This is a genomic window from Paraburkholderia jirisanensis, from assembly GCF_054782355.1.
Genome location: NZ_BAAGSQ010000013.1, coordinates 1 through 57,671 on the forward strand (window position 1 = coordinate 1; position 57,671 = coordinate 57,671).

Sequence of the window (57,671 nt, forward strand, 5' to 3'; positions counted from 1 at the left end):
GCTTGTGCTGGTCTGTCCACGATTGCGCCCACTATAAAATTTGGTGGACACCAAAGTAGCCAAACTCAATGCTCAGTTCCAGACGGTGCTGAGAACTCGCTTACACTGGAGTCGCGTCAGCGAGACAAGGACCGAACGCGCGGCGAACGGCTCGCACGCATGCAGGCCGAACTCGCAAGGCTATAGACGACAACGAAGCAAAGAGGAGACCGAGGGGCGCGAAAGCGCATTTTTTGCCGCTGCTGGTGTGTCGGTCGGCATACCCGGTTTGGCCAGGGGGAGCATCCAATGCTTAATCTGGGAAAAAACCGCTTCTGCCGTTGCTATAGTGCCGTCTCGTGTTCACTACGAGGCTCCCACGACTGCAAAGAAAAATGCCGAACGATCGTCCGTACCTGTCGAAGAGGACGATTGTCCGCGCGTCAAGATCAGTACCACCGTTCCGCCCGAGGTGCTCGAGCGCATCGATGCGTATCGCAGGCGACGCGGCGGGCTGGATCGCTCCGCGCTGATCTCACTCGCCGCCGACTGGTTCATGGACGAGCACCCCGTCAAACGCAACGACTAATGGTCGGGTGTAAGTGTCGTGAATAATCACACACAGCATCCCTCCCACACTAAGAAAGCATTTCATGCGCACTTCTACAGTCTGGAGGTGCATTATGGGCTCGCGTAACCCTCCGAATCTCGTGGACCTGGTCGATTTTGCCGAATGTCGACGAAGCAACTGTCCTTGACGGATTCGGCGAGCAATTAAATGACAAATCGACCAACTCACCGAAACGATCTTGGTCGACCGCCTGCGTATACACAGCGGCTAGAAAAAGCCCGCCGCTGCCGTGACTTTGATAGTCGAAGGTCTCGGTTGGTTGTCGGGTGCCGGACCTGCGCGGGGCGGTCACGCCCAACGCACGTTTAGTCCGCAAGTCTGGGTGTTGGAGCCGACTATATTCAGTCGTCGTCAATCCAAAGACGATCCAAAGCAGTCGACTGAAAGCCTCCGCTAAGGCGACACAAATTCGAACTCGGTTCCCTCAAACCCTTGAAGAGCAAAAAAGGAGTTCTTGTGGGTGCGAGCGACAGGTTGATATCGTGGGTAATCCGCAGCCGGAATCGCATCCATATATGTCTCAGACTCAAGATCGACGAATGCGACAGACTGATCGTAATATGTTACTGCCAAGACCTGAATCGACGGATGAAGCACTAGTTTGCTAACGGCTTTCGATGTTTCCATGTAGTCGTCGCCGATACCCTTCCAGCCTTTCTTGAATGAACGCAGGCGGTTGGAACTTAGTGGGTGCTCGCGACTTAAGGTGAGCGTATCTGACTCATCCAAAACGATCTTGACTAACGCTCCAGTAGTATTGCCAGCCCATACGACATTTGGTGATACGAATTGCAAGGCAGTAACTCGCGACTCGATGATCGAAATGATCGATCCGAGAATTTTTCTTTCGTCTTCCATCTTGAAGGAGTAGATAGAGCTTCGCTCAGATTCAGTCCTAGAGAAGGAAGCAAAACCCTCTGTCGAATTTATCCAAAAAGCGGCATTGCATTGACCATCGGGAAGCCCTTCGAGTTGTAATCGTTTGGACTTGGATGAGTCGTCAATGGACCAACACGCAATTCCTAAAGCGCCTGCGTTCGGTTCGCCATACACGGCAAATCGGTCTCCCTCCGGAGACATTGAAACGCCGAACGCTTGAGACAGATTCGAGGCCCCGACTTTCCGGAGTTCTAGGTGATGACCATTAGGCCCACCAGTGGAAACCATAGGCGGGACCATCGAATAGGCGGTTGTGCCTCGCACCGCGGCCAGCCGAAGATTCGCTTCCGCGAACGAAGCCGCGACAATGTTTCCGCAGTTTTTGATCGTCCCCACGACGCTCCATTTTTGGCCAATGAACTTGACCAATCTATTTTCGGCTAACCCATGTATCTCGCCTACTGAAAAGCCAATGAATCTTTTTGCGACGTGGCGCTGGTGCGTCGTTACAGGCGACTTATGAATACGCAGTCGGTCGGGAACAATACTCGAATAGGTCGACGCGTACACCCAAGGTATTTGAGCAGCGTTCTTGCTTCGAAGATGGGTGATCGATTTCTGCACAGCGTGAAGAAAATCACAGTTGTAATTCGCGAGTTGTCGTGCCAATTCCACTGTAAACAGGCTGCCCCGTCCGTCGTCGCCTCTGGACTTTTGTCCATCTGCCGACGCGAATGCAACAACGCAGTTTGCAGTATGTTGAAAGGCAGCGCGACGTTGTTCAAGGATGTTATGGCCAAACTTCTCTATCTCGTCTTTTCGGATTTCTGTCGCAGTACGGCATGCGTCAACAACAACAAGTTTTAGCGCTTGCGACGGTGATAGGGCATCGAGCACCTCTGATAGACGAATGACGTCGCCATAGTTAAGTGCATGATCGAGTGAAGCGAGGCTTCCGTCTCTTCCCAACAAGAATTGCTCGCCCAAGACTTCTACGCCGTGACCGGAGAAATAAAATAAGATAGTGTCTTCGGGACTTGCGGCGTCGGCCGCGACGTTCTTGAGAACATTGATCAATGGGCGTAGATCATGATCGACTTTTGACTCACAATTAAACGCCTTCCTGGACAAAGCTTGCTTCATGAGATCGACGTCGATCTTACAAAAGGCCAGCTTATCCTCGTCGCGTTTGTAGTCGGCAACGCCTGCAAGAATCGCGATTTTTTTCCCCATGACGAGACCCTATCTTTAGTTTTTTTCGTTGCACCGGAGTGGCACAGCGGCGTAATTTTCCATAGCAATTCGGTGGCGATTCTATAACGAGTGGTGACGTTTAGAATCACAATGACATTGCGACGAAACCACGTTCTCTTAATCTAAGGCATCAAAATTGCCCGCTCTGCTTCTCCATGGAAACACGTCGCGGCCTTTGTTCCATAGCGGTGTGTGATTATGCAAATCGCGTAGCGTTTGCTCGAACAGTGCCGAAGCGCGAACACTTAAAGCTGCGAACATTGAAGAATCCCTAACCGGCGCAAATCAGGCTGGCCATCACTGTAGTGTGGTTCATCCCTTCGGCAAGTTGCCGTGCATCGAGCATCGCTGGTTACTCGCTTCGCCGTGACACGAATTATCCTCTAGTCTTGCACCTCAAAGCTACGCGACTGGCGATTTGAGCATGCGTGGGCGTGGCGCCCGAGCCGGCTTTTCCCTGCCTTCGATATCCTTTAATTTGAAACGTTGCTCATCGATTCGCTCACCGCTGAGGGAGTCGATCTCGATCTCCTGGACGATTCCGCTCTTGGAGGTGAGATGCAGGCGAAGGACGTTCGGCTGGTCGGCCGCCGCTCCCTTTATGTAGACCTCGATACGATCGAACGTATCGACCACAAGCTGGCGTGCCTTCATACGCGCATCATAATCGAGCAGCCGGACGTCCTCCTTCAACGCCGCCCATGCCTCGGCGGTCGACCGTTTGCCGCGTTGGTCGACCGCGATCTCGCGCTCGAGCGTCGCCACGCGCTCGCGCTGCTGGCGCTGTTGTTCCTCCAGCGTTTCCGCCGCCCTGATGAGCGTGATAACGCTGCTGCTGCCGCTTTCTATCGCCTGCTGAACCTCTGCGAGCCGTGACTCGACTTTTGCAAGCTCGGCCCGCTGTTTGGTGAGCGCAGCGATGCGCGCGTCGGGTTTGCCTTTGGTGGCCAGTAGCCGGTCGAGGTTCATCTGGTCCGAGCAGTACTTCATGATGGCGTGCTCGACGGGTACCGCCGAACAGGACTCGCCACCTTTACACTTCACCGCAAGCCGATAGTAGCTTCCGCAACGCAGCCGTCGCGCGCCGATCCGGAACGTGCCGTCCGCCAGCCGGTTCTCTTCCTTCAGCTGATTCTGGCCAACCATCATCTGCTGGCAGTGACCACACCACAGCAGGCGTAGCCCCGTCACGACACCCGGTAGTTCGCTTTTGACCTTCCGCGTCCCGCGTTTCGACACGACGTGCTGCAACTCCTCGAACTTCTCTGCCGAGATCAACACGGCGTCGCCATAGTATCCCTCCAACACGAAGGGCTGGCCTTTGGCAGTGACCACCTTCTCACCAATGAGGGCCCGATAGGAAACCAGACGGCTCACACGGTTCGTCGGGAAGCGCCCGCCGAACTCATATCCTTCATCGCGCATGACGCGTGTAAGCGCCATCGCTCCATAACCTTCACAGTAAAGCTCGATCATGCGCCGCGTAGCATTGGCCTTGTCCGACACCAGTTCGAAGCGCTTCTCGTCCTAGTTAAACGTCACCCACTCGGGATCGGTGTGCGGGCCGCCGTGCCTCGCAGGCATGGGAGGGGTCGATGGAGCTACGCCATTTGCGGTATTTCATTGCGGTCGCCGAGACCGGCAGCCTCACCGAGGCCGCGGAGAAACGGCTGCACACGTCGCAACCGTCGCTGAGCCGGCAGATACGCGATCTGGAAGATCAGGTCGGCGTGGAACTGCTACGCCGCAGCGCGCGCGGCGTCGATCTGACCGAGGCGGGCCAGGCCTTTATCGATCACGCGCGGCTTGCGATCGCTCAGGTCGACGCCGCGGTGGCAGCGGCGCGGCGCGCGGCGCTGCCGGCCAAGCCGCGTTTCGCGCTGGGCTTTCTGACCGGGCAGGAGATGACGTGGCTGACCGACGCGATGCATCTGCTGCGCGAGGAATTGCCGAATATCGAAGTGACGGTGTCGAGCGACTACTCGACGGAGCTGGCCAGTGCGTTGGCACACGGCAAGCTCGATGTGGCCTTCATGCGCGCCGAACCCGGCTACGGCCTCGAATACAAGGCGGTGATCGAGGAGCCGCTGGTCGTGCTGATGCCGAGCGACCATCCGCTGACGGCGCGCCAGGTGGTGCGTCCTGAAGACCTTCGGCATGAGCCGTTCATTGCGATGGCGGACAAGGCCAAGGTGCTGCGGCAGCTTGTCGATGGCTATCTGGCCGGAGCGGGTGTCGAAGTCGACGTGGTGCAAAGCGTCGACAACCCGGCGATGGTGATGTCGTTGATCGCTTCGCTGCGAGGGGTGACGCTGATACCGGCTTACGTGCAGAACCTGATGCCGTGGTCGGTGGTCAGCCGGTCTTTAGCGGGCGATGTGCCGACTATCGAACTGATGGTGGGGTATAGCGCGAGCAATACGTCGCCGATCCTGAAGCTATTCCTGGCGCGCGTGGATGAACTGATCGCGAGGATTGCGAAACGTGCGGGTTGAACATACGTTGCGTACGCTGCGTACGTTGAACTCCTGAGCTTCGTGTGCAACGGGCGGTGTGTTGCATGTCGATATCAACCGGCACGCAACACACCGCCGATCAACCGATCAATCGTCCAGCAAGGACAGATCACGCACAGCGCCCTTGTCAGCGGACATCACCAGCTTCGCATAGGCCTTCAGCGCGCCGGACACCTTGCGCGGCCGCGGCTTGGCAGGCTTCCAGCCAAGCGCGTTCTGCTCTTCGCGGCGACGCGCGAGTTCTTCATCGGACACCAGCACGTCGATCGTGCGATTCGGAATGTCGATGCGGATCTTGTCGCCGTTGCGCACGAGGCCGATCGCGCCACCGGCTGCCGCCTCCGGCGAGCAATGGCCGATCGACAGGCCCGACGTGCCACCCGAGAAACGCCCATCGGTCAGCAGCGCGCAGGCTTTGCCGAGGCCTTTCGACTTGATGTAGCTGGTCGGATACAGCATCTCCTGCATGCCGGGGCCGCCGCGCGGGCCTTCGTAACGCACGATCACCACATCGCCGGCCTTGACCTTGTCGTTCAGGATGTTTTCCACTGCTTCATCCTGCGATTCGGTTACATGCGCGGTGCCTTCGAACAGGAAATTGCTTTCGTCGACACCGGCGGTCTTCACCACGCAGCCGTCGAGCGCGATATTGCCGGTCAGCACCGCAAGACCGCCTTGCTTCGAGAACGCATGTTCGTACGAGCGGATGCAGCCGTCGGCACGGTCGAGATCGAGGCTCGGCCAGCGCGTGTCCTGGCTGAACGCGATCTGCGTCGGCACGCCGGCCGGACCCGCCATGTAGAACTTGCGCACCGCTGCGTCTTCGGTGCGCACGATGTCCCATTGATCCAGCGCATCTTTCAGCGTCGGCGCGTGCACGGTGGGCGCATCGGTGTGCAGCTTGCCGGCGCGATCGAGCTCGCCGAGGATCGCCATGATGCCGCCCGCGCGATGCACGTCTTCGATGTGGTACTTGTTGGTGTTCGGCGCCACCTTACACAACTGCGGCACGGTGCGCGACAGGCGGTCGATGTCGGCCATCGTGAAGTCGATGCCGGCTTCGCGCGCAATCGCCAGCAAGTGCAGGATCGTGTTGGTCGAACCGCCCATCGCGATGTCGAGCGTCATCGCGTTTTCGAACGCGTTGAAGCCGACCGAACGCGGCAACACGCGCGCATCGTCCTGCTCGTAGTACTGGCGGGCCAGCTCGACGATGCGGCGCCCGGCGCGCTTGAACAGTTGCTCGCGGTCTGCGTGCGTGGCCACTACCGTGCCGTTACCCGGCAACGACAAGCCCAGCGCTTCAGTCAGGCAGTTCATCGAGTTGGCGGTGAACATGCCCGAGCACGAGCCGCAAGTCGGGCACGCGGAGCGTTCGACTTCGGCCACGTCGGCGTCGGAATACTTGTCGTCGGCCGCGATCACCATCGCGTCGATCAGGTCGACCTTGCGGATTTCGATCGCCTTGGTGACGGGGTTCGCCAGACGCGTCTTGCCGGCTTCCATCGGGCCGCCGGACACGAAGATCACCGGAATGTCCAGGCGCATCGCGGCCATCAGCATGCCCGGCGTGATCTTGTCGCAGTTCGAGATGCACACCATCGCGTCGGCGCAGTGCGCGTTGACCATGTACTCGACCGAATCCGCAATGATGTCGCGGCTCGGCAGCGAATACAGCATGCCGTCGTGGCCCATCGCAATGCCGTCGTCGACGGCGATCGTGTTGAATTCTTTTGCTACGCCGCCCGCCGCCTCAATCTCGCGCGCGACCAGTTGCCCGAGGTCTTTCAGGTGCACGTGGCCCGGCACGAACTGGGTGAACGAATTGACCACCGCGATGATCGGCTTCGAGAAGTCTTCGTCTTTCATGCCGGTGGCGCGCCACAGCGAGCGCGCGCCCGCCATGTTGCGGCCGGCGGTGGAGGTCTTGGAACGGTATGTGGGCATTGTGCTGGTTCGAGAAAGATTGCCGAAAGGAAGCGGGCCATCGAAGCAAGGCCCACACTTGCCCGCAGCGATGCGTGGTCGAGCCGCACGGCGGGCAAACGGCGATTATCCCATAGCCGCCTGCGGAAAGTGACGCACGCGATGCGTTGCCCGGCGTTTGCGGCCCGCTGCCGGGTAACGCCGATACAGGTACTGGAACTACCAGCTTAACCCCTTGTTTCTTATCGCTTTTCTTGAGTTTTGTGCGCAAAGCCCCAGATTTGCGTGGCATAATTGACCGACCCGCATGGCCCGTAGTTTTGCCCCGTAGTTATAACGACCCCGCATACCATGGCACAGACTCTTTACGACAAATTGTGGAACACCCACGTGGTCCACACCGAAGAAGACGGTACGACGTTGTTGTATATCGACCGCCATCTGCTGCATGAAGTCACCAGCCCGCAGGCGTTCGAAGGCCTGAAGCTGCACGAGCGCCCGGTGTGGCGCATCAGCGCGAATCTGGCGGTGTCCGATCACAACGTGCCGACCACCGACCGCAGCCACGGCATTGCCGATCCGGTGTCGAAGCTGCAGGTCGACACGCTCGACGCGAACTGCGACGCGTTCGGCATCACGCAGTTCAAGATGAACGATATGCGTCAGGGTATCGTGCACATCATCGGGCCGGAGCAGGGCGCGACGCTGCCGGGCATGACGATCGTCTGCGGCGATTCGCATACGTCTACGCACGGCGCATTCGGCGCGCTGGCGCACGGCATCGGCACCTCGGAAGTCGAGCACGTGCTGGCCACGCAGACGCTGCTGCAAAAGAAGAGCAAGAACATGCTGGTGAAGGTCGAAGGCCCGCTGCCGCGCGGTTGTACCGCGAAGGACATCGTGCTGGCGATCATCGGCAAGATCGGTACAGCGGGCGGCACCGGTTACGCGATCGAATTCGGCGGCTCGACGATGCGCGCATTGTCGATGGAAGGCCGCATGACGGTGTGCAATATGGCGATCGAAGCGGGCGCGCGCGCCGGCATGGTCGCTGTCGACGATACGACCGTCGAGTACCTGAAAGGCCGCCCGTTCTCGCCGACCGGCGTCGAGTGGGATCAGGCCGTCACGTACTGGAAGCAGTTCACGTCGGATCCGGGCGCGCACTTCGACCGCGTGGTCGAACTGAACGCGGCCGAGATCGTGCCGCAGGTCACGTGGGGCACGTCGCCGGAAATGGTCACGTCGGTCGATGGCCGCGTGCCTGATCCTGAGCGCGAAAAAGATCCGGTCAAGCGCGATGCAATCGAACGCGCGCTGCGTTACATGGCGCTCGAACCGAACCAGCCGATCGAAGCCATCCAGCCGGACAAGATCTTCATCGGTTCGTGCACCAACGCGCGTATCGAAGATCTGCGCGCGGCCGCATGGGTCGTGCGGAAACTGGGCCGCCGCGTTGCGCCGAATATCCGTCTGGCGATGGTCGTGCCGGGCTCGGGCCTGGTCAAGGCGCAAGCCGAACGCGAAGGCCTCGACAAGGTGTTCACCGACGCCGGTTTCGAATGGCGTGAGCCGGGCTGCTCGATGTGCCTCGCGATGAACTCGGATCGTCTGGAGCCGGGCGAACGTTGCGCATCGACATCGAACCGTAACTTCGAAGGCCGCCAGGGTGCGGGCGGACGCACGCACCTCGTGAGCCCCGCGATGGCTGCCGCGGCTGCCATCGAAGGGCATTTCGTCGATATTCGCAAGCTGGGATAACAGGCACCATGAAACACATCGATCACGTCGTGATACTGCGCCGCTTCGCACTGGCAACGCTGGCCGGGCTGCTGCTCGGCCTCGCCGGCTGCAACACGGTGAACGGCTTCGGTGAAGACCTGCAGCATCTCGGTGGGTCGATCAGCAACAAGGCTTCCAAGTAAGCGGATCCCGAATCGCCGCCGGCGCAACTGCTTTCACGTGCGTTTTGCGAAACGCGCGGGGCGTGCGCCGCGGCCTTGAACAGGCATAGAGCGTCATGGATAAATTCACCGTACATACCGGCCTCGTCGCGCCGCTCGACCGCGAAAACGTCGACACCGATGCGATCATCCCGAAGCAGTTCCTGAAGTCGATCAAGCGCACCGGCTTCGGCCCGAACGCATTCGACGAGTGGCGTTACCTCGATCACGGCGAACCGGGCAAGGACAACTCGAAGCGTCCGCTGAATCCGGACTTCGTGTTGAACCAGCAGCGTTATCAAGGTGCATCAGTGCTGCTCGCGCGCCAGAACTTCGGCTGCGGCAGCTCGCGCGAGCACGCGCCGTGGGCGCTGCAGCAGTACGGCTTTCGCGCGATCATCGCGCCGAGCTTCGCAGATATTTTCTATAACAACTGCTTCAAGAACGGCCTGCTGCCGGTCGTGTTGACCGAACAGCAGGTCGATCATCTGTTCAACGAGACCAACGCGTTCGTCGGCTTCAATCTGATCATCGATCTGGACAAGCAGGTCGTGCGCACGACCGACGGCAGCGCCGAGTATCCGTTCGAAGTGGACGCGTTCCGCAAGTACTGCCTGCTGAACGGCTTCGACGATATCGCCCTCACGCTGCGCCAGTCGGACCTCATTCGTCAGTACGAAGCAGAGCGGCTCACGAAGCAGCCGTGGTTGAACAACCGGCTGGTGCGTTAAGCGCCGCTTTCGGAACAATCCACAAGGAATCCGCATGAAGATTGCTGTATTGCCCGGCGACGGGATCGGCCCGGAGATCGTCAAGGAAGCCGTCAAGGTTCTGCACAAGCTTGGCGAAAAATTCGAACTCGAAGAAGCGCCGGTGGGTGGCGCGGGCTACGAAGCATCGGGCCATCCGCTGCCGGACGCGACGCTGAAGCTCGCGAAGGAAGCCGATGCGATCCTGTTCGGCGCGGTCGGCGACTGGAAGTACGACAAGCTCGAGCGCGCGCTGCGCCCGGAGCAGGCAATTCTCGGCCTGCGCAAGCATCTGCAGCTGTTCGCGAACTTCCGTCCGGCGATCTGCTATCCGCAGCTGACGGGTGCTTCGTCGCTGAAGCCGGAAATCGTTTCGGGTCTCGACATCCTGATCGTGCGCGAGTTGAACGGCGACATTTATTTCGGCGCGCCGCGCGGCCTGCGCGACGCACCGGACGGCCCGTTCGCGGGCGCAAAGGAAGGCTTCGACACGATGCGTTATTCGGAGCCGGAAGTGCGCCGCATCGCACACGTCGCGTTCCAGGCAGCGCAAAAGCGCGGCAAGAAGCTGTGCTCGGTCGACAAGTCGAACGTGCTCGAAACGTCGCAGTTCTGGCGCGACGTGATGATCGACGTCGCGAAGGAATACACGGACGTCGAGCTGTCGCACATGTATGTCGACAACGCAGCGATGCAGCTCGTGAAGGCGCCGAAGGCGTTTGACGTGGTCGTCACCGGCAACATGTTCGGCGACATCCTGTCCGACGAAGCGGCGATGCTGACCGGTTCGATCGGCATGCTGCCGTCGGCGTCGCTCGACAAGAGCAACAAGGGCTTGTACGAGCCGTCGCACGGTTCGGCGCCGGATATCGCGGGCAAGGGCGTGGCCAATCCGCTCGCAACCATCCTGTCGGCAGCGATGATGCTGCGCTATTCGCTGAACAAGGCGGATCAGGCCGAGCGCATCGAGAACGCGGTGAAGCAGGTGCTCGAGCAGGGCTACCGCACCGGCGACATCCTGACGCCGGGTTGCCAGCAGGTCGGCACCGCGGCAATGGGTGACGCGGTGGTCGCAGCCCTTTGATGCAAAGCTGAACGAAGCCGGCGCTGAGCCGGCTTTTTTTCAGCCCTGGTTTTTTGCTTACGGTTTTATAACGTGCTGCATGAATGGGCCGCGTTTGCCGCCATTTTCATGCGCAAAACGTGCCGGGCAACGTGCCCGCATAGGGTTTTCGTGTATATTCACGGGATGGCGCAGATTCCTCAAATCGTTACGGTTTCGAGCAAGCACGGCACAACGGCCCGTGCGATCGAACTCGCCATTACCGCCATTAAAACGATTACCCCGAAAACGATCACGAAGCGCTGATCGTCCGCCGTGCCCGCCCGTCTTCCCCGCGCGGTCACGCCGGGTAAAGTTGCGGGGAAGCGTCCTTTCCAAGGGTATCAAGTCATGAACGTAGGTCTCGTAGGTTGGCGCGGCATGGTCGGCAGCGTCCTGATGCAACGTATGCAACAGGAAGGCGATTTCGATCTGATCGAACCGGTGTTCTTCAGCACCAGCAACGCGGGCGGCAAAGCGCCGTCGTTTGCGAAAAACGAGACCACACTCAAAGACGCCAATAGCATCGACGACCTGAAGAAGTGCGATGCGATCATCTCCTGCCAGGGCGGCGACTACACCAACGAAATCTTCCCGAAGCTGCGCGCGGCCGGCTGGAGCGGCTACTGGATCGATGCGGCATCGTCGCTGCGCATGAAGGACGACGCGGTGATCGTGCTCGATCCGGTCAACCTCGATGTCATCAAGAACGCGCTGGTGAAGGGGCAGAAAAACTTTATCGGCGGCAACTGCACGGTCAGCCTGATGCTGATGGCGCTGGGCGGCCTGTTCCGCGAAAACCTGATCGACTGGATGACGGCGATGACGTATCAGGCCGCATCGGGCGCGGGTGCGCAGAACATGCGCGAACTGCTGTCGCAGATGGGCACGCTGCACGGTGCGGTGCAAGCCGATCTGGCGAATCCGGCTTCGGCAATTCTCGACATCGACCGCAAGGTGCTCGCCACGATGAATGGCGACGGCATGCCAACTGAGCATTTCGGCGTGCCGCTCGCGGGCTCGCTGATTCCGTGGATCGACAAGGATCTCGGCAACGGCATGTCGAAGGAAGAGTGGAAGGGCGGCGCCGAATCGAACAAGATTCTCGGCAAGCCGGCGATGGGCGAGCCGGGCTCGATTCCGGTAGATGGCCTGTGTGTGCGCATCGGCGCGATGCGCTGCCACTCGCAGGCGCTGACCATCAAGCTGAAGAAGGACGTGCCGCTCGACGAAGTGAACGAGATTCTCGCGTCGGCAAACGACTGGGTGAAGGTCGTGCCGAACGAGCGCGAAGCGTCGATCCGCGATCTGTCGCCGGCGGTGGTTACCGGTACGCTGACGGTGCCGGTCGGCCGGGTGCGCAAGCTGGCGATGGGCGGCGAGTATCTGTCGGCGTTCACGGTTGGCGACCAGTTGTTGTGGGGTGCCGCCGAACCGCTGCGCCGCATGCTGCGCATTCTGCTCGACAAGTAAAGTAAACTACGCGCTTCCGACGCGTATTAATCGAAGCGTAATCCAAAGGCGTCGCGGTTCTCGCGGCGCTTTTTTCATTGTGTGTTCCCAATCTTGTCTTCGTTCATCGCCAACAGGCATCGCAAACAAAAACTGCGCAATGGCGCGCTAAAGGATCCGATGATCGTCCGACTGTCGATGCTGTCAGCCGCAACGTCAGCCGCAACAGGTGAGCGCGTGCAGCTGCGCGCAATGGTGGTGGCTGCGGCACTGCTGGTGTCGGCGGGGCCGTGCGTCGCGCAGGGTGCGGCGGCGAGTGGCGCTGGCACAGCGGCGTCTAGTGCCGCTGCGGTGAGCGGCGCGAGTGGTGCCAGCGGTGCTAGTGGTGCCAGTGGTGCGGCTAGCCAGGTGACCGTCAAGCCCGGGCAATCGCTGAACGACATCGCGGTTGCAGTCACGCAATCGCACGAGAAGGCCGTGCTCGCGCGGGCGGCGCGTGCGCTGTTCGAGGCGAATCCCGGCGCGTTTATGCGCAACGATCCAAGCTTGCTGAGGCTGGGTGCGACGTTGAACGTGCCGCAACTCGATTCGACCGGCGCGGTGGTTGGGGCCGCGACGGCGGGTGGCGCTTCTGCGCCGAACGGCAGTGCGGCTGCGCCGGCAAGTGGTGCAGCCGTAGCGGGCGCGGCGGCTTCCGCTGGCGGTGTGGGCGGCGCACCGGCTGCTGTTGCGCCTGCTTCGGGGACTGGCGCGGGGGCAGCGCACGGTCCGACAGCAGCTGTGGGTGCAACTGCTCCGGCTTCCGCGGCCGCGACGTCCGCGAGTGCGCCTGGCGGTGCAGCGGCGCAGGCAGGTTCGGCTGCCGCTGCGGCAACTGCTGTGGCAACGTCAGCAACAACGGCTTCAGCGCCGGTGAGCGCAGCGGCCAGCGCACCTTTAGCGGCCTCTGCGGCGAATGCCGCGGCAAGTTCGGCTCAGTCCGCGAATCCGGCTGCGGCGGGAGCGTCTGCTGCGCAGGCCGCGGGCGCTAGCGCTAGTGCCACCGCCGCGCAAAACGCTGCGGCGAGCGGCGAGCACGTGTGGACCGGCTCGATTCAGGCGACGCCAGCGGCGGGCGGCAGCGCGGCCGCGGCTAACGGATCGGCAAGCGCGGCTGGCGCGGCGCCGGCAGCATCGCAACCGCGTGCACAGGTTTCCAGCCTGCAGCAACTGCTCGCGTTGAAAAACCGCGTGCTGATGGAATTGCAGAAGCACGGTATCGGCGGCAAGCCGCCGGCTGCGCCGCAAGCGACGAGTGGGGCTGCGGCAGCGGGTGGTCAGGCGGCGGTGCCGCCGTCGGGCGTGTCGGGTCCGACGGGGGCATCGGCAGCTGCGACGAATCGCGCACCGGCGCCGACGGCGGCGCAGGGCGTCGCTGCATCGTCTTCGATGCCGAAGGAAGGGTATGTCGGCGTGGCGGCGCTGATCGGCGCTGTGCTCGCGGCCGTGGTCGCTGGCTTTGCGATGCGGCGCCGCAAGCAGGCTGCTGCGGCGGATGATGCAGCGCGCGCTGCGACCCAAGAAGATGCGCCCGTCGCGCCGCCGCACAGCGGGCAGGCTGCAACGAGTGCGTATGGCGAGATGGCGCGCGATGACGACACCGACCCGCACGCGCGGGATCGGTCGGCATCCGGCGAAGTAAGCCAAAAGCCCACGGCAGCACCCGATTCGCCAGCAGGCGAACAGGACGTGACATTTGGGCAGGCGGCTTCCGCGCACCGGACGGTTGAGATGCCGCTGGCAGGGGCATCGGTTGTCGGCCAGGCAGCGGCTGCTGCGGCGGCTGCCGGCCTCGGCGCGGCCGCGATCGGCGCGCGCGACCCGGACGCCGCAACTGCACACGTCGGTCAGCCCAAAACGCCACAAGAAGATCGCAACGACGACGCGGACGCACAGACACAGCACGCGTACCACGAGCCGGATTTGCAGGCTCCAGCGGCGGACGCCACGGACGAAGCACGCGCTACGACGCCGTCACGAGACAGCGGCCCGGAACTGCACGAACCGCCGGAAGCTGCGCATCCTGCCGCTGCGACTCCCGCACACGAAGTGCCGGACTTGACCTTGGATCTACCTCACGTCGCTGCGGCGTCGGCGCCGCAGCAACCGTTCGCAGAAGAAGCAGAAGAGGAAGAACCGACAGTCGATGACGAACGCGCGGAGTTGCCGTCGTTGGCTGAAGAGTCGCCGCAAATCCTCGAAGACGAAGCACGGTCACACGCTCATCCGGCACCGCCGTCGACCGCAGCGACCGAGACACCGCTCTTGGCAGATCACCCGGACGCGTGGGCAGATGCAGACCTGCAACCGTCAACGTCAGTCCATCCGCCTGCCAGCACCACAGCCGCTGCCGCGCCATCGCACGAAGACATAGCCGAAGCCTCCACCACGCCCGACGTACCGCACCCGGAGCGAACCGAAGCCGACACAACCCCCAACGCTCCGCTGCCCTTCCCACGCGCCGCGCTCGATGCACTGAACAGCCTCGACATGACGCTGCCGCCGCGCGCCGAAGCCGCGCCAGGCACGCCGATCACGCCACCGGCCTCACTCAGCACGCAGCCGGTAGTCGAACCCGAAATCACCGCACGGCAAGCGATACCGCAGCACGAACCGCAAGCGCCGCGCGTCGGCGATGAAATCGAGGCCGGCACCGCCGGCGCCGGTGCGATCGCCGGCATGGGCGCCGCGAACTACGGTCCGCTGAAGCTCGATTTCGACCTCGAACTGCCGTCCGGCGCCGCTGCCGAGCCGTTGCCGACTTTCACGCCGGAAGAGCTCGCACGTATCGCACGCAACAAGCTCGATCTGGCCGCCGAATATATCCAGCTCGGCGATGTGGCCGGCGCGCGCACGCTGATCAACGAAGTGATCGAATCGAATGACGCGGCCACGCGCAACGACGCCCGCGCGTTGCTGTCGACGCTCGCGCCGCTTTCGTAATGCGCATCGCACTCGGTCTGCAGTACGACGGGACGGCGTTTTGCGGCTGGCAGTCGCAGCCGCACGGCAAAACGGTGCAGGACGAACTGGAGCGCGCGCTGCGTGAATTCGCGCAGACGCCGCTGCAGACGGTGGTAGCAGGCCGCACCGATACTGGCGTGCATGGCTTGGGCCAGGTGGTCCACTTCGACACGGAACTCGAGCGCACCGATTTTTCATGGGTGCGCGGCACTAACGCGTTCTTGCCGTCGACGGTCGCGGTGCAATGGGCCAAGCCGATGCCCGACACGTTTCACGCGCGCTTCTCCGCGTTCGAGCGGACCTACTACTACGCGCTGTACGTGCACCCGGTGCGTTCGCCGATGCTGTCGGGCCGCGCGGGCTGGGTGCACACCCCGCTCGACGTCGACGCGATGCGCGCCGCGGCCGCCTGCCTGATCGGCGAGCACGATTTTTCTGCGTTCCGCTCGTCGGATTGCCAGGCGAAAACGCCGGTCAAGCATCTGCATCAGATCGACGTGCGCACGCAAGGCGACTTTATCCACCTGCGGTTTCGCGCCAATGCGTTCTTGCACCACATGGTTCGCAATCTGATGGGTTGCCTCGTGGCGATCGGCCGCGGGCGTTATCCTGTCGACTGGCTCGCCGAGGTGCTGGCGAGCCGCGAGCGCAACCGCGCTGCGCCGACCTTCATGCCCGATGGCCTCTATCTCGCGAAGGTGGGTTATCCGGCCGAATTTGCGGTGCCTGCCGCGCAGACCGGCAGCGTGCCGTGGAGCAGCGTCTGGAACGACGAATCCTGATCATGAACACAACCTCGAACCAGCCGGCGGAAGCCGGCAACACCCTAGCGCGCCGCACCCGCATCAAGTTGTGTGGCCTGTCGAAACCGTCCGACGTGGAATGCGCGGTCGACCTCGGCGCCGACGCGATCGGCCTGGTGTTCTATCCGCCGAGCCCGCGCGCGCTGAGCGTCGCGCAAGCGGTCGAACTGACCCGCGACGTGCCGCCGTTCGTTTCGGTGGTCGGGCTGTTCGTCAACGCGACGCCGGACTGGATGCGTGAGGTGGCCAGCAACGTATCGCTCACGCTGCTGCAGTTCCATGGCGACGAGACGCCGGAGCAGTGCGAAGCGCTCGCCGGCATCGCGGGTTTGTCATGGTTGCGGGCGTTGCGCGTGCAAGCCGATACTAATCCGGCCGATTTGTTAGAATCGGCGCTTAACTATTCGGCTGCCAGTGGCTTTCTATTCGACACCCATGTCGAAGGCTATGGCGGCGGCGGGAAGGTTTTCGATTGGTCACTTATTCCAGCAGAGCTCGCGCGTCGGGCCGTTTTGAGTGGTGGGTTGAACGCGCAAAACGTCAGTGACGCCATACGTCGCGTGCGCCCGTACGCGGTCGATGTCTCAAGCGGCATCGAAGTACCGGGCGCGAAGGGCGTGAAGGATCACGCCCGGATGGCGGCGTTCGTGCGCGCAGTGCGAGAAGCGGACGCTGGATGATTCAGACGGCACAGGCGTTTTATCCAACGCTGTGCCCGCAAACTGAAACGAGTGACGATATGTACAATTTACCCGATGAACGTGGCCATTTCGGCCAGTATGGTGGCGTGTTCGTGGCCGAAACGCTGTTTCAGGCAATCGACGAACTGCGCATCGCATACGAAAAATCCCAGCAAGACGCTGATTTCATCGCCGAATATCAGCGCGAACTGAAGCATTTCGTAGGTCGTCCTTCCCCGATTTACCACGCACAACGCTGGAGCCAGCTGCTCGGCGGCGCGCAGATCTATCTGAAGCGCGAAGACCTGAATCACACGGGCGCGCACAAGATCAACAACGTGATCGGCCAGGCGCTGCTGGCAAAACGCATGGGCAAGCCGCGCGTGATCGCGGAAACGGGCGCCGGCCAGCACGGCGTCGCCACGGCGACGATCGCCGCGCGCTTCGGCATGGAGTGCGTGGTCTACATGGGCGCCGAAGACATCAAGCGCCAGGCGGCCAACGTGTACCGGATGAAGTTGCTCGGCGCGACGGTGGTGCCGGTGGAATCCGGCTCGCGCACGCTGAAGGACGCGCTGAACGAAGCGATGCGCGACTGGGTGACCAACGTCGAGAACACGTTCTACATCATCGGTACGGTGGCGGGCCCGCATCCGTACCCGATGATGGTGCGCGACTTCCAGCGCGTGATCGGCGACGAATGCAAGGTGCAGATGCCGGAGCTGACGGGCCGCCAGCCGGACGCGGTCATCGCGTGTATTGGCGGTGGTTCGAATGCGATGGGTATCTTTTACCCGTACGTTGAGGACACTTCGGTGCAGTTGATTGGCGTCGAAGCGGCTGGTGATGGGATCGATACCGGCCACCACGCGGCCTCGCTGACCGCTGGCACACCGGGTGTGCTGCACGGCAACCGCACTTACCTGTTGCAGGACGACAACGGCCAGATCATCGAAACGCATTCGATCTCCGCCGGCCTCGACTACCCGGGTGTCGGGCCGGAACACGCGTGGCTGAAGGACAGCGGCCGCGCGCAATACGTGTCGATCACCGACGAAGAGGCGCTGAAGGCGTTCCATGAATGCTGCCGCATCGAGGGCATCATTCCGGCACTCGAGTCGAGCCACGCGATCGCCTATGCGACCAGGCTCGCGCCGACGTTGCCGAAGGACAAGGTCCTGCTGGTGAATCTGTCGGGCCGCGGCGACAAGGACATGCATACGGTCGCCGAGCGATCGGGCATCACGTTCTGAGCGCCGCCGCGATGCGCGACGAGTTCGACGAGCCGCAGTCGACGCTGGATACGACAGCGTCGGCCGACCCGGCCGACGCGGCCGTGCCGGCAGCGGAAGCTGCGGCGCAAGTGAACGTGGCAACAGTGGACGCCGCCGTCGAGGCGCCGCCCGCTATCGTCACGCCCCACCACGCGCCGCTGCTGTCGTTGCCTCCCGGCATCGAACTGCACAACCGCGATTTCCTGACCGATGCAGCGAATCTGCCGGACCAATCGATCGACCTGATCCTTGCCGACCCGCCGTACGGGCTCGGCAAGGATTACGGCAACGACTCGGACATGCGTTCCGGCGACGATTTTCTCGGGTGGACGCGCGAATGGCTGGAACTGGCCATTCCGAAGCTCAAGCCGAGCGGTTCGCTGTACATTTTTTGCACATGGCAGTACGCGCCGGAAATCTTCGTGTTTCTGAAGTCGCGTCTCACGATGGTCAACGAGATCATCTGGGACCGGCGCGTGCCGAGCATGGGCGGTACGACCCGGCGTTTCACGTCGGTGCACGACAACATCGGTCTGTTCGCGGTGTCGAAGGATTATTACTTCGATCTCGATCCCGTCCGCATCCCTTACGATGCCGTCACGAAGAAGGCGCGTTCGCGCAAGTTGTTCGAAGGCAGCAAGTGGCTGGAGATGGGCTACAACCCCAAGGACGTCTGGTCGGTGTCGCGTCTGCACCGCCAGCATGCGGAGCGGGTCGATCATCCGACCCAGAAGCCGCTGGAAATCGTCGAACGGATGGTGCTGGCGAGTTGCCCGTCGGGCGGCCGCGTGCTCGATCCGTTCATGGGTAGCGGCACCACCGCGGTTGCTTGCGCGCGTCAGCAGCGCCAGTTCGTCGGCTATGAGATCAATGAAAGTTACTGCGCGATAGCGCGCGAACGCGTCAGTTTAGCCGCGTCCGCACCGGTTGCCACGGCCGGCGCTTAGCAGAAAGAGAAAGCGCCGGCGCGGCATTCGCGCAGTAGTCGACTTCGAGAGAATTCAACATGTCCCGAATCAAAAGTACTTTTGCGGCACTGGCCGAGCAGAACAAAAAAGGTCTGATCCCGTTCATCACCGCCGGTGACCCCGATCCGGCGCGCACCGTCGATCTGATGCACGCGCTGGTCGCGGGCGGCGCCGACGTCATCGAGCTTGGCGTGCCGTTTTCGGACCCGATGGCCGACGGCCCGGTGATCCAGCGCTCGTCGGAGCGTGCGCTAGCCAAAGGCGTGACGCTGCGCGATGTGCTTGCCGACGTGAAGCGCTTTCGCGAGCGCAACAGCACGACCCCGGTCGTGCTGATGGGCTATGCGAATCCGATCGAGCGGATGGGTGCCGACGCGTTCGCAAAAGCGGCGACCGAAGCGGGCGTCGACGGTGTGCTGGTGGTCGACTATCCGCCCGAAGAATCGGCTAATTTCGCCGAAACAATGAAAAGTTCGGGCATCGATCCGATTTTCCTGCTGGCGCCGACCTCCACCGAGGCGCGCATCGCCGCGGTTGGAGCAGTAGCGAGCGGCTATGTCTACTATGTATCTTTGAAGGGCGTTACCGGCGCTGGAAATCTGGACGTAGTCGACATCGCAGGTAAAATGCCGGCGATCAAGTCGAAGGTTGCGCTGCCGGTCGGTGTCGGTTTCGGTATTCGGGACGCCCAGTCGGCGCGCGCCGTGGCTGAAGTGGCCGATGCGGTGGTGATCGGCAGCCGGATCGTGAACCTGCTGGAAGAAGCGGCGCCCGAAGCAGCTGTCGACGCGCTGACGCGCTTCATCAGCGAAATTCGCGAGGCCATCGACAGCATCGGCGCCGGCAAGCGATAAAACCCGGCAGAAACCTGGTAAGAATGCGGTAAAACGCGTCAAATGCTGGCGGCGCGCTGCCGATTCAACACCAATTCGTCGTCAGTGCAACGGCGGCCGCAGTGGCGGCCGCCCGCACCGAAGACCTGGAGAAAATCAGAATGAGCTGGCTCGACAAACTGTTGCCGCCGAAGATCAAGCAAACCGATCCGAAAAACCGCAAAGGTATTCCGGAAGGCCTGTGGATCAAGTGCCCGTCGTGCGAAGCGGTGTTGTACCGCAACGACGTCGAGGCGAACCTGCACGTATGCCCGAAGTGCGACCACCATATGCGGATCGGCGCGCGCGAGCGGCTCGACGGGTTGCTGGACGCGGAAGGCCGCTATGAAATCGGCCAGGAAATCGTGCCGGTCGACGCGCTGAAGTTCAAGGACAGCCGCAAGTATCCGGACCGCCTGAAAGAAGCCATCGACGAAACCGACGAAACCGACGCGATGGTCGTGATGGGCGGTGCGATCCATACGTTGCCGGTGGTGGTGGCCTGCTTCGAATTCTCGTTCATGGGCGGCTCGATGGGCTCGGTGGTCGGCGAGCGTTTCGCGCGCGGCGCACAGAACGCGCTCGAGCAGCAGGTGCCGTTCATCTGCTTTACCGCTTCGGGCGGCGCACGGATGCAGGAAAGCCTGCTGTCGCTGATGCAGATGGCCAAAACCACCGCGATGCTGACGCGCCTCGCCGAAGCGAAGCTGCCGTTTATCTCGGTACTGACCGATCCGACGATGGGCGGCGTATCGGCGAGTTTCGCGTTCCTCGGCGACGTGGTGATTGCCGAGCCGAAGGCGCTGATCGGCTTCGCCGGCCCGCGCGTGATCGAACAGACGGTGCGCGAAAAGCTGCCTGAAGGCTTCCAGCGCGCGGAATTCCTGCTGCAAAAGGGCGCGGTCGACATGATCGTCGATCGCCGCAAGCTGCGCGAGGAGCTGGCGCGCCTGATGGCACTGCTGACGCGTCAGCCGGCCGACGCAGTCGCCCTATAGCGGGCGGGAAGAGGGCGGGCGGGTTCGCGCCCTGCTCAAGCGCGGGTCCACGCGCGCAATCGCGCACCAGCACGTACAAGCACGCACAAACGCAACGCGCCGCCTGCAGTTCTCCAAGCGGCGCGTTGTCGTTTCCGGGATAATTGCGACCCTCACCCGCGCTTCACTTGCATTTCGCATCGATGACCACTTTCCCCACCCTCGACGCGTGGCTCACGCATCTGGAAACCGCGCACCCGGTCGGTATCGACATGGGGCTCGCGCGAATCAGCCGGGTCCGCGACGCGCTGCAGCTGTCGTTCGCCTGCCCGGTAATCACGGTTGGCGGCACCAACGGCAAGGGCTCGACCTGCGCGATTCTGGAGTCGATCCTGCTGCGCGCCGGCTATGCGGTCGGCTGCCATACGTCGCCGCACCTGCTGTCGTTCAACGAACGGGCGCGCCTGAACGGCGTGAACGCAAGCGACGCCGATCTGCTGCCGCATTTCGAAGCCGTCGAACAGGCGCGCGTGAGCCTGCCTGACGCGCCGTCGCTGACCTACTTCGAATTCACGACGCTGGCGATCATGCATCTGTTCGCGTCGCGCGGGCTCGACGCGGTGATCATGGAAGTGGGTCTCGGCGGCCGGCTCGACGCGGTCAATATTCTCGATACCGACTGCGCGATCATCACCAGCATCGACATCGATCACACCGAGTATCTGGGCGACACGCGCGAAAAAATCGCGCTCGAGAAAGCGGGCATCTTCCGCGCCGGCACGCCGGCGATCTGCGCAGACCCGCTGCCGCCGCAAACCCTGATCGATCATGCGACCTCTATCGGAGCGGATCTGTGGCTATTCGGCCGCGATTTCCGTTACGAAGGGCAGGCCGGCAGCGAGCGGCAGCAGTGGAGCTATATCGGCCGCACGCTGCGACGCTCGGCGCTGGCTTACCCGGCGCTGCGCGGCGCCAATCAGCTGATCAATACCTCGGCGGCGCTCGCCGGTCTCGAAGCGCTGCGCGAGCGGCTGCCGGTTTCCGCGCAGGACATTCGCCTCGGCCTTGCGAACGTCGAACTGCCGGGGCGTTTCCAGGTGCTGCCAGGCAAACCCGCAATCGTGCTCGACGTTGGCCACAACCCACACGCGGCCGCGGTACTCGCACAAAATCTCGGCAATATGGGCTATTTTCCGTACACTTACGCGGTATTCGGCTCGATGCGCGACAAGGACATTGCCGGCGTGATCGGCCACCTGAAGGGCGAGATCGACCACTGGTGTGTGACCGGTCTGCCCACGCCGCGCGGCGCGTCAACGCAGCAGCTGGCCGACGCGTTGCATGAGGCAGGCGTGAACGACAACGCGGACAGCAGCATCACGCGTTTCGATTCGCCTGCCGAAGCATTTCAGGATGCGCTAAAACGGGCGTCCGACAATGATAGAATCGTGGTTTTCGGCAGTTTCTTCACCGTTGCGGGCGTGATGGCTTACCGGAAATCGCGGCAACACTGAACGCGAGCCGCCTCCAACCAAGGCATCCATGGGAATTTTCTCGTTCGGCAAAAAAGACGACGCACCGAACCGGCGCGGCGCAAATTCCACTTCTAGCCGAAGCAGTCGTAGCGAACGCGCGGAGCGCGTGGAAAGGCGAACCCGGCGCGCCGAACGGCCCGCAGGCGACGCAGATGCAATGCTGCTCGACCCCACGTTGCCCGAGAAGCAGCGCGCGCGGCGGCGCCTCGTCGGCGCGATTGCGCTGGTGGTGGCCGCGGTGGTGATCCTGCCGATGGTGCTCGACTCGCACCCGAAACCGGTCACCGACGATATTTCGATCGATATTCCCAGCCGCCCCGTGTCGCGGGCGCGCGTGCAAAATCCCGAAGACACCCAGGCTGGCGTAGCACCGGACAATCCGGCTGCGCCGGAGAACGCCACGGGCGCGTCGAACCTGGTGCCGGCTGCACCGCCGACGGCCGCGGCAGCCCAGGCGCCTGGCCGTAGCGGCACGGCGCCGCAAGCGGCGGGCGCGCAGCAAGCCGACACCGCGGCCGCGCAACGCTCCACATCGGGCACTTCCGGAAAGACACAGCAGCAGGCGGCAACCGCGAGCGCGAATAACGCGGCGACCTCGACGATGTCGGCCACCCCGGCCACGAAACCGCCGGTCAAGAACAGCAGCGCGGCAAACACGGCCGCCAACACGCCGCAGAACCCCTCGGCAGCAGCGTCTTCCCGATCGTCCACGACATCATCTCCATCCGCACAGAGCACCGCGGCAGCCGCGCAAACCGAGCCCGCCACGCCGGCGGCCGTGCCGCCCGGCAGCCGTTTCGCCGTCCAGCTCGGCTCGTTTCCGGACGATTCAAGCGCACGCGCATGGGAGAGCAAGTTGAAAGCGGCGGGAGTCCCCGCATATACCGAAAAGCGCAAGCAAACCGACGGATCGGTGCGCACGTTGTTGCGTGCCGGTCCGTTCGCGGACCGGTCGGCAGCCTCGGCGGCGATCGCGAAGGTTCGCGAGGCCGGCTTGACGTCGGGCGCGAACAACGGTTCGGCGCAGTAAGCCGGCGATGTTCACTGCGTTCGACTACGCTGTTATGGCGGTGATCGGCCTGTCGGCGCTACGCGGCACGTGGCGCGGCTTTCTGTCCGAGGTATTTGGGCTGATCGGCTGGATCGCGGCGTTTCTGATTGCATGCCGCTTCGTTGGGCGGGTCGTGCCGTATATGCCGGAGCATTGGCCCGGTGGCACGCTCACCCAGTGGCTGCTGGCTTTCGCGGTGATCGTGATCGCGGTGATGCTGGTGGCGAGCGTGGCGAATGCGTTGCTGGTTCGCCTCGTGCAAGTGTCCGGCCTGAGCGGTGTGGACCGCTCGCTTGGATTGATGTTCGGCCTCGTCCGCGGGGTCATTCTGGTGCTGATTCTGGTCGCGCTGGCAGGATTGACCGAATTGCCCCAGCAGGAATTCTGGCGCAACGCGCTGCTGCGACCGTATGCGGAGCAGGGCGTGCGAGAGTTGAAGCCATTGCTTCCCGATGCACTTGCGGCATACGTGCACGTGTAGCGCGAAGCAACGGCGGTCGGGCGGTGCACGCCAGGTGCGTGTGCCGCGCAGCGGTGGCAGCCCTGTCGCCGTGATGAATTTCGTACCTTTGAAGGACATGCCATGTGCGGCGTCGTAGGCGTAGTTTCCCAATCCCCGGTCAACCAGCTGATTTATGACAGCCTGCTGCTTTTGCAGCACCGCGGTCAGGACGCCGCCGGCATCGCAACCGCGAACGGCAGTAACTTCCATATGCACAAGGCCAACGGCATGGTGCGCGACGTGTTCCGCACGCGCAACATGCGTAGCCTGCCTGGCACGATCGGCATCGGCCAGGTGCGTTACCCGACCGCAGGTTCCGCGTCGAGCGAAGAAGAAGCGCAGCCGTTCTACGTGAACGCGCCGTTCGGCATCATCCTCGCGCACAACGGCAACCTGACCAACTGGCGGCAGCTGAAGGACGAGATGTTCCGCGTCGACCGCCGCCACATCAACACCAATTCCGACACCGAAGTGATGCTCAACGTGTTCGCGCACGAGTTGCAGCTCGCCAGCTCTGGCCTGCAGCTCGATACCGCGGCGTTGTTCAAGGCGGTGTCCGGCGTGCACCGCCGCGTGCGCGGCTCGTATGCGATCGTGTCGCTGATCGCGGACTACGGCCTCGTCGGTTTCCGCGACCCGTACGGCATCCGCCCGCTGTGCATCGGCAAGCTCGAAACGTCGCACGGCACCGAATGGATGCTGGCGTCGGAATCGGTCGCGCTGGAAGGCATTGGTTTCGAATTCGTGCGCGACGTGCAGCCGGGCGAAGCGGTGTTCATCGACTTCGAAGGCAATTTCCACTCGCAGCAATGTGCGACGAACGCAAGCCTGAACCCGTGCATCTTCGAGCTCGTGTATCTGGCGCGTCCGGATTCGGTGCTCGACGGCGTGCCGGTCTACAACGCGCGTCTGCGCATGGGCGACTACCTCGCCGAGAAGATCAAGCGCGTGCTGCCGGCCGATCTGAAAATCGACGTCGTGATGCCGATTCCCGATTCGTCGCGCCCCGCGGCGATGCAGGTGGCCGCCAAGCTCGGCATCGAGTACCGCGAAGGCTTCTTCAAGAACCGCTATGTCGGCCGGACCTTCATCATGCCGGGCCAGGCAGTGCGCAAGAAGTCGGTGCGCCAGAAGCTGAACGCGATGGGTATCGAGTTCAAAGGCAAGAACGTGTTGATCGTCGACGATTCGATCGTGCGCGGCACCACGTCGCATGAAATCGTGCAGATGGCACGCGATGCGGGCGCGAACAAGGTGATTTTCGCGTCGGCGGCGCCGCCGGTGAAATTCCCGAACGTGTACGGCATCGACATGCCGACGCGCGGTGAACTGGTGGCGCACGGTCGCACCGACGACGAAGTCGCGCGCATGATCGGCGCCGATTACCTCGTGTACCAGGACGTCGCGGCACTCAAGCAGGCAGTGCGCGACATCAACCCGGCGCTGAAGGAGTTCGACTGTTCGTGCTTCGACGGCAACTACGTGACCGGCGACGTGACCAGCGAATACCTCGACGGCATCGAACTGGCGCGTCTTTCGCCGTCGGCGCAGTCCGACCGCGATGCGGCAAGCGATGCGATCGACGGCGGTGTGACGCGTTCGCAACTGCACTTGCAACTGTCGGTGGAATGACCTGGTGTTAGAATCGCAGCTTGCGTCGATTTGAGTTCAGCTTGCGGACGCGGGACAGCCTGATCAAGGCCACCCGAAACAGCTAAAGTGAACGGTGGTCGTGCACAGCACGCTGCCTGACGCTCCAGCTGCCGCACACGAAGCCCGCTTATGCCGACGCAAAGCGGGCTTTTTTGTTGCCGGTGCGGCGCGCATCGCATCAACCGACATGGCCGCCGGCCTGAATAAACGGAAACAGAACGAACATGGACGACTTCAATTTCGATACCCTCGCGGTCCGTTCGGGCACGCTGCGCAGCGAGTTCGGCGAGCACTCGGAAGCGCTTTATCTGACGTCGAGCTTCGTGTTCTCGAGCGCGGCCGAAGCGGCCGAGCGCTTCAAGAACTCGGAAGACTCGTACACGTATTCGCGCTTCACGAACCCGACCGTGACGATGTTCCAGAACCGGCTCGCGGCACTGGAAGGCGGCGAGGCCTGCATGGCGACCGCTTCGGGCATGAGCGCGATCCTGTCGGTGGTGATGTCGGCGATGCAGGCGGGCGATCATCTGGTGAGCTCGCAAAGCATTTTCGGCTCGACGCTCGGCATGTTCTCGCAGATCTTCAGCAAGTTCGGCATCACGACCACCTTCGTCGATCCGACCGATCTCGACGCGTGGAAAAACGCCGTGCGCCCCGAGACGAAGATGTTCTTCCTCGAAACGCCGTCGAACCCGCTGACCGAAATCGCCGATATCGAAGCGATCAGCAAGATCTCGAAGGCTGCCAATGCGCTGTTCGTGGTCGACAACTGCTTTTGCAGCCCCGCGTTGCAGCAGCCGTTGAAACTCGGCGCGGACGTGGTCATGCATTCGGCCACCAAGTTCCTCGACGGCCAGGGCCGCGTGCTGGGCGGCGCGCTGGTCGGCTCGAAGCAGTTCATCATGGAAAAGGTGTTTCCGTTCGTGCGCAGCGCGGGGCCGACGCTGTCGGCGTTCAACGCGTGGGTGCTGCTGAAGGGGATGGAAACGCTGTCGCTGCGGGTCGACAGGCAGTCGGCGAATGCGCTTGAAATCGCTCGCTGGCTCGAGACGCATCCGGCCGTGGGCCGGGTGTTTTATCCGGGCCTCGAATCGCATCCGCAGTATGCGATCGCGAAGCGTCAGCAGAAGTCGGGTGGCGCGATCGTGTCGTTCGAACTGAAGGGCGACACGCCCGAAGCGCAGCGTGCGAATGCATGGCGCGTGATCGACAGCACGAAGATCTGCTCGATCACGGCCAATCTCGGCGATACGCGCACGACGATCACGCATCCGGCCACCACGACGCACGGCCGTATTACGCCGGAAGCGCGTGCGGCGGCGGGCATCAAGGAAGGCCTGCTGCGTCTTGCGGTGGGGCTGGAAAACGCGGGCGACATTCGCGCGGATCTCGACCGCGGGTTGAGCGGCGCGGCTTGATGGAATGCGGTTGGCGCGCGTGGCATGGACTGCGTGCGTCGACCGTGCGTGGGTCGCGCTTCAGGCGTGTGTAGGTCGTGGGTCCGGCACGCGTCGGGCGTACGTCGTGCGTGCGTCGTGCATGCGTTGCTCAACCCAACAGGTTCAATGACGCAACGCGCGCCACTGCCCAGGAGCCAGGCCAAAGCGGCGCGTGAATGCATGGGTGTACGCGCTCTGATCGCCGAACCCGACATCGAGTGCGATATCGGTCAACGAGCGTCGCGGATCGGCCAGCAAACCAAGCGACGTATCGAGCCGCAAGCGCTGCAAATAGCGATGCGGCGTTTCGCCGAACGCTTCGATGAACAACTGATGAAAGCGCCGCATCCCGAAGCCGCAATGGGCGGCCAGGTCTGCGATGCGCAGCGGGTGCGCGAGATGCGCACGCAGCCAGCGGTCGATACGCGCGAAGTCGAGGCCGGCGATGCCCGTGTGCTGCGCGTGCGTGGCGCCCGTATCCTGCACCAGCGCTTCGCACAGACGCGCCGCAGCATCCCAATGGAAGCGCCGCAGCAAAGCGTCATTGCCGTCCAATGAGGCAACTGCGGCGCGAACCGGGCCACCCGCGGCGGCGCTCGCAGCGATATGACCAACGAGCTGCGTCAACCGGCTATCTACATCGACTGCACGCGCCCGCTCGAACAGCCGCTCGGGCACCGCCAGCGACGTGCGCGGCAGATCGAGCACGAGTTGCCGGTTCTCGCCGAGCCCCGCATAGTCGTGCCGCGCACCAGCCGGGATCAGCCACGCCGAGCGTTTATCGATCTGCCGCGCGACACCGTCGACGGCCATCACCATCGTGCCGTCGAGGCCGAGCACGATCTGATGGAAGTCGTGCACATCCGACGCTTCGCTGGTGTCATAACGACGCACCGAAACGGTGGGAGCGGCAAGGGCGGATAAGCGCGACATGATCTTGCATTGCAGCGAACACGAACGCGGCCAGCGTCAACGCAGCCGCGCCCGCATTGCCTAAGCTCAAACGTCGAGCAGTTCCACTTCGAACACCAGCGTCGCATTCGGCGGAATCACGCCGCCTGCGCCGCGTACGCCATAACCGAGTTGCGGCGGAATCGTCAGACGGCGCGTGCCGCCGACCTTCATGCCCTGCACGCCTTCATCCCAGCCCTTGATGACCATGCCGCCGCCCAGCACGAAAGCGAACGGATCGTTGCGGTCTTTGCTGGAGTCGAATTTCTGGCCGTCGGTGAGCCAGCCGGTGTAGTGAACGCTGACGGTTTGTCCGGCGCGTGCTTCGGCACCCGTGCCTTCGGTCAAATCTTCGTATTGCAGGCCGGATTCGGTGGTGACGGTCGGCATAACTTGCTCCCTTTTCAAGTCGATCAAAACCGCTATTGTAGGCGGGATACACAAGCATCGCGAATGGCGCTGGACACGCGGTCAAGACGCAAGCGCCTTGCCTATAATGTGGGCTAGCCATTCGAACCACGAACTGCTTGCGAGGATGTCGACTGTGACTGCGTTTTCCCCAACAAGCATGCCCCGGCCGGAACATGCCGGCTCCGCTGTATCTGAACGTACTGCCCGTCTGTCTGCACAGGTTGCGCTGTTCATGCGCGACCACGTGCTGTCGCTGGTCTCGCATGATTTGCGCAGCCCGCTCAATGCAATCCATAGCTGGGCCTACGTGCTCGAGCGCAAGGTGGACGGCACCGATGCGACCGCGCAGCGCGCGCTGGCCGGCATTCGCAGCGGTGTCGAGCAGCAGGTGCAATTGCTCGAAGCGATCGTCGACACCACGCGCGCCGAAACCAAAACGCTCGCGTTGTTGCGCACGCGGTTCGAACTGCGGCCGCTGGTCGACGAGACCGTGATCGACGTGCGCGACATGCTTGCCGAACCGCGTGGCGTAGCCCTCGTGCTGAACACGCCGCTGGCTGCCGAAGAACTCGACGGCGATCGCGAGCGGCTTGCCGCGACGCTGTGGCTGATGTTGACGTTCGCTGTCGAGGCAAGCGCACGCGGCACGACCGTGACGCTCGAGACACACGCGGATACTTCGGCGTGGCATGCAAGCGTCAGATTCGATGCCGCGTTCAACGCGCTGACGGATGCACAACTCCCGCATCTGCTCGAAGCGTTCGCGCGCAAGCAAGCCTGCGAGCCGCGCGAGGCGAACCGTATTTCATGGGTGCTATCGCTATGCAAGCGCGTGGCCGAAGCACACGAAGGCGCTTTCGATCAGGGTGAATGCAGCGACGGCTTGCCGGCGAAACTGTCGCTACGGATACCGCTGTCGGCGGGCTGAACGGCGTCGCCTCATCTTTCGCGTTCCTTGCACGCTCTATACTGACGACTTTTGTCGCCGGAGCCCATCGCTTTGATCCAGCTGGTCGCCCTCATCGGTGCGTTGCTGCTTGTCGCACTGAACGGATTTTTCGTCGCCGCCGAATTCGGCCTGGTCAAGCTGCGGCAAACGCGCGTGCAAACGCTGGCGCAAAGACACGGCGTGCGCGGCAAGCTGCTGGCCAAGGTACACGGCAGGCTCGACGCGTATCTGTCCGCCTGCCAGCTCGGCATCACGCTCGCGTCGCTCGGTCTGGGCTGGGTCGGCGAACCGGCCTTCGCGGATCTGCTGATGCCGTTGTTCAGACTGCTCGGCATCCAGTCCGAGCCGATGATGCACGGCATCTCGCTGTTCTTCGCGTTCTCGGTAATCTCGTTCCTGCATATCGTGGTCGGCGAACTCGCGCCGAAGTCGATGGCGATCCGCCAGTCGGAGAAGGTATCGCTATGGGCCGCGCCGCCGCTGTATGCGTTCTACTGGGGCATGTACCCGGCAATCTGGGTGCTCAACAGCAGCGCGAACGCGGTGTTGCGCATGGCGGGCCTGTCGGCGGACCACGGCGGCGACACGCATTACTCGAACGAAGAACTGAAGCTGATCCTGCGCGCGCGCCGCACCAGCGTGGCCGACAACATCGAACACCCGGAACGCGCATACAGCCAGGACGAATGGAACACGATCGCGCATTCGCTCGATTTTTCGCGGATGACGGTCTCCGACCTGATGCGGCCCGCGCATGAACTGATCGGCTTGCGGCGCGATCTGCCGTGGCGCGACAACATGCAGACTGTCGCGCGGCATCGCTTTAGCCGCTATCCGCTGCTCGAAGACGCATCGGGCGAACGCGTGGCCGGCATGATTCACTTGAAAGATCTGCTGCTGGAGCGTCAGGTCGGCCGCTCGCTCGACGATCTGTCGAAGTACGTGCGCCCGGTGCAGTATGTAAAGCCCGACATGCCTGCGCTCGAACTGTTCCGGCGCTTTCGCAAGGGCGCGCCGCACCTCGCGCTGGTGGGCCGCAAGGCGGCCAAGCCGATCGGCTTTCTGACGCTCGACAATCTGCTCGGCGCACTGGTCGGGCAGATTCACGATGAGTTTCGCCAGAGCGACCAGGACTGGACGCGGATGGACGACGGCACGCTAATGGGCAAGGGCAGTCTGCCGGTCGTTTCGCTTGAACGCGCGCTTGGCATCGACATCGACGAAGGGCGCGCGGAATCGGTTGGCGGGCTGGTACTCCAAACATTGCGCGAGCTGCCCACCGAAGGGCAGCGCATCGAGTTCGATCATTTCGACATCGTCGTGAAGCGCATGAGCGGGCCGCGTATCGTGCTGGTGCGCGTGTATCCGAAGGTGTTCGACGACGACGGCGGTTGAGCGTCCATTAAAGCGTCTATGCGGGGCGTCCCGCCATCACGCCGCCATCGACCGGAATCACGGTGCCGGTCATCCACGCAGCCTGCGACGACAGCAAAAATAAAATGGCTTGTGCCACGTCGGCTGGTTGACCGTTGCGGCCAAGCGGATGGAACGCGTTGAACGCCGGCAGGGTTGCCTTCACCTGCTCGTCGGTCATGAAGCTGTTGTAGACCGGTGTTTCGACGACGCCCGGCGCAACGGTATTGATGCGGATATTCGAGGCAGCCAGTTCGATCGCGAGATTGCGCGTGAGCGCATGAACGCCGGCATTGGCAGCGGAATAAGCCGCCGACGGTGTCGCACCGATCGCCTGTAGCGCCCACAGCGAGCCGGTCTGCACGATCGCGCCGCCGCCGCGCAGTTGCATGGCCTTCGCGGCGGCCTGCGCCATAAAGAACTTACCCTTGAGAATCGTATCGACGAAGCCGTCGTACTCCGATTCGCTCAGCTCGAGAAACGGCTTGGGCCGGAACACGCCGGCATTGTTGACCAGCATGTCGACGCCGCCGAACGCCTGCGTAGCCAGCGCGACAAGCGCACCGGCAGTGGCGGGCAGGGCAATGTCGCCAGCCAGGTAGCGTAGCCGTGTGCCTTGCGGGTCGATCTGCGCGGCAGTTTGTTTGAGCTTGTTTTCGTCGCGCCCGCCGATCACTACGCTCGCACCGTCTTCGACGAGGCGAAGCGCTACCTCTTTGCCGATACCCGAGCCGCCGCCGGTGACGATGGCAACCTTGGAAGAAAATCTATTGTTCATGATCGCTCCTGGAAACGTTAAAAGAAACAGAAAATATCGCCGTATCGATGCTAATTTTGCGTATCAACGTGAATAGATTCAAACCAGATATTCTGTCGGTTTTCGATAGAAAAACTTCCAGACATGAAGACACCGATCTACCTGAACGCGATGCGCGCATTCGAAGCGAGTGCGCGTCATCAAAGCTTTTCCGGTGCAGCAGCGGAACTGAACGTGACGCCTGCGGCCGTCGGGCAACTAGTGCGCAGTCTGGAAGAGTGGCTTGGCGCGCAGCTGTTCGTGCGAGGCAGCGGCGGCCGCTCGCGGCTGATGTTGACGGAGGTTGCCGAACGGGCCTTGCCCGATGTGCGCGCGGGCTTCGACCGCCTGAGTCTCGGGCTCGAACGCATGAAGGAAGGCGCGGCGAACAGCGTGCTGACGGTGACCGTCAGCCCTGCCTTCGCCGCGAAGTGGCTGCTGCCGCGTATCGACCGCTTTCAGGCCGCGTATCCGGATAGCGATGTACGTCTCGATACCAGCCTGAAACTGCTCGATTTCGCGCGTCACGGCATCGATATCGGCGTGCGTTACGGCGCCGGGTCATGGCCCGGCCTGACAGCGGAAAAGTTGCTGGAGGAGGAAATCTATCCGGTCTGCTCGCCTGCGTTGCTGAAGAAGAACAAATGGCGCGACCCGCGCAAGCTCGCTGGCGCAACGCTGATTCACGATCTTTCGGTGGAGAGCGGTGCCGGTTTTGCGACATGGGACGCATGGTTCGCGTCGCTCAGCATGCCCGAACTGGCGACGCGGCGCGGCATGAAGATCAACAACTCGGCTGCGGTGCTGCAAGCGGCCATCGACGGCCGCGGCATCGCGCTGGCCCGCAGCGTGATGGCGCGCGACGATGTCGCTGCGGGTCGGTTGGTTCGCCTGTTTCCCGACGTATCGTTCAGTTCGTCGCTGGCGTACTACGTGGTGTATCGCGCGGAGAACGCGAGTCTTGCGCGTCTGGTTGCGTTTCGGCAATGGTTGAAAGAGGAAGCGCGGAAGCTGACATAGCGCCCACCTGCGCAGCGCGCGCACCCAACGCCACCGCCAGCCTGTTGCGATCCAGTCCACCTTCCGAAGCCGACACGACGATGGCCGCCACCCCATTGCCGATGATGTTCGTCAACGAGCGGCACTCGGACATGAAGCGGTCGATGCCGAGAATCAGCACCATCGCGCCGACCGGCACGGTGGGGACCACCGAAAGGCTCGCGGCGAGCGTGATGAAGCCCGCACCCGTCACACCGGTCGAGCCCTTCGAGGTTAGCATCGTCACCAGCAGCAGCGTAATTTCCTGCGCAAAGCTCAGGTGCGTGTTGGTCGCCTGCGCGAGAAACAGCACGGCGAGCGTCATATAGATATTGGTGCCGTCGAGGTTGAACGAATAGCCGGTCGGCACGACGAGGCCCACCACGCCGCGCGGGCAGCCTAGCCGTTCGAGCTTGTCCATCAGTTGCGGCAACGCAGCTTCGGACGTGGATGTGCCGAGGACGATCAGCAGTTCATCGCGGATAAAACCGATAAATCGCCAGATGCTAAAGCCGTACACACGCGCGACCGCCCCAAGCACGATCGCGACGAACAGAAAGGCGGTCAGATAGAACGTGCCGATCAGTTTGAGCATCGGCAGCAGCGAGACGATGCCGTAGCGTCCGATGGTGAACGCCATCGCACCGAAAGCGCCGATCGGCGCGAGGCTCGTGATCATCCGCACAATTTTGAAGAACGCTTTGGACAGCGTTTCGACGAGACTCGTCACCGGCGCGGCAGAGTCGCCCAGCAACGTGAGGGCCGTGCCGAACAGCATCGCGATCAGCAGTACGGGCAGGATGTCGCCCTGTACAAGCGCGCTGAGGAAAGTCTCGGGTATCACGTGCGAGATAAAGCCGACGATACCTTCGCCATGAGCGGCCTGCGCCGCATAGCCGGAAACCGCCTTGATATCGAGCGTAGCGGGGTCGACATTGAAGCCGGCGCCGGGCTTGAGCACATGCGCGGCAACCAGGCCGATCGCGAGTGCCAGTGTCGACGCCACTTCGAAGTAGAGCAGTGCCTTGCCGCCGACTCGCCCGACCTTCTTCATATCCTGCATGCCCGCAATGCCTGTGACCACAGTGCAAAAGATCACCGGGCCGATGATCATGCGCACGAGTTTGATAAACAGATCGCCGAGCGGTTTCAGTTGCACGGCGAACTGCGGCGCAAGATGACCGAGCAGCACCCCTGCGACGATAGCGACCAGCACCTGCACGTACAGCACGGTGTAGAGCGGTTTGCGTTTCATGTCTCCTCCTTTTTTGAGGCAAAGCGGCGCCTGCCCCTCTTCATCGGGAGGGGTTCGGCGAGGCGAACGGTGCAATGGTTGTTGGAGCGGCGGCGGCTACATCACCTGCGCCCACGGACGCCGCGCGAAATGCGCGCGTTCAAAAGCTTCGATATCGGCGACGGAGGCGAGCGTCAGATCGACCGTGTCCATCCCGTCGATCACCATCCGCTTGTGACGCTCGCCGATCGCAAACGCGTATTGCTCGCCCGTTGCGGACGTGACCGTCTGGCCTTCGATATCGATACGCAAGCGCGCTTCGGGTGTTTGCAGCGACGCGTGAATCAGCGCGTCGATCGCATCGCGTTCGAGCGGCACCAGCAGCAAGCGGTTATTCATCGCATTCGAGTAGAAGATTTCCGCGAAGCCGGGCGCGATCACCGCCTGAAAACCATATTGTTGCAAACCCCATACGGCATGTTCGCGGCTCGATCCGCAGCCGAAATTTGCTCCGCCAAGCAGGATGCGCGGGTTCGCGTAACCGGGCTGGTTGAGCAGACAATCCGCCCGCGTGGCGCCGTGTTCGTCGAAGCGCAGGTCGTACAGCAAGCCATCGGCGAGACCCGCCTTGTCGATGATGCGCAGGAACTGCTTCGGCATGATCTGGTCGGTGTCGAGATTGTCGATCGGCAGCGGTACGGCGTTGCCTTCGATCAGCGTGAGGCGGGTCATGTTGTGTGGGTCTCCAGCGTGCGTACGTCGGTGATGCAGCCCGTCAGCGCGGCGGCCGCGGCCATCGCCGGGCTCATCAAATGAGTCCGGCCGCCGCGTCCCTGACGGCCTTCGAAATTGCGGTTGGTGGTCGATGCGCAGCGTTCGCCGGCGTCGAGTACATCGTCGTTCATCGCGAGACACATCGAGCAGCCCGGCTCGCGCCACTCGAAACCGGCATCGATCAAGGTCTGCGCAATGCCGTCGCGCTCCGCCGCGCGGCGCACGCTGCCCGAGCCCGGCACCACCATCCCCCGTACGCCGGGCGCGATGTGTTTGCCGCGCACGATGGCCGCTACCGTGCGCAGATCTTCGATGCGTCCGTTGGTGCAGGAGCCGATAAACACGCGGTCGATGCGCGTGCCCGCGAGCGGCTGGTTCGACGCGAGGCCCATGTAGTCGAGCGCGCGGCGCAACGATGCGGCGGCTTCGGGGGTGGCCTGGGCGGCTTCATCGGGAATGCGCGCGTCGATCGCGATGGCCTGGTCGGGACTCGTGCCCCACGTGACGAAGGGCGCGATGTCGCTCGCGTCGAAGCGATATTCGGCGTCGAACTGCGCATCGCGATCGGAGTACAGCTCGCGCCAGTCGGTTAGCGCGGCTTGCCATTGCGCAGCGTCAAGCGACGTGGCATGAGCGCGCACGTAGTCGAACGTGGTGTCGTCGGGCGCGATCAGCGCGGCGCGCGCGCCGGCTTCGACGGTCATGTTGCACATCGTCATGCGCGCCTCGGCGGACAGCGCGGCGAGCGCCGAGCCCGCGTATTCGACTGCATAGCCGCGCGCGCCTTGCGCGCCGATACGGCTGATCAGCCAGATCACCATATCTTTCGACGAGGTGCCGTACGGCAGCGTGCCGTCGAGCGTGATGCGCATGGTCCGGGCCAGCCGATAGACAAGCGTTTGCGTCGCCAGCACGTGCTCGACTTCGGATGTGCCGATGCCGAACCCCAACGCGCCTAACGCGCCATACGTCGTTGTGTGACTGTCGCCGCACAGCACGACCATGCCGGGACGGATCAGCCCCAGTTCCGGCGCAACGATATGTTCGATGCCTTGCAGCGGATCGTTCGCGGCTAGCAGCCGAATGCTCTCGCGTTCGCAGTTGCGCGCGAGGTTTTGTGCCTGCGCGAACGACGCCGCGTCGCGAATCACGCGCGGCGATTCGGCATGCGTCGGGATCACGTGGCTCACCACCGCGAGTTGCTGACGCGGCCGGCGCACCGCGCGGCCGCGCGCTTCCAGTGCGCTGAAGGCTTGCGGGCTGGTGTACTCGTTCATCAGGTGCAGATCGGCGTACAACAGCACGTTCTGTTCGTCGATGCGCGACACGAGGTGCGACTCGACCAGCTTGTGGTACAGGGTTCGATTCGACATGGCGTTATGCAGTGAGGAAGGGCAATACGTGATCGAGCAGCAGTTGCGGTGCTTCTTCGGGAATGTAGTGGCCGCAAGGCAAGGCGCCGCCTTGCACCTGCGGTGCGTAGGGCCGCCATTCGGCGAGTGGATCGAAACATTGTTCGATGACGCCTTGCGCGCCCCACAGCGCCATGAATGGGCAGGCGATATGGCTTCCGGCTGCGAGCGTCGCGCGATCGTGTTCGAGATCGATCGTGCCGCTCGCGCGATAGTCCTCGCAGATGCCGTGCGCGGTGTCGGGATCGGACAGGCAACGCAGATATTCGGCGTACGCTTCTTTAGTGAACGGCGCGAGCCCTGCGCTGCGGGCACCGATGGTCTGCTTCAGATACAGATCGGGATCTGCGCGGATCAGCGTTTCCGGAAACGGCGCGGGCCGCACCAGCATGAACCAGTGCCAGTAGGCGCGCGCGAAATCGAACGAGGTCTTTTCGTACATCGCGAGCGTCGGTGCGACATCGAGCGTGACGAGCCGCGTGACCGCCTCCGGATGATCGAGCGCCATGCGCACGGCGACGCGGCCGCCGCGATCGTGAGCGAGCACCGCGAACGATGTGTGGCCGAGCCCGCGCATCAGCTCGAGCTGGTCGAGCGCCATGCGGCGCTTCGCGTAGTTCGAGTGGTCGGCGGCGCCTTGCGGCTTGCTGCTATCGCCGTAACCGCGCAGGTCGGCGGCGACCACCGTAAAGCGTTCGGCGAGCGTGGGCGCGACCTTGTGCCAGATCGCGCTGGTTTGCGGATGCCCGTGCAGCAGCAGCAGCGCAGGTCCGCGTCCGCCCGTCACCGCGCGAATCCGGATGCCGTCGACCGTGGCCGATGCATCGGTAAAGCCTTCGAACATGGTTGTCTCCCAAGATTGATTCGAGTCTAATTGATGACATTGGCGATTGGGTTTCCGAAAAAGCAATCTAGTCGTAACTTCAAGGAACGAATCACGCGCAACCATGCGCAACGCGGGGAGCATCGGCGATGGACGGCTTTTCTGACCTCAATCTGTTCGTGCTGGTCGCGCGGCATCGCAATCTGGCGGCCGCCGCGCGCGAACTCGGCGTGACGCCGCCGGCCGTCAGCAAACGGCTCGCGCAACTGGAGCGGCGTCTCGGGGTGCGCCTGATGAACCGCACGACGCGGCGGCTGAGCCTCACGCCGGAGGGCGAGCTTTACCTCGCGAACGGCTCGCGGATTCTCGACGACCTGTCGGAACTGGAGCAACTCGTCACGCGTAGCCGCGGCGAGCCGACTGGCCTGCTGCGCGTGAATGCGTCGTTCGGTTTCGGGCGGGCGCGCATCGCGCCGGCGGTGTCGGAATTCACCGCGCGCTATCCGGCGATGAAGATCCAGTTGCATCTGACCGACCGGCCGATGAGCTTGCAGGAAGAGGGCTTCGATGTGGGCATCCGCTTCGGCCAGGTGCCCGATGCGCGCATCAATGCGCGTCTGCTATTGAAGAACCGGCGCATCGCGTGTGCTGCGCCGGCTTATCTCGAACGGCATGGCAGGCCGTCGACGCCTCAGGAGCTGACGCATCACGCGTGTATCGTGCTGCGCGAGAACGAGTCGGCGTACGGCACGTGGCACTTCACGCGCGGCAAGCGTACCGAGACGATCAAGGTCGACGGCTCGCTATCGAGCAATGACGGCAGCGTGGTGCTGCGTTGGGCACTGGAAGGGCGCGGGATTGTGGTGCGCTCGCAATGGGAGATCGAAAGCCATCTCGCGCGCGGCGAGCTCGAGCCTTTGCTGGTCGATTGGGCGCTGCCGGACGCGGACATTCATGCGATCTATCTGGAGCGCAACCAGCTTTCGGTGAAGCTGAGAACCTTCGTCGATTTTCTCGGCGATTATCTGCGTGGCGTGACGGATCAGCAGGAGGGCGGTGCTGCGCCCCGCAAGCGCAGTAGCCCGGGCAAGTCCCGCTGACGTTGACGCTGAGACTCGCGCTCATGCTCACGCTCAGCGCGCCTTCACACTCGCGGCACGCCTTCCTCCACCAGCACCGCGACCGGCATCGACGTCAACGCATCGCGCAGATACAGCAAGCCGCTGTCTTCAACTTTCGGCGCAGAAGGGCTCAGCCAGTCGAACATCGAACGCGAGAACAGTTCTTCCGGCATCTGCACGGCGGTATCGTCCCAACGCAGCGGCTCGACCAGCGGCACATCGTCATGTTGATCGAGCAGCGGCACCGCCAGCCGCGTCGCAATCACGACTGCCCACGCATTGCCGTGCCGCCGCGCAAACGCAATTGCGCGCTCCGCATGCGGTCCTTGCACGGTCAGCGGCAAATAGGATCCCTGGCTCAGCAATTCCGGCAGATGCGTGCGCAACGCAAGCATCCGCTGCACCATCGCAAGCTTGACGCGTCCGTCGCGCCAGTTACCGAGAAATTCGGATGGCGGTTTTTCGACAAGCAATGCGGCGCGCCCGGCAAAATCGACGGGCCGCCGGTTGTCCGGGTCGACCAGACTGAAGTCCCACAGCTCGGTGCCTTGATACAGGTCCGGTACGCCCGGCGACGCGAGCCGCAAGATTGTTTGCTGCAGGCTGTTGATTGCTCCCGCCTGACCGATGCGCGCAACAAAGCCGCACAGCTCGCGCAAAAAACCGTCGCGCCGCTGCGGCGCGAGGATGTCGAACAGGAACGTGCGACACGCATTTTCGTAGGCTTCGTCGGGCGCGAACCACGTCGTGTGCAGCTTCGCTTCGCGCAGCGCCTTCAACTGCCATTGCGCAACGCGCTCGGCCAGCGCCGCGATGCCGGCTTCGTCGTCGGCGCGCAGTTCCGGCGGCCAGCAACCGACCAGCGTCTGATACAGCATCGCTTCGTTGGCCGCACCGGGCGCCCATGCGTCGGCGAGACCGTCTACTGTGCCGGCGTCATCGAGCGCGCGCCGCTGCGGCGCATTCAGCGTCGACCAGGCGCGCACGACGGTGCTCCACTCGTCGGCGATTTCGCTTAGCACCGCGAGGCGCGCGCGCACGTCTTCGCCGCGCTTGTGGTCGTGCGTCGCAGTCACCAGCATCGCGTGCGGAAAGCGTCGTGCGCGCTCCTGGTTGCTCGCATGAAACTGTTCGACCGATAGCGAGAATTCGCCCGGGTCCGCGCCGACTTCGTTGCGCGACAGCAGCCGTCCGTAGCGATAGCACGCGGTATCTTCGATCGATTTGGCGGCGACCGGCGCGGTCAGTTGCGCGAACAAGGTTTGCACCGTGCGCCGCGCGGCGGCCGCGTGATTGAACGCGTTGGCGGCGGCACTCTGCGGCGCCGGCGCCGCAGCGCGCGGATGCGTGACGGCGGGTTCGTCCGCGCCGCTGCCCAGCCACGCGTCGACCCGTTCGAGTACCGCCCGGTCCGCGCGCGACAGCGAGCGTTTCGCGGCGTCGAGCGCAGGCTCGAAATAAACGTTGTCAGCTGCGCTGCGCAAGCCGTTTTGCGGATAGACCCGATACACGCTGAAATGCGTGGCCAGCTCCGCCACTACGCGACGGATCGACGTGTATGTGAAGTCGCGCGTGCTCAAGCCATCGCGTGCAATGCGATGCAGCGCGCGCGCCGCGCGGTCCAGTTCCGCCGAAAGGTTCTCCGCCAGAATCTTGCGACGCGCGGCGAGCGCTTCGTCGGCGAACGCGGCGCTGCAGCCGCTCAGTTCCGCCCACAACGCGGCCAGCGGTTCGGCGCCACGCGGGTCGTGCAGCAGCGCGCCGACATCGTTCATGAAGTCGTAGCCGGTGGTGCCGTCTACCGGCCAGTCGTCGCGCAGCGCTTCACCGCGCGCGAGAATCTTCTCGACGACGATATACGGTGCGCCTTCGCGCAGCTCCGACAAACGCTGCCGCAGGCGCTGGCAGTATTCGCGCGGTTCGGCGAGCCCGTCGATGTGATCGATGCGCACGCCGTCGATCACGCCTTGCTCATACAGCCGGAAGGTCAGCGCATGCACTGCCTCGAATACCTCAGGGCGCTCGACGCGCATCGCGGCCAGCGTGCTGATGTCGAAGAAGCGCCGCCAGTTCACTTCATCCGCGGCCGTGCGCCACCACGCGAGCCGATAGTGCTGGCGCTCGAGCAGCCGATGCAGCCGGTCGCGCGTGACCGGGTCTGCGGGCGAATACGCCTGCAGCACGAACTCGATTGCGGCGGCGTTGTTCTGCTTCACGAATTCGCGCAACGCGGTGCATGCTTGTGCGGCGCGCGGATGGTCGGCTGGTTGCGTGGTGAGCCCTTTGAACCCTTCGGCAAGCGCGCTCAGATCGGCGCGATCCGCGGACTCCAGAATCGCCGCGTAGTCGACCGGGCACACAGGGCACACATGCTCGCCGTATTCGATCTGGAAGCGGCCATTGTCAAACGCGCCGCCGTCAGCGACGTAACGCAGCTTGATGCGGCCGGCGGCGAGTTCATCGCCATACGGCGCGCCCAGACACGGCAGCAGCACCTTGCCTCGCAACGCCGGGTCCGGCGAATGCCAGTCGACATCGAAATGCCGCGCAAACGCGCTGTGCCGCCCCCATTCGAGAATGTCGAGCCACCAGCTGTTGTGCGAGCCGGCGATGCCCATGTGGTTCGGCACCACGTCGACGATCAGCCCCATGCTGCGTTCGTGCAGCTTGTCCGCGAGGCGCTTCAGGCCCGCTTCGCCGCCGCATTCGGCGCTGACCTGGCTGTAGTCGACGGTATCGTAGCCGTGCGTCGAGCCGGGCGTCGCGGTGGTCACCGGCGACGCATACAGATGGCTCACGCCGAGCGCGGCGAAGTAGTCGAGATGCGCGAGCGCATCGTCGAACGTGAAGCCCCGGTGGAACTGGAGTCTGAGCGTGGAGCGCGGGACGGTCATGGCGTATCCGGCAGCGAAGAAGCGGAAGCGGAAGCAGAGGCGGACGCAGAAGCGTTCGACGTGGCAGCTGCGATACGCGCCTCGTCTACCGCGCGCAGACGGTCGCAGAAGCTCGCGTTCGCAAACAGTTCGTCGACCGGCTGTGGCGTGCGGCGGCGCCAGTTCGGATGTTGGTCGATCGAGCCCGGCAAGTTCGGCTGTTCGTCGAGCGCGAGCAGATCTTCGAGCGGATAGGTGACGAGCGTCGCCGGTGTCGCGGCGACGAACGCCAGTGCTTCGTCGACGGGTGCCTGTTCGATCGGCGGCGCGGCCACGCCGGGCGCCGCCACACCGGCTTGCTGGAACGCCTGCCACAGTGCGGCGCGATCGTCGGCGCGCTCGGCCTGTGCCGCCTCGACGGCATCGCGGCCGTCGCTGCGCGGCATGGTCTGGCCGATCTTGTTGCGCCACATGATGTCTTCGCCACGCCACCAGCCTTTGACGGTCGGCAGATCGTGCGTCGTAGTGGTCGCCACGGCGCTGCGGTCCCATGCGGACGGCGCGGTAAAGCCATTGCCCTTCGGCGTGCGTTCGAACCACAGTACGCGGATGCCGGACAGGCCGTGATCTTCGAGCCGCTCGCGAAACCCGGGCGGCACCGTGCCGAGATCTTCGCCGATGACGATCGCGCGATGCCGCCACGATTCGAGTGCGATCAGACGCAGCAGGTCGTCGAGCGGATAGCGCAGATACGCACCGTCCTTCGCGCGTTCGCCTTCGGGCACGAGCCACAGGCGGCGCAAGCCAAGGATGTGATCGATGCGCACGCCGCCCGCGTGCGCGAACACGGTGCGCAACATGTCGATAAACGCCGAGAAGCCCTGGTTGCGCATCGCGCGCGGCGAGAAGGTCGTCAGGCCCCACGACTGGCCGGCCTGGTTGAACAGGTCGGGCGGTGCACCGACCGATACGCCGTGCAACATGTCGTCGCAGTACGACCATGCGTGGCTGCCCGCGCTGTCGCAGCCGACCGCGAGGTCGGCGATCAGGCCCACCGCCATGCCGGCGTCGCGCGCCGCATGCTGCGCGTGCGACAGGCCTTTGGCCGCGAGCCATTGCAGGAACAGATGAAACTCCACCTCATGACGATGCTCGCTGGCGAACGCTTCGACTTCCGCACTGCGCGGGTCGCGCAGTGCTTCCGGCCATTTGCGCCAGTAGCCTTCGCGTTCCGGCTGCGCGAGCCAGTACGCGTGCAGCGCTTCGAAACGTGCGTGGTCTTCGAGCGCGCGGCCGCCGCGCTCGCAGAAACCGTGGAATTCCAGCGCGCGCGGCAAGCCTTGCGCGACGTCGTGCGCACAGAAGCGCTCGAACAGCACGCGCAGCACCTTCAGCTTGAGCGGCACGGCGTTCGGCCAGTCGATCAGCGGTAGCGTTTCGAGCCGGTCCCACGCGGCGCCGGCTTGCGCCGCGTCGATCGCCTGACGTGCCGCTTCGGCGCCGAATACCGCCGCCGGGTCGATATGCGCGACATTCAGCCACAAGCGCGACGACGGCGCATACGGACTGAAGCGCTCGGGTTGCGCGCTGAACATCGCATGTGTCGGGCTGACCGCGAGCGCATGCGCGCCGTGCTTCGCGCTGCCGATCGCCAGCGCGGCGAGCGCGGAATAATCGCCGATCCCGCCGTCGCCCGGCCGCCGCAGCCCGTAGATCTGCGCGGCGATGCTCCACAGCGGCGGCATCGGTTTGCCGTTCGTGTCCATCGTGCGCCACGCATCGGCCACGGTATAACAACGCGCCGGTGCGACCGCGAGCGTGATCCGGTGGTCGTTGATCACGAGCGTGTGATAACCGGCTTCGTCGACCGGCGACAGCAGCGCTGCTTCGCCTTTCGGCGCGGTGAAGCGGCCATCGATCAGCGCGCCGCTCTCCAGTTCGACCCGGTAGCGGCTGCCCGACTTGATCGACGCAGCCGGCAACGCGATGCCGCGCCCGCACTCGGCGGTCATCAGCGGCGGCAGCTTGCGGCCGGACAGTTCCGCTTCGAGCGCGGCCGCGCTATGACGCATCTGGGTGGCCGTGCCGCAGGTCAGGCCCATGCGTTCGAGCAGCGCGGCGAGCGTGCTGTCGGGGACGCGCTGCATCATCTGATGCGCGTTCTGCCATTCAATCTCGAAGCCCGCGCGCGACGCGAGGGTTTGAATCGATTCGCTACTGCTGGCGCGTTTTGCACTCACGCGTGTGACTCCTGTTTTGCGCATTCGCGCGCATCGTGTGCCTTGGCGTATTCGCTGACGTCGCCGGTCAGCCACGCGACGTACGTATAGCCTGGTAATTCGCCCGCACCAATGCGCTCGCGCACGCGCGGCGGCGTTTCGAATATCACTTTACCGGGCGGCAATTCGGCGAGCGTCACCGCGCCTTGCTGAAGATTCAGCACGATCGATAGCGTTTGCCCGTCGTCGAGTTTCCAGCGCGCGGCCAAGGCATTCGCTTCGCTGCCGTCCTGTGCGTGCAGCACGCTGGCGCCCAAAGGCTTTGCATGTTTCAGACGCGGCATCAGCAATTTTGCACGTACAGCTAGCGCGGATTTGTAGAAATGCATCCATTCGAGCCTCTCGGATGACGCGTCTTCTTCGAGCCGTGGCGACGACGTGACGAGCGTGCGCGGATCGTTCGGATCGGGAATCTGCGCGCGGCGCTGTTCATCCGCGAAGGCCGAAAAGCGCGCGAATTCGCGGCGCCGGCCTTCGTGCACCGCATCGGCGAGATCGCCGGTGTAGTCGGTGAAAAACTGGAATGGCTGCTCGGAGCCGTACTCTTCGTCCATAAACAGCAGCGGAATTTGCGGCGACAGCAGCAGCAGGCCGGTCGCGGCGCGCAGCGCGTCGTCGGAGCACAGCGAGCGCAGCCGTTCGCCTAACGCGCGGTTGCCGATCTGGTCGTGGTTCTGCAGGAACATCACGAACGCGCTCGGGCGCAGATGCCCGCTCGGCTCGCCGCGCGGCTTGCCTTCATGGATCGGCGATGCTTCGCCCTGGTACGCAAAACCGCTCGACAGCACGCGCGCGAGCTTGCGGATCGGTTGCCGCGCATAGGCGTGGTAATAGCCTTCTGTTTCGCCGGTCAGCAGCACGTGCAGCGCGTTGTGCGCGTCGTCGTTCCATTGCGCGGTGAAATGCGTGTCGAGCAGGTTTGCCGTGTTGCGCTCGTTCTCGAGCACCAGATGCACGTGCCGGCCGTGCTGTACTTTCGCGCGGATATGGTCGGCCAGTTCGCGCAGCCAGCCATCGTTGTTGATCGCATGCACGGCGTCCAGTCGCAGCCCGTCAAAACGGAATTCGTTGAGCCAGTAAAGCGCGTTGTCGAAGAAGAACTCGCGTACTTCCACGCGTTCGAAATCGATCGCCGGCCCCCACGGCGTGTGCGTGCCTTCGCGGAAAAACGGCCGCGCGTATTGATGCAGGTAATTGCCGTCGGGTCCGAAATGGTTGTACACGACATCGAGAAACACCATCAGGCCGAGGCCATGTGCGGCATCGACTAACGCCTTTAGTTCATCCGGGCGGCCATACGCGGAATCGGGCGCGTACGGCAGTACGCCGTCGTAGCCCCAGTTGCGTGCGCCGGGAAAATCGTTGAGCGGCATCAGTTCGAGCGCGGTTACGCCGAGTTCGACCAGCGCGGGCAGCCGTTGCATTACGCCCGCGTAGCCGCCGAGCGCGCCGACGTGCACTTCGTACAGCACGGCTTCTTCCCATGGCCGGCCGTGCCAGTCCGTATGTTGCCAGCGATAGGCGCGCGGATCGATCACTTCGCTTGGGCCATGCACGTCGTGCGGCTGAAAGCGCGATGCCGGATCGGGTACCGTCAACTCGCCGTCCAGCCGGTAACGATAGAGCGTGCCCGCGCCGCATTCGGTCTCGAGTTCGAACCAGCCGTTGCCGCTCGCGCTCATGTCGCGCTCGCCGCTGCAGGCGCCGCCCTCGAACACGAGCTGCACCTTGTTGCACGACGGCGCCCAGAAACGGAAACGCGTGCGCGGTTTCGCGCCGCGCGCGCCGAGCACTTGCGCGCCAAACGGCAGGCAGTGCGCGTGATGATGCGCGTGGGGGTCAATCGGGCTGTCATGCATGATCTTCACCTTTCGTCACTGACTTGTGTAGCAAACGGCTAGTCGTACACGGCCATTTGCACACGCCTGCTTGCGGATGGTTCGCGGCGTTGCTGCACGCGCCAACACGCAAGCTCACGTGCCCCTATGTACGTTACGTTGCGTTATGTGCCCTTATGTACCACCTGGCCGCAGCGGCCGCGCGCTCTGCAGACCCGCGCCATGCTGCGGGCCGGCGGTCGAGCCAGTCGGCCAGTCCGCTGCGCCGACCGGTTGCGCCGCCAGCACGACCAGCGCATGTGCCGCTACATTCACCTCAGGCTGCGCAAGCCGATGCGGTGGCGCATCCGGGTCCGCCGAATCCACCAGCACGTGCCATTCCAGGTACGGTGGCGGTGGCGTAAAACGCAGCATGTCTGCGGATGCGTTCAACATCATCAACAATACTTCCGTTTCGCCGCTGCGTCCCGGCCCTGCGCGACGCAGCGTAAACGCGCGCCCTTCGGGGTCCTGCCATGCTTCGATCGTCAGCGACTCGCCGCGTTCATCGAACCAGCCGACATCGAACAGCCCCGGCAGCACCTCGCGGTCGCCGACCAGAAAACGCGTTTCGCGCAGCAGCGGGTGGTCCCTGCGCAGCGCGACCATGCGCGTGACGAAGGCGGTCATCTTCTGGCCGCTCGCCGACGCCGCGCGCTGCCAGTCGATCCATGAGATTTCGTTGTCCTGGCAATACGCATTGTTGTTGCCGTTCTGCGTGCGGCCCGCTTCGTCGCCGGCCAACAGCATCGGCGTGCCGAGTGCGATCAGCAGCGTGCCGATCAGCGAACGCGCGACGCGCTCGCGCGTTTCGTTGATGATCGGATCGTCGCTCGGCCCTTCGATGCCCCAGTTCGAGCTGCAGTTTTCGTTGTGGCCGTCGTTGTTGTTTTCGCCGTTGATCTCGTTGTGCTTCTGTTCATACGACGTGAGGTCGGCGAGCGTAAAGCCGTCGTGCGACGCGACGAAATTGATCGACGCGGTCGGCTTTCTGAAGCGCCGGTTGAACAGGTCGGAAGAGCCGGTCAGGCGCGCGGCGAGGTCGGGACGCAGGCCCGCGTCGCCGCGCCAGAAACGGCGCACGCAGTCGCGAAAACGGTCGTTCCATTCGCTGAAGCCGGGCGGATGATTGCCCAGCTGATAGCCGCCCGGCCCGATATCCCACGGCTCGGAGATCAGCTTGCGTTGCGACAGCACCGGGTCCTGGCGGATCGCATCGAAAAAGCCCGAACCTGGATCGAAGCCGGCATGCTCGCGGCCAAGCGTCACGCCGAGATCGAAACGGAAGCCGTCGATGTTGAACGCAGTCGACCAGTAGCGCAGCGAATCCATCACCATCTGCAGCACGCGCGGATGCGGCAGATTCAGCGTGTTGCCGCAGCCGGTGTCGTTGATGTGATGACGCTCGTCGCCGGGAATCAGCCGGTAATAGCTGGCGTTGTCGAGGCCGCGCCACGATACGGTCGGGCCGGTCTCGCTGCCTTCGCAGGTGTGGTTGTACACCACGTCGAGAATCACCTCGATGCCGGCCGCGTGCAACTGCCGCACCGCAATGCGCATTTCGTCGAGCCGGTGCGAGGTCAGATAGGAAGGTTCGGGCGCGAAAAACGCCGCGGTGTTGTAGCCCCAGTAGTTACGCAAGCCGCGCTCGACCAGAAAACGGTCGTTCAGGAACGCATGCACCGGCAGCAGTTCGACAGCGGTCACACCGAGCTTCAGCAGGTGATCGATGAATTCCGGCGAAGCGAGCGCCGAAAAGGTGCCGCGTTCCGGCGGCCGCAGATCGCTGCGCATCATCGACGCGCCGCGCACATGGGTTTCGTAGATCACCGTATCGCCCCACGGCACGTTCGGGCGCCGGTCGTGCGACCAGTCGAAGGCTTCGTCCACCACCACGCATTTGGGCATCGCCGGCGCCGAGTCGCGCCGGTCGATCGACAGGTCGAGCCGGTTCGAATGCATCCGGTAGCTGAACAACGCATCGGACCAGCGGAACTGCCCGGTCAGCTTGCGCGCATATGGGTCGAGCAGCAGCTTGTGCGGATTGAAGCGATGACCGTTTTGCGGCTGATACGGCCCATGCGCGCGAAACGCGTAGACGGTGCCCGGATGCGCGTGCGGCAGATAGCCGTGCCAGATTTCATCGGTGCATTCGGGCAGCGGGTAGCGCTTCAGCTCCTTGCGGCCGCTGGGTTCGAACAGACACAGCTCGATGCGCTGCGCGTTGGCGGAGAACACCGCGAAATTGACTCCCAGGCCATCCCAGCTCGCCCCGAGCGGATAGGGCGAGCCCGGCAGCAGCCGGTCGGGCAATACATGCGACATGGTTCCCGTTCCTTGTTCTGGTTTAGCGACGATCGGGGCAGCTTGGGCCAGCATACGCCGCATCGGCGGGACGCACTATGGTGCGGCGTGTGCCGCACATGCTCAATCCGCGCGCAGCACGATAGTCGCAAGCGGCGGCAGAATCAGCGCGGCCGAATGCGGCCGCCCGTGGCTCGGTACATCCTCGGTATGAATCAGGCCACCATTGCCGAGATTCGAACCGCCGTACACCGCCGCATCGCTGTTCAGGATCTCGCTCCAGCGGCCTGGCCGCGCCATTCCGATCCGGTATCCCTGACGCGGCACCGGCGTCATATTGCACACCATGACGACTTCGCGGCCGCTGCCGTCCATGCGTCGATACGCAAATACGCTGTTGTCCGCGTCGTCGCCGACGATCCACTCGAAGCCGCCAGGCTCGCTATCCAGCTGATGCAGCGCGGGCTCGCTGCGGTACACGCGGTTCAGGTCGCGCACCAGCTTCTGCACGCCGTGGTGCAATTCGTCATCGAGCAGATGCCAGTGCGGCGAACCGTCGTGATCGAACTCGGCCATCTGCCCGAATTCGCCGCCCATAAACATCAGTTTCTTGCCGGGATGGGTCCACATAAACGCGAAGTACGCGCGCAGATTCGCGAAGCGCTGCCAGCGGTCGCCGGGCATCTTGCCGAGCAGCGAGCCCTTGCCGTGTACCACTTCGTCGTGCGAAAGCGGCAGCACGAAGCGCTCCGAATACGCGTACACCATGCCGAAGGTCATCGTGTGGTGGTGCCAGCGGCGATTGATCGGATCTTCCTGCATGTAGTGCAGCGTGTCGTGCATCCAGCCCATGTTCCATTTGAACTGGAAGCCGAGGCCGCCGCTGTCGACCGGCGCGGTGACGCCCGGCCAGGCGGTCGATTCCTCGGCAATCGTGATCGCACCGCGCACGCCCGGCATGTTTTGCACTTCGTGATTCAGGCGCTTCAGAAACGCGATCGATTCGAGATTCTCGCGTCCGCCATAGACGTTCGGCACCCACTCGCCGGCCGCGCGCGAATAGTCGCGATACAGCATCGATGCGACCGCATCGACGCGCAACGCATCGACGTGATAACGCATCAGCCACGCGAGCGCAGAGGCGATCAGGAACGCGCTAACCTCGTTACGGCCGAGGTTGTAGATCATCGTGTTCCAGTCCTGGTGATAGCCTTCGCGCGGGTCCGCATGTTCGTACAACGGCGTGCCGTCGAATTGCACGAGGCCGTGCGCATCGTTCGGGAAGTGCGCGGGCACCCAGTCGAGAATTACGCCCAGGCCTGCTTCATGCGCGCGGTTCACGAAATGCGCGAACTGCTCGGGCGAGCCGAAGCGCGCCGAAGGCGCGAACTGCCCGAGCGGCTGATAGCCCCACGAGCCGCCGAACGGATGTTCGGCGATCGGCATGAACTCGATGTGCGTGAAGCCCATCTCCTTCGCATAGGGAATCAGCCGGTCCGCGAGTTCGGCCCAGTCGAGGCCGCGATGTCCTTGTTCGGCGACGCGCAGCCACGATTCGGCGTGCACCTCGTAGATCGACAGCGGCGCGCGCGGCGTCTGCTGGTCGCCACGCGCGGCCATCCATTCGCTATCGCTCCACTGGAACTGCTCGATCGCGTCGACGTGCGCGACCACCGATGCGGTGGCCGGCGGCTTTTCGGTCTGCATCGCGCAAGGGTCGGCCTTTAGCGGCAGCGGATGGCCGTCGCGCGTCAGCATCTCGTACTTGTAGCGTGTGCCGGCGCCGATCCGCGGCACGAACAGTTCCCACACGCCGGCCTGATGGCGCAGCCGCATCGGATGCCGGCGGCCGTCCCATGAATTGAAATCGCCGACCACCGACACGCGCCGCGCATTCGGCGCCCATACCGCGAAGCGTACGCCGGGCACGCCATCGATTTCGACCGGCCGCGACCCGAGGCATTCGAGTATCGCGTACGGGTCGCCCCACGCGACGCGCTGCAGCGGCTCATCGCCGAGCGTCGGGCCGAACGAGTAGGGGTCTTCGATTTCCTGCACCGGGCCGTGCCAGTCGATCCGCAAGCGGTACGGCACCGCTTCGCTGACCGGGCCGGCAAACAGGCCGCCCTGATGCAGCGGATGCAGTTCGCCGAGCGCGCGACCGTTATCGCGCGCGACCACGGCGACGCGTGCCGCATTCGGCAGCATCGCGCGCACGACCGGCCCGGCATCGGTGTGATGCAGGCCGAGTTGCGCGAACGGATCGGGGTGCCGCCCATCGACCAGTGCGTTGATATCGATCGGATGAAGTCCTGCTGCTGCGTGATGAACGCTACTTTGCTCACTCATGATCGTTCTCTGCAACATGCGGCGGCTGACTGCCGCCGCCGGGTGAATGAGGCGCGCCGGTATCGCCGAGCAGACGGCTCGTCAAGGCTGCGAGGCCGCGCACCGGCAGGCTGAGCCACGTGGGCCGGTTGGCGGCCTCGTAGCGGATCTCATAGGCGGCTTTCTCGATCAGGAACAGATCGAGGAAGGCCTGTTCGTCGGCAGGCGCGACCAGCGGTTGCGCCGCCTGCTCGGTGGCTGCACGGTACTCGGCGAGGAAGGTTTCGGCTGCGTGGCCGCGGAACCGTTCGAACAGCGCGCGCTTGCGGTCCGCGGTGGGCTGCGGTGCGGCTTCGGTGGTGGACTGCGCGGCGGCGCTTGCGTACGACAGCGAGCGCAGCAAACCGGCGACGTCGCGCAGCGGGCTGGATTTCGCGCGCCGTTCTTCGAGTTCGCGCGCGGGCTCGCCCTCGAAGTCGATCAGGAACGCATCGCCTTGCGAGACCAGCACCTGGCCCAGATGGAAGTCACCGTGAATGCGCGTGCGCAACGCGTGTGCGCCGGGCTTGACGAGGTTCTTCACCGCTTCGACCAGTTGCTCGCGCCGGTCGAGAACGCTGCGCGCGAGCAGCAAGGTGTCGTCGGTCAGGTGGTCGATGTTCTTGTTCAGCACGTCGAGCGCGGTGGTGAGCATCGCTTGTGTGCCGTCGATCCACTCGCGCACCTGTTCGGCGTCGGCCGGTTCCGGCGCGAACGCGGCGTCTTCCGACGGCGAGGCGAGCGCGACATGCAGCTCGCCCAGCCGCCGCCCGATGATGCCGACAAAATTCTGATAGCCGAGCATCGCATCTGCTTCGTTGATGCGGTCTTGCTCGCCCTCGCCGCCGTCCACCGCGAGCGCGAGTTCGTCGACCGCGCGGCGCAGGTAATCGAGCGCCCAGTTCCACGCATCGCCCTGGTTGTCGATAAAGCCCTGCAGAATGCACAGCGTGTGCGGAATGCCTTGTGGATCGACGCGCACCACTTCGCCGTACAGCGGCGCGGTGTTCGCGTAGCCGAGCTGGGTCAGGTAGCGGCTCATCTCGGCTTCCGGATGCACGCCGTTCAACAGGCGCCGCACCAGCTTCAGCACGATGGTGTCGGCGACCACCAGCGAGCTGTTGCTTTGTTCGGCTGCCAGCCAGCGAATTTCCGGTTGCTCGCCGAGTTCGAGTTCATCGAAACGCGCAGTCGGCACGAAGCGGATCTCGCTCTTCTGCACGGTCGGCACCACGGCGCGCTCATGCAGCTTGCGCAAAATGCCGTACGCGAATTGCGGCAGCGCGAAGCCATCGGTCAGCGTGCCGATGTTGCGCACGCGGCGCACACGGGCGAGCGCGAGCTGCATGAACAGCGGGTTGGTCGTATCGGAGCCCCACGTGATGGCCAGCGGCAGCACGTAGCGCTCGGTGTGGTTGCCGACGTCGGCTTCGATTTCGGTGAACGCGAAGCCTGCGTCGGGAATCGTCGTCAGCGCGGCGAGGCGCACCGCATGCAGCTTCTGGTCCTTCGACGCAAACCAGCGGCGCCGCACCAGCCACGACGGCAGCACTTCGGATTCGAGCAGCCGCACGTTTTCCGGTGTCGGGCCAACCTGGCCTTCGCGGATCACGATCGTCACGAAATCGGGCAGCGGTTCGGACGGCGCCTGGCTCCATGTCGGGCGCTGGTTGCTCGAGCACAGCAGGAACCACAGGAAGCCGTACGGCGGGAAGGTCAGCAGATAGGTCAGCTGGCCGATCGCCGGGAACACCGAATCGGATGTCATTTCCACCGGTACGGTGCCGGCGAATTCGGATAGATCGAGTTCGACCGCCTGCGGCGCGCGCGACAGATTGGCCACGCACAGGATCGCCGGTTCGCCCGGCATCTCGCGCAGATACGCAAGAATCTTGCGGTTGTCCGGCTTCAGGAAGCGGATCGAGCCGCGCCCGAACGCGTGTTTCGAGCGGCGCGTCGCGAGCATCCGGCGCGTCCAGTTCAGCAGCGAGTGCGGGTCGCGGCTTTGCGCTTCGACGTTCACCGCGTCGAAGCCGTAGAGTGAGCCCATCACCGGCGGCAGTACCAGTTGCTCAGGGTCGGCGCGCGAGAAACCGCCGTTGCGGTCCGACGACCATTGCATCGGCGTGCGCACGCCGTCGCGGTCGCCCAGGTGAATGTTGTCGCCCATGCCGAGCTCGTCGCCGTAGTAGATCACCGGCGTGCCCGGCATCGACAGCAGCAGCGAGTTGATCAGTTCGATGCGGCGGCGGTCGCGTTCCATCAGCGGCGCCAGACGCCGGCGGATGCCGAGATTCAGACGCGCGCGGCGGTCGCTGGCGTAGGTGTTCCACAGATAGTCGCGCTCGGAATCGGTGACCATCTCGAGCGTCAGCTCGTCGTGATTGCGCAGGAAGATCGCCCACTGGCAGCTTTCCGCGAGATCCGGCGTCTGCTTCATGATGTCGGTGATCGGGAAGCGGTCTTCGCTGGCGATCGCCATGTAGATGCGCGGCATCAGCGGGAAGTGGAACGCCATATGGCATTCGTCTTCGTCGCCGAAGTATTCCTGCACGTCTTCCGGCCACTGGTTCGCTTCGGCGAGCAGCATCCGGTTCGGATACTCGGCGTCGATGGTCGCGCGGATTTTCTTCAGTACCGCGTGCGTTTCCGGCAGGTTCTCGTTGTTGGTGCCTTCGCGTTCGACGAGGTATGGCACCGCGTCGAGCCGCAGCCCGTCGATGCCCATGTCGAGCCAGAAACGCATCACCTGCAGCACTTCGCGCAGCACCGCGGGATTGTCGAAGTTCAGGTCCGGCTGGTGCGAATAGAAGCGGTGCCAGAAGTACGCGCCGGCTACCGGGTCATGCGTCCAGTTGGACGGTTCGGTATCGATAAAGATCACGCGCGTGCCGGTGTACTTCTGGTCGTTCTCCGACCACACGTAGTAGTTGCGATGGTTCGAACCGGGCTTCGCGCGCCGCGCGCGCTGAAACCACGGGTGCTGGTCCGACGTGTGGTTGATTACCAGCTCGGTGATCACGCGGATGCCGCGCGCATGCGCGGCCTGGATAAAGCGCTTGACGTCGCCGAGCGTGCCGTAGTCTTCGTGCACGTTGCGATAGTCGGCGATGTCGTAGCCGTCGTCGCGGCGCGGCGACGGATAGAACGGCAGCAGCCAGATCGCGTTGATGCCCAGTTCCGCGATGTAGTCGAGCTTCGCCATCAGCCCGGCAAAGTCGCCGACGCCATCGTTGTTCGCGTCGAAGAACGACTTCACATGCACCTGGTAGATGATCGCGTCCTTGTACCACAGCGGATCGTCGGACAGCGTCGACTGTTTGCGCCGCCGCGAAGGCTGTTCGCTGGCCGGCGCTTCCGCGGTCGGGTCGGCGATGGTGGCCTGCACTGCGTTATCGGAAGGATCGTCACGTTTCATGTCGCACCTTCATTCGGAAAAGGGATCGGCGCTCGCGCCGTGGGCCGTTTCATCGGGAATCGCTTCACGCGGCAAGCCGCCCGCGGGCGCAATGCGCCAGATCGCGAAGGGCCGCGTGTTAGGGTCGAGTTGCACGTGCTGCCAGCGGCCTTGCCACGCGAAACGCTCGCCGCTGATCTGGTCGACCACGTCGAGCGCTGCGTGATCGTGCAGCTGCCAGTGGTTGAACGTAGCCCACGAAAGCTCGAGATCCGCGCCCTGCTCGTTGAACGAATCGAGATTGATCGCGACCACGATCACGTTGTCGCGCGATTCGGTGGCTTTCTCGAAGAACAGGATGTGATCGTTATGCGCCGGCAGGAAGGTCAGGCCGAGATGCGAGTGCAGCGCCGGGTTCGTGCGGCGGATGCGGTTCAACGCGGTGATCTCGCCGACGATGTTGCCGGGGCGCTGCCAGTCCCATGCGCGCAGCTGATACTTCTCGGAATCGAGGTATTCCTCGCTGTTGGGCAGGGCGGCGGCTTCGCATAACTCGAAGCCGCTATACACGCCCCACAATCCGGATAGCGTCGCGGCTAGCGCCGCACGAATCACAAAGCCTGCACGCCCGGACCATTGCAGATGGCGCGGATTGATGTCCGGTGTGTTGACGAAAAAGTTCGGCCGGAAGAAATCGCGCAGATTGGTTTGCGTGATCTCGTTCAGATACTCGGTGAAGTCGCGCTTCGATTCGCGCCACGTGAAGTACGTGTACGACTGCGAGAAGCCGACCTTCGCGAGACGCGCCATCACGCGCGGGCGCGTGAACGCTTCGGAGAGGAAGATCACGTCCGGGTGGCGCGCGCGTACGTCGCCGATCATCCACTCCCAGAACGGCAGCGGCTTGGTGTGCGGGTTGTCGACGCGAAAGATGCGCACGCCTGCTTCGATCCAGAACAGGATCACGTCGCGCAGCGCGAGCCACAAATCGGGCTTCGCATCGCGCGCGTAGAAATCCGGGTTCACGATGTCCTGATACTTCTTCGGCGGATTCTCCGCGTAGCGCAGTGTGCCGTCGGGGCGCCATGCGAACCACGTCGGGTGTTCCTTGAGCCACGGGTGGTCCGGCGAGCATTGAATCGCGAAATCGAGCGCGATTTCGAGGCCGTGGTCGTGTGCGGCCGCCAGCATGCGGCGAAAGTCGTCGAGGGTGCCTAGCTGCGGATGCACGGCGGTATGGCCGCCGCTTTCGGCGCCGATCGCGTAGGGGCTGCCGACATCATTTTCATAGGCGGTCAGCGTGTTGTTGCGGCCCTTGCGGTTCGCGAGACCGATCGGGTGAATCGGCGGGAAATACAGCACGTCGAAGCCCATCTCGCGAATGCGCGGCAGTTTGCCGATTACGTCGTCGAAGTTGCCGTGCCGATGCTCGTCGTCGCTCATCGAGCGCGGGAAGATCTCGTACCAGCTCGCAAAGCGCGCCGCCGCGCGTTCCGCATCGATCCTGTAGACCGCGCCGTCGCGCGATAGCCCGGGGCGGTGGCGCGCCGCAGCCACCGCCTGTGCGGTCTCGGGTGCGAGCACGATCGCAAGGCGCGTGGCGGCATCGGCCTTGGTGAACTGCTTGACCACCTGTTCGAGCGGTTTTGGGTCTGCGCTGTCGGCGGTTTCCACTTCGGCCAGCATCAGCGCGAACAGATGCTTCGCTTCTTCCAGTTCGAGCTCGACGGTCTGGCTCGCTTTCAGCTTTTTCTGCATGTGATCGACCAGCGACGCGAAGTCGTCGCGCCATGCGATCACCGTGAATTCGTGTCGGCCCATTCGCTCGAGCGGAATGCGCGCTTCCCATAGGTCGTTGCCGGCGGGCTGCACGGGCTTCATCGGCACTTCGTGCCAGTGCGTCTGGTCGGCGGCGCGCCAGATCACCGCGGCCGCGATCTTGTCGTGGCCTTCCGCGAAGATCGCCGCGCTGACCGGCACCCGCTCGCCGACGATCCGCTTGGCCGGGAAGCGGCCGTTGTCGACCGATGGCGTCACGCTTTCGATCGCGACGCGGGGTGCAGTAAGCGCGTCGAGCACGGTCTTGTGGCCGGACTGCTTGCTGTTGCGTTTGTCGAGCGGCGGCGCGAGCCGTACCGGCTTGTCGGCAAGCGCGCCGATCAGCCGGAACGCGCCTGGCGCGAGCGTGAATGGATCGAGCGCGGCAGGCGGTGTTTGCTCGCCGGCGACAAGCGGCGCAAAGCGCGTGAAGTTGCCGGGCACGCCGTCGAGAAAGCGCGCCGGGTCGACGCGCACGGCGCTGCCGAGATCGGGGTTGAAGGTGCTCAGCACCGCTTCCTGTGCATCGCGCAGGTCGCGGCGGTCGCCGCGCAACAGCACTGCCACCGGTGCGTCGGGGCCGCTTAGCATGCGTAGTTCGCCGGCACTGCGCAGTGTCGACGTGTCGCGTTGCAACGCATTCGCGTACTTGATGCGCTCGCTCAGATCGAAGCGCCGTGCGCGGCATTGCTCGGCGAACGCATGCGCGTCGCCGTGCAGATAGGACATTGCTTCGCCGACACCGTATTCGAAGCCCATCGGCATTAGCCAGCCGGTGCCGATCGCGGTCGCGGCGGCCAGTGCGCGACGATATGCGCGCTCGACGATGGTGGCGTCGTGCGTGTCGCTCAGGTCGTGCACGAGGCGCGTGTCATAGGGCGCCTCGGGAAACGCGAGCGGCGCGCCGATGCGCAGCAGCGTCGCGTGTTCGTCGACGATCCACGACGAGCGGAAGTCCCACCAGCGCGACGATGTAAACACCGCATCAAAGCCGGCGCCTTCAAGTCCGGTTACGTCGTTGCGCGCAAGCCCTGGCGTTGCAGCCAGAAAACGCACTGCAGGATGCTTTGCACGTACGGTCTCGCCGAACCTGCGCCATACATGATTCGGCACGCGATGCGGCGAGTCGAAGCGGAATCCGCCGATGCCCGCTTCGGAAAGACCATTCAGAACCTCGATCCACCAGTCGACCAGCTGCGCTGTGTGCTCGTTGCTGAAGTTGGCATACGCGACTTTATCTTCGTGCCGCGCGTGGCGCGGGTCGAGCCGCGCTTCTTCGGGCTCGAACGGATGAAACCACTCGCGATGCTGATGGAACAGCGCGCCATCGGCCGCGACCCGGTCGATCACCAGATCGACCAGCAACGTGAGGCCGTGCTGGCGCGCGGTTTCGGCCAGCCGCTGCAGCACTTCGACGGCTGGCTGGCCGGCGCCCAGCACCGGATGCAATTGCGAATGATCGCTGATGATCTGCGTGTGTCCGGCTGAACCCGGCCGGAACAGCGAGCCGATCAGCACATGGTCGAAACCGAGCGTGGCAGCGTGTTCGAAGTGTGCCGGCCATGTCTCGAGCGGGCCGGCGAGCAATGCATGAATGAAATAGATCCGCGGCGCATAGGCGTGGGGAGCTTGCATCGGTCGTGTCCAGATTCGTCGTGCCGCGGCGTGGATCCACGATGGTGCGATCACAGCCGCTCATTAGGCTTTCAGAGCCGGATGCCGCGCGCACTGCCATAGCGCCGGCGCGTACTCGTCACAATGTAGTGCATCGAGCGGGATGCCGCCTGGAGGATTCACCAAGCCTTTGCGCATCCGCACGGGCCAGGTGTGCGACGCAAAGTGAAGCGGCAGACGAACGGGAGCAAGCGTTGTGCCAAAGCGACAGGCCGCGAGCGGTTGATGCAGGCCAGGTGGGCTTCGATAGCGGTGGCGTGCGTGCGGGGTATGGCTTCTGTGGCGTTTGCTGCGGAGCTGCCGCCGGGTCGCGCACGACCGTTAGCGCCGGCGCGCGCGTGGTTGCGCAGGCTATGCGTGTGTAATTCGTGGCGGCGTGGGCCGACTCTTACCTGCGTGTGCCGAGGCGATGCGGCCGCAGCCGCACCAACAGTCGAATCTGTGATGCCAGAGTGTCACGAGCCGAGCAGGCCGGCCGCCATGTTGATGCACAGGCCCAACACGGCGACGTTGAAATAGAACGACAGGATCGATTGCGCGAGCGCCGCGCGCCGCACTGAGCGCGAGCGCAGCACCACGTCCGATGTTTGCGACGCAACCGCGATCGTGAACGAGAAATACAGAAAATCCCAATAGTTCGGGTCGAGCCGGTGATCGGGAAATTGCAGCGGCGTTTCCTTGGGGCTGCCGCTGAAGTACAGGCGCGCGTAGTGCAGCGTAAAGATGGTTGGAATCAGAAACCACGCGCCGAGCAGCGTGAGCGCGGTGAGCACGTAATGCGCGGCGCCGGTCGAACCTTTCGCGCTGGCGAGTTCGAGTACGATGGCGGCAATGCTGGCTAGTGTCGCCACGCAGATGACCGCAAGCACTACGCCGGCGTTCTCGTCCTCGCGCTCGGCCAGGTCGCGCACGCTGCCGTGATCCGCGCGCGCCATGTGCAACCAGATCAGCACGAGGTAGATCCATACGGCA

The 57,671-nt window shown here is 63.7% G+C and carries 41 protein-coding genes (1 of these 41 running past the window's edge); 23 read left to right on the forward strand and 18 right to left on the reverse strand.

The window, feature by feature from the left end:
* The first annotated feature begins 43 nt into the window (after positions 1–43).
* Positions 44–568: a hypothetical protein gene (locus ACYVNQ_RS08165; RefSeq protein ID WP_460901993.1), complete on the forward strand. Its 525-nt coding sequence runs from the start codon at positions 44–46 to the stop codon at positions 566–568.
* A 435-nt stretch (positions 569–1,003) separates the two neighbouring features.
* Here ACYVNQ_RS08165 and ACYVNQ_RS08170 read toward each other — a convergent pair whose 3' ends face one another.
* Complete coding sequence (locus tag ACYVNQ_RS08170) at positions 1,004–2,722, reverse strand: caspase family protein (RefSeq protein WP_460901994.1); 1,719 nt, start codon at positions 2,720–2,722, stop codon at positions 1,004–1,006.
* Positions 2,723–3,145: 423 nt separating this feature from the next.
* A complete protein-coding gene (locus tag ACYVNQ_RS08175; RefSeq protein ID WP_460901995.1) occupies positions 3,146–4,249 on the reverse strand; it encodes a recombinase family protein in 1,104 nt (367 codons plus the stop codon).
* 89 nt (positions 4,250–4,338) lie between these two features.
* On the opposite strand from ACYVNQ_RS08175, the gene ACYVNQ_RS08180 reads away from it, so the two are divergent.
* Positions 4,339–5,238: a LysR family transcriptional regulator gene (locus tag ACYVNQ_RS08180; RefSeq protein WP_460901996.1), complete on the forward strand. Its 900-nt coding sequence runs from the start codon at positions 4,339–4,341 to the stop codon at positions 5,236–5,238.
* A gap of 108 nt (positions 5,239–5,346) precedes the next feature.
* Here the strand turns inward: ACYVNQ_RS08180 and ilvD are convergent, their stop codons facing one another.
* Positions 5,347–7,206, reverse strand: coding sequence for a dihydroxy-acid dehydratase (ilvD, locus tag ACYVNQ_RS08185; RefSeq protein WP_460901997.1), 1,860 nt, complete (start codon positions 7,204–7,206; stop codon positions 5,347–5,349).
* A gap of 330 nt (positions 7,207–7,536) precedes the next feature.
* Here ilvD and leuC (ACYVNQ_RS08190) point away from each other — a divergent pair, with 330 nt between their 5' ends.
* The 17 genes from leuC (ACYVNQ_RS08190) to ACYVNQ_RS08270 all read left to right on the forward strand — a co-directional run bounded on the left by leuC (ACYVNQ_RS08190) (position 7,537) and on the right by ACYVNQ_RS08270 (position 27,167).
* Positions 7,537–8,946, forward strand: coding sequence for a 3-isopropylmalate dehydratase large subunit (gene leuC / locus ACYVNQ_RS08190; RefSeq protein ID WP_460901998.1), 1,410 nt, complete (start codon positions 7,537–7,539; stop codon positions 8,944–8,946).
* An 8-nt stretch (positions 8,947–8,954) separates the two neighbouring features.
* Complete coding sequence (locus tag ACYVNQ_RS08195) at positions 8,955–9,110, forward strand: entericidin A/B family lipoprotein (protein WP_460901999.1); 156 nt, start codon at positions 8,955–8,957, stop codon at positions 9,108–9,110.
* 95 nt (positions 9,111–9,205) lie between these two features.
* Positions 9,206–9,859 (forward strand): 3-isopropylmalate dehydratase small subunit, encoded by a 654-nt coding sequence (gene leuD, locus ACYVNQ_RS08200; RefSeq protein WP_460902000.1) that lies wholly within the window; start codon positions 9,206–9,208, stop codon positions 9,857–9,859.
* A 34-nt stretch (positions 9,860–9,893) separates the two neighbouring features.
* Positions 9,894–10,961 carry a 3-isopropylmalate dehydrogenase gene (gene leuB / locus ACYVNQ_RS08205; RefSeq protein ID WP_460902001.1) on the forward strand — a complete coding sequence of 356 codons (1,068 nt, stop codon included), beginning with the start codon at positions 9,894–9,896 and terminating at the stop codon, positions 10,959–10,961.
* A gap of 369 nt (positions 10,962–11,330) precedes the next feature.
* Entirely contained in the window at positions 11,331–12,452 is a 1,122-nt protein-coding gene (asd, locus tag ACYVNQ_RS08210; protein WP_460902002.1) for an aspartate-semialdehyde dehydrogenase, read from the forward strand.
* Positions 12,453–12,611: 159 nt separating this feature from the next.
* Positions 12,612–15,413, forward strand: coding sequence for a FimV/HubP family polar landmark protein (locus ACYVNQ_RS08215; RefSeq protein ID WP_460902003.1), 2,802 nt, complete (start codon positions 12,612–12,614; stop codon positions 15,411–15,413).
* The gene (gene truA / locus ACYVNQ_RS08220; RefSeq protein WP_460902004.1) at positions 15,413–16,216 is read left to right on the forward strand and encodes a tRNA pseudouridine(38-40) synthase TruA; all 804 of its coding nucleotides are present in this window, start codon (positions 15,413–15,415) and stop codon (positions 16,214–16,216) included. Before ACYVNQ_RS08215 ends, truA begins: the two co-directional genes overlap by 1 nt.
* Positions 16,217–16,218: 2 nt before the next feature.
* The gene (locus tag ACYVNQ_RS08225; RefSeq protein WP_460902164.1) at positions 16,219–16,917 is read left to right on the forward strand and encodes a phosphoribosylanthranilate isomerase; all 699 of its coding nucleotides are present in this window, start codon (positions 16,219–16,221) and stop codon (positions 16,915–16,917) included.
* A 59-nt stretch (positions 16,918–16,976) separates the two neighbouring features.
* Positions 16,977–18,170 carry a tryptophan synthase subunit beta gene (gene trpB / locus ACYVNQ_RS08230; protein ID WP_460902005.1) on the forward strand — a complete coding sequence of 398 codons (1,194 nt, stop codon included), beginning with the start codon at positions 16,977–16,979 and terminating at the stop codon, positions 18,168–18,170.
* Between the two features lie 11 nt (positions 18,171–18,181).
* Positions 18,182–19,138 carry a DNA-methyltransferase gene (locus tag ACYVNQ_RS08235; protein ID WP_460902006.1) on the forward strand — a complete coding sequence of 319 codons (957 nt, stop codon included), beginning with the start codon at positions 18,182–18,184 and terminating at the stop codon, positions 19,136–19,138.
* A gap of 59 nt (positions 19,139–19,197) precedes the next feature.
* A complete protein-coding gene (gene trpA / locus ACYVNQ_RS08240; protein ID WP_460902007.1) occupies positions 19,198–20,013 on the forward strand; it encodes a tryptophan synthase subunit alpha in 816 nt (271 codons plus the stop codon).
* 140 nt (positions 20,014–20,153) lie between these two features.
* Positions 20,154–21,029 (forward strand): acetyl-CoA carboxylase, carboxyltransferase subunit beta, encoded by an 876-nt coding sequence (accD, locus tag ACYVNQ_RS08245; RefSeq protein WP_460902008.1) that lies wholly within the window; start codon positions 20,154–20,156, stop codon positions 21,027–21,029.
* Between the two features lie 182 nt (positions 21,030–21,211).
* Positions 21,212–22,522 carry a bifunctional tetrahydrofolate synthase/dihydrofolate synthase gene (gene folC, locus ACYVNQ_RS08250; protein WP_460902009.1) on the forward strand — a complete coding sequence of 437 codons (1,311 nt, stop codon included), beginning with the start codon at positions 21,212–21,214 and terminating at the stop codon, positions 22,520–22,522.
* Between the two features lie 28 nt (positions 22,523–22,550).
* Complete coding sequence (locus ACYVNQ_RS08255) at positions 22,551–23,573, forward strand: SPOR domain-containing protein (protein ID WP_460902010.1); 1,023 nt, start codon at positions 22,551–22,553, stop codon at positions 23,571–23,573.
* Between the two features lie 7 nt (positions 23,574–23,580).
* Positions 23,581–24,075: a CvpA family protein gene (locus ACYVNQ_RS08260; protein ID WP_460902011.1), complete on the forward strand. Its 495-nt coding sequence runs from the start codon at positions 23,581–23,583 to the stop codon at positions 24,073–24,075.
* 102 nt (positions 24,076–24,177) lie between these two features.
* The gene (gene purF / locus ACYVNQ_RS08265) at positions 24,178–25,728 is read left to right on the forward strand and encodes an amidophosphoribosyltransferase (RefSeq protein ID WP_460902012.1); all 1,551 of its coding nucleotides are present in this window, start codon (positions 24,178–24,180) and stop codon (positions 25,726–25,728) included.
* Between the two features lie 245 nt (positions 25,729–25,973).
* Complete coding sequence (locus ACYVNQ_RS08270) at positions 25,974–27,167, forward strand: O-succinylhomoserine sulfhydrylase (protein WP_460902013.1); 1,194 nt, start codon at positions 25,974–25,976, stop codon at positions 27,165–27,167.
* 144 nt (positions 27,168–27,311) lie between these two features.
* On the opposite strand, the gene ACYVNQ_RS08275 is transcribed toward ACYVNQ_RS08270, so the two are convergent.
* Positions 27,312–28,121 (reverse strand): helix-turn-helix domain-containing protein, encoded by an 810-nt coding sequence (locus tag ACYVNQ_RS08275; RefSeq protein ID WP_460902014.1) that lies wholly within the window; start codon positions 28,119–28,121, stop codon positions 27,312–27,314.
* A 66-nt stretch (positions 28,122–28,187) separates the two neighbouring features.
* Positions 28,188–28,529: an FKBP-type peptidyl-prolyl cis-trans isomerase gene (locus ACYVNQ_RS08280; protein WP_460902015.1), complete on the reverse strand. Its 342-nt coding sequence runs from the start codon at positions 28,527–28,529 to the stop codon at positions 28,188–28,190.
* Between the two features lie 145 nt (positions 28,530–28,674).
* On the opposite strand from ACYVNQ_RS08280, the gene ACYVNQ_RS08285 reads away from it, so the two are divergent.
* Together ACYVNQ_RS08285 and ACYVNQ_RS08290 are read left to right on the forward strand one after the other, a co-directional pair.
* The gene (locus ACYVNQ_RS08285; RefSeq protein WP_460902016.1) at positions 28,675–29,478 is read left to right on the forward strand and encodes a sensor histidine kinase; all 804 of its coding nucleotides are present in this window, start codon (positions 28,675–28,677) and stop codon (positions 29,476–29,478) included.
* Between the two features lie 72 nt (positions 29,479–29,550).
* Positions 29,551–30,894 carry a hemolysin family protein gene (locus tag ACYVNQ_RS08290; protein WP_460902017.1) on the forward strand — a complete coding sequence of 448 codons (1,344 nt, stop codon included), beginning with the start codon at positions 29,551–29,553 and terminating at the stop codon, positions 30,892–30,894.
* A 16-nt stretch (positions 30,895–30,910) separates the two neighbouring features.
* On the opposite strand, the gene ACYVNQ_RS08295 is transcribed toward ACYVNQ_RS08290, so the two are convergent.
* Positions 30,911–31,690 carry an SDR family NAD(P)-dependent oxidoreductase gene (locus ACYVNQ_RS08295; protein ID WP_460902018.1) on the reverse strand — a complete coding sequence of 260 codons (780 nt, stop codon included), beginning with the start codon at positions 31,688–31,690 and terminating at the stop codon, positions 30,911–30,913.
* Positions 31,691–31,813: 123 nt separating this feature from the next.
* Between ACYVNQ_RS08295 and gcvA the strand changes: the two genes are divergently transcribed.
* Positions 31,814–32,728 carry a transcriptional regulator GcvA gene (gene gcvA, locus ACYVNQ_RS08300; RefSeq protein WP_460902019.1) on the forward strand — a complete coding sequence of 305 codons (915 nt, stop codon included), beginning with the start codon at positions 31,814–31,816 and terminating at the stop codon, positions 32,726–32,728.
* Here gcvA and ACYVNQ_RS08305 read toward each other — a convergent pair.
* The 4 genes from ACYVNQ_RS08305 to ACYVNQ_RS08320 all read right to left on the reverse strand — a co-directional run bounded on the left by ACYVNQ_RS08305 (position 32,619) and on the right by ACYVNQ_RS08320 (position 37,010).
* Complete coding sequence (locus tag ACYVNQ_RS08305; protein ID WP_460902020.1) at positions 32,619–34,001, reverse strand: dicarboxylate/amino acid:cation symporter; 1,383 nt, start codon at positions 33,999–34,001, stop codon at positions 32,619–32,621. The genes gcvA and ACYVNQ_RS08305 overlap by 110 nt on opposite strands.
* Positions 34,002–34,097: 96 nt before the next feature.
* Positions 34,098–34,712: a 3-isopropylmalate dehydratase small subunit gene (gene leuD, locus ACYVNQ_RS08310; RefSeq protein WP_460902021.1), complete on the reverse strand. Its 615-nt coding sequence runs from the start codon at positions 34,710–34,712 to the stop codon at positions 34,098–34,100.
* The gene (leuC, locus tag ACYVNQ_RS08315; protein ID WP_460902022.1) at positions 34,709–36,127 is read right to left on the reverse strand and encodes a 3-isopropylmalate dehydratase large subunit; all 1,419 of its coding nucleotides are present in this window, start codon (positions 36,125–36,127) and stop codon (positions 34,709–34,711) included. Before leuC (ACYVNQ_RS08315) ends, leuD (ACYVNQ_RS08310) begins: the two co-directional genes overlap by 4 nt.
* 4 nt (positions 36,128–36,131) lie before the next feature.
* Complete coding sequence (locus tag ACYVNQ_RS08320; RefSeq protein ID WP_460902023.1) at positions 36,132–37,010, reverse strand: alpha/beta fold hydrolase; 879 nt, start codon at positions 37,008–37,010, stop codon at positions 36,132–36,134.
* Positions 37,011–37,138: 128 nt separating this feature from the next.
* Here ACYVNQ_RS08320 and ACYVNQ_RS08325 point away from each other — a divergent pair, with 128 nt between their 5' ends.
* On the forward strand, positions 37,139–38,089 hold the full coding sequence (locus ACYVNQ_RS08325) for a LysR family transcriptional regulator (protein ID WP_460902024.1): 951 nt from the start codon (positions 37,139–37,141) through the stop codon (positions 38,087–38,089).
* Positions 38,090–38,133: 44 nt separating this feature from the next.
* Here ACYVNQ_RS08325 and treY read toward each other — a convergent pair whose 3' ends face one another.
* The 8 genes from treY to ACYVNQ_RS08365 form a co-directional block, all read right to left on the reverse strand.
* The gene (gene treY, locus ACYVNQ_RS08330) at positions 38,134–41,004 is read right to left on the reverse strand and encodes a malto-oligosyltrehalose synthase (RefSeq protein WP_460902025.1); all 2,871 of its coding nucleotides are present in this window, start codon (positions 41,002–41,004) and stop codon (positions 38,134–38,136) included.
* Positions 41,001–43,247 carry a 4-alpha-glucanotransferase gene (malQ, locus tag ACYVNQ_RS08335; protein ID WP_460902026.1) on the reverse strand — a complete coding sequence of 749 codons (2,247 nt, stop codon included), beginning with the start codon at positions 43,245–43,247 and terminating at the stop codon, positions 41,001–41,003. Before malQ ends, treY begins: the two co-directional genes overlap by 4 nt.
* Positions 43,220–45,121 carry a malto-oligosyltrehalose trehalohydrolase gene (treZ, locus tag ACYVNQ_RS08340; protein ID WP_460902027.1) on the reverse strand — a complete coding sequence of 634 codons (1,902 nt, stop codon included), beginning with the start codon at positions 45,119–45,121 and terminating at the stop codon, positions 43,220–43,222. The genes malQ and treZ overlap by 28 nt, the downstream gene beginning before the upstream one ends.
* A 153-nt stretch (positions 45,122–45,274) precedes the next feature.
* Positions 45,275–47,464, reverse strand: coding sequence for a glycogen debranching protein GlgX (gene glgX, locus ACYVNQ_RS08345; RefSeq protein WP_460902028.1), 2,190 nt, complete (start codon positions 47,462–47,464; stop codon positions 45,275–45,277).
* Between the two features lie 102 nt (positions 47,465–47,566).
* Positions 47,567–49,792, reverse strand: a complete 2,226-nt coding sequence (gene glgB, locus ACYVNQ_RS08350) for a 1,4-alpha-glucan branching protein GlgB (protein WP_460902029.1) — start codon at positions 49,790–49,792, stop codon at positions 47,567–47,569.
* Positions 49,785–53,228 carry a maltose alpha-D-glucosyltransferase gene (treS, locus tag ACYVNQ_RS08355; protein WP_460902030.1) on the reverse strand — a complete coding sequence of 1,148 codons (3,444 nt, stop codon included), beginning with the start codon at positions 53,226–53,228 and terminating at the stop codon, positions 49,785–49,787. Before treS ends, glgB begins: the two co-directional genes overlap by 8 nt.
* 9 nt (positions 53,229–53,237) lie before the next feature.
* The gene (locus ACYVNQ_RS08360; RefSeq protein WP_460902031.1) at positions 53,238–56,660 is read right to left on the reverse strand and encodes a maltotransferase domain-containing protein; all 3,423 of its coding nucleotides are present in this window, start codon (positions 56,658–56,660) and stop codon (positions 53,238–53,240) included.
* Between the two features lie 494 nt (positions 56,661–57,154).
* Positions 57,155–57,671: the 3' portion of a DUF1345 domain-containing protein gene (locus tag ACYVNQ_RS08365; RefSeq protein WP_460902032.1), read on the reverse strand. 134 nt of this gene lie beyond the right edge of the window; only the last 517 of its 651 coding nucleotides appear in the window; its start codon lies off the right edge, out of view; the stop codon is at positions 57,155–57,157.

What these genes read in the sequence shown, in the direction of transcription:
- ACYVNQ_RS08170 (WP_460901994.1), bottom strand. Translation starts at nt 2,722, where the DNA reads ATGGGGAAAAAAATCGCGATTCTTGCAGGCGTTGCCGACTACAAACGC.
- ACYVNQ_RS08180 (WP_460901996.1), top strand. Translation starts at nt 4,339, where the DNA reads ATGGAGCTACGCCATTTGCGGTATTTCATTGCGGTCGCCGAGACCGGC.
- ilvD (WP_460901997.1), bottom strand. Translation starts at nt 7,206, where the DNA reads ATGCCCACATACCGTTCCAAGACCTCCACCGCCGGCCGCAACATGGCG.
- leuC (WP_460901998.1), top strand. Translation starts at nt 7,537, where the DNA reads ATGGCACAGACTCTTTACGACAAATTGTGGAACACCCACGTGGTCCAC.
- ACYVNQ_RS08195 (WP_460901999.1), top strand. Translation starts at nt 8,955, where the DNA reads ATGAAACACATCGATCACGTCGTGATACTGCGCCGCTTCGCACTGGCA.
- leuD (WP_460902000.1), top strand. Translation starts at nt 9,206, where the DNA reads ATGGATAAATTCACCGTACATACCGGCCTCGTCGCGCCGCTCGACCGC.
- leuB (WP_460902001.1), top strand. Translation starts at nt 9,894, where the DNA reads ATGAAGATTGCTGTATTGCCCGGCGACGGGATCGGCCCGGAGATCGTC.
- asd (WP_460902002.1), top strand. Translation starts at nt 11,331, where the DNA reads ATGAACGTAGGTCTCGTAGGTTGGCGCGGCATGGTCGGCAGCGTCCTG.
- ACYVNQ_RS08215 (WP_460902003.1), top strand. Translation starts at nt 12,612, where the DNA reads ATGATCGTCCGACTGTCGATGCTGTCAGCCGCAACGTCAGCCGCAACA.
- truA (WP_460902004.1), top strand. Translation starts at nt 15,413, where the DNA reads ATGCGCATCGCACTCGGTCTGCAGTACGACGGGACGGCGTTTTGCGGC.
- ACYVNQ_RS08225 (WP_460902164.1), top strand. Translation starts at nt 16,219, where the DNA reads ATGAACACAACCTCGAACCAGCCGGCGGAAGCCGGCAACACCCTAGCG.
- trpB (WP_460902005.1), top strand. Translation starts at nt 16,977, where the DNA reads ATGTACAATTTACCCGATGAACGTGGCCATTTCGGCCAGTATGGTGGC.
- ACYVNQ_RS08235 (WP_460902006.1), top strand. Translation starts at nt 18,182, where the DNA reads ATGCGCGACGAGTTCGACGAGCCGCAGTCGACGCTGGATACGACAGCG.
- trpA (WP_460902007.1), top strand. Translation starts at nt 19,198, where the DNA reads ATGTCCCGAATCAAAAGTACTTTTGCGGCACTGGCCGAGCAGAACAAA.
- accD (WP_460902008.1), top strand. Translation starts at nt 20,154, where the DNA reads ATGAGCTGGCTCGACAAACTGTTGCCGCCGAAGATCAAGCAAACCGAT.
- folC (WP_460902009.1), top strand. Translation starts at nt 21,212, where the DNA reads ATGACCACTTTCCCCACCCTCGACGCGTGGCTCACGCATCTGGAAACC.
- ACYVNQ_RS08255 (WP_460902010.1), top strand. Translation starts at nt 22,551, where the DNA reads ATGGGAATTTTCTCGTTCGGCAAAAAAGACGACGCACCGAACCGGCGC.
- ACYVNQ_RS08260 (WP_460902011.1), top strand. Translation starts at nt 23,581, where the DNA reads ATGTTCACTGCGTTCGACTACGCTGTTATGGCGGTGATCGGCCTGTCG.
- purF (WP_460902012.1), top strand. Translation starts at nt 24,178, where the DNA reads ATGTGCGGCGTCGTAGGCGTAGTTTCCCAATCCCCGGTCAACCAGCTG.
- ACYVNQ_RS08270 (WP_460902013.1), top strand. Translation starts at nt 25,974, where the DNA reads ATGGACGACTTCAATTTCGATACCCTCGCGGTCCGTTCGGGCACGCTG.
- ACYVNQ_RS08275 (WP_460902014.1), bottom strand. Translation starts at nt 28,121, where the DNA reads ATGTCGCGCTTATCCGCCCTTGCCGCTCCCACCGTTTCGGTGCGTCGT.
- ACYVNQ_RS08280 (WP_460902015.1), bottom strand. Translation starts at nt 28,529, where the DNA reads ATGCCGACCGTCACCACCGAATCCGGCCTGCAATACGAAGATTTGACC.
- ACYVNQ_RS08285 (WP_460902016.1), top strand. Translation starts at nt 28,675, where the DNA reads ATGTCGACTGTGACTGCGTTTTCCCCAACAAGCATGCCCCGGCCGGAA.
- ACYVNQ_RS08295 (WP_460902018.1), bottom strand. Translation starts at nt 31,690, where the DNA reads ATGAACAATAGATTTTCTTCCAAGGTTGCCATCGTCACCGGCGGCGGC.
- gcvA (WP_460902019.1), top strand. Translation starts at nt 31,814, where the DNA reads ATGAAGACACCGATCTACCTGAACGCGATGCGCGCATTCGAAGCGAGT.
- ACYVNQ_RS08305 (WP_460902020.1), bottom strand. Translation starts at nt 34,001, where the DNA reads ATGAAACGCAAACCGCTCTACACCGTGCTGTACGTGCAGGTGCTGGTC.
- leuD (WP_460902021.1), bottom strand. Translation starts at nt 34,712, where the DNA reads ATGACCCGCCTCACGCTGATCGAAGGCAACGCCGTACCGCTGCCGATC.
- leuC (WP_460902022.1), bottom strand. Translation starts at nt 36,127, where the DNA reads ATGTCGAATCGAACCCTGTACCACAAGCTGGTCGAGTCGCACCTCGTG.
- ACYVNQ_RS08320 (WP_460902023.1), bottom strand. Translation starts at nt 37,010, where the DNA reads ATGTTCGAAGGCTTTACCGATGCATCGGCCACGGTCGACGGCATCCGG.
- ACYVNQ_RS08325 (WP_460902024.1), top strand. Translation starts at nt 37,139, where the DNA reads ATGGACGGCTTTTCTGACCTCAATCTGTTCGTGCTGGTCGCGCGGCAT.
- treY (WP_460902025.1), bottom strand. Translation starts at nt 41,004, where the DNA reads ATGACCGTCCCGCGCTCCACGCTCAGACTCCAGTTCCACCGGGGCTTC.
- malQ (WP_460902026.1), bottom strand. Translation starts at nt 43,247, where the DNA reads ATGCGCAAAACAGGAGTCACACGCGTGAGTGCAAAACGCGCCAGCAGT.
- treZ (WP_460902027.1), bottom strand. Translation starts at nt 45,121, where the DNA reads ATGCATGACAGCCCGATTGACCCCCACGCGCATCATCACGCGCACTGC.
- glgX (WP_460902028.1), bottom strand. Translation starts at nt 47,464, where the DNA reads ATGTCGCATGTATTGCCCGACCGGCTGCTGCCGGGCTCGCCCTATCCG.
- glgB (WP_460902029.1), bottom strand. Translation starts at nt 49,792, where the DNA reads ATGAGTGAGCAAAGTAGCGTTCATCACGCAGCAGCAGGACTTCATCCG.
- treS (WP_460902030.1), bottom strand. Translation starts at nt 53,228, where the DNA reads ATGAAACGTGACGATCCTTCCGATAACGCAGTGCAGGCCACCATCGCC.
- ACYVNQ_RS08360 (WP_460902031.1), bottom strand. Translation starts at nt 56,660, where the DNA reads ATGCAAGCTCCCCACGCCTATGCGCCGCGGATCTATTTCATTCATGCA.